General features: G+C 72.9%; 48 protein-coding genes and 3 pseudogenes (1 of these 51 cut by a window edge). 27 read left to right on the forward strand and 24 right to left on the reverse strand.

What is annotated here, in order from left to right; translation table 11 throughout:
* On the reverse strand, window positions 1–1180 hold a 1180-nt coding region (locus AB0447_RS17725), incomplete at its 3' end, for a hypothetical protein (protein WP_366477602.1).
* An 821-nt stretch (window positions 1181–2001) separates the two neighbouring features.
* Here AB0447_RS17725 and AB0447_RS17730 point away from each other — a divergent pair.
* The 4 genes from AB0447_RS17730 (at window position 2002) to AB0447_RS17745 (ending at window position 9333) form a co-directional block, all read left to right on the forward strand.
* Window positions 2002–3669: an AbfB domain-containing protein gene (locus AB0447_RS17730; protein WP_366477603.1), complete on the forward strand. Its 1668-nt coding sequence runs from the start codon at window positions 2002–2004 to the stop codon at window positions 3667–3669.
* Entirely contained in the window at window positions 3666–4829 is a 1164-nt protein-coding gene (locus AB0447_RS17735) for a hypothetical protein (RefSeq protein ID WP_366477604.1), read from the forward strand. The genes AB0447_RS17730 and AB0447_RS17735 overlap by 4 nt, the downstream gene beginning before the upstream one ends.
* A gap of 180 nt (window positions 4830–5009) precedes the next feature.
* A complete protein-coding gene (locus AB0447_RS17740; RefSeq protein WP_366477605.1) occupies window positions 5010–9023 on the forward strand; it encodes a hypothetical protein in 4014 nt (1337 codons plus the stop codon).
* A gap of 40 nt (window positions 9024–9063) precedes the next feature.
* A complete protein-coding gene (locus AB0447_RS17745; RefSeq protein ID WP_366477606.1) occupies window positions 9064–9333 on the forward strand; it encodes a hypothetical protein in 270 nt (89 codons plus the stop codon).
* A gap of 366 nt (window positions 9334–9699) precedes the next feature.
* Here AB0447_RS17745 and AB0447_RS17750 read toward each other — a convergent pair.
* The 4 genes and pseudogenes from AB0447_RS17750 to AB0447_RS17765 form a co-directional block, all read right to left on the reverse strand.
* A pseudogene (locus AB0447_RS17750) lies at window positions 9700–9858 on the reverse strand (diadenosine tetraphosphate hydrolase); the annotation flags it as partial.
* Between the two features lie 123 nt (window positions 9859–9981).
* Window positions 9982–10146: a hypothetical protein gene (locus AB0447_RS17755; protein WP_366477607.1), complete on the reverse strand. Its 165-nt coding sequence runs from the start codon at window positions 10144–10146 to the stop codon at window positions 9982–9984.
* 439 nt (window positions 10147–10585) lie between these two features.
* The gene (locus AB0447_RS17760; protein WP_366477608.1) at window positions 10586–11011 is read right to left on the reverse strand and encodes a hypothetical protein; all 426 of its coding nucleotides are present in this window, start codon (window positions 11009–11011) and stop codon (window positions 10586–10588) included.
* Between the two features lie 64 nt (window positions 11012–11075).
* Window positions 11076–11264, reverse strand: a complete 189-nt coding sequence (locus AB0447_RS17765) for a hypothetical protein (RefSeq protein ID WP_366477609.1) — start codon at window positions 11262–11264, stop codon at window positions 11076–11078.
* Between the two features lie 206 nt (window positions 11265–11470).
* On the opposite strand from AB0447_RS17765, the pseudogene AB0447_RS17770 reads away from it, so the two are divergent.
* A pseudogene (locus tag AB0447_RS17770) lies at window positions 11471–11593 on the forward strand (DUF6300 family protein); the annotation flags it as partial.
* 134 nt (window positions 11594–11727) lie between these two features.
* On the opposite strand, the gene AB0447_RS17775 reads toward AB0447_RS17770, so the two are convergent.
* Complete coding sequence (locus AB0447_RS17775) at window positions 11728–13800, reverse strand: AAA family ATPase (protein ID WP_366477737.1); 2073 nt, start codon at window positions 13798–13800, stop codon at window positions 11728–11730.
* 480 nt (window positions 13801–14280) lie between these two features.
* Here AB0447_RS17775 and AB0447_RS17780 point away from each other — a divergent pair, with 480 nt between their 5' ends.
* Together AB0447_RS17780 and AB0447_RS17785 are read left to right on the forward strand one after the other, a co-directional pair.
* Window positions 14281–14586: a hypothetical protein gene (locus AB0447_RS17780; protein ID WP_366477610.1), complete on the forward strand. Its 306-nt coding sequence runs from the start codon at window positions 14281–14283 to the stop codon at window positions 14584–14586.
* Between the two features lie 65 nt (window positions 14587–14651).
* Window positions 14652–15053: pseudogene (locus AB0447_RS17785) on the forward strand (SMI1/KNR4 family protein); the annotation flags it as partial.
* A gap of 47 nt (window positions 15054–15100) precedes the next feature.
* Here AB0447_RS17785 and AB0447_RS17790 read toward each other — a convergent pair.
* A complete protein-coding gene (locus tag AB0447_RS17790) occupies window positions 15101–15856 on the reverse strand; it encodes a hypothetical protein (protein WP_366477611.1) in 756 nt (251 codons plus the stop codon).
* A gap of 142 nt (window positions 15857–15998) precedes the next feature.
* Here AB0447_RS17790 and AB0447_RS17795 point away from each other — a divergent pair, with 142 nt between their 5' ends.
* Together AB0447_RS17795 and AB0447_RS17800 are read left to right on the forward strand one after the other, a co-directional pair.
* Window positions 15999–16190, forward strand: coding sequence for a hypothetical protein (locus tag AB0447_RS17795; protein ID WP_366477612.1), 192 nt, complete (start codon window positions 15999–16001; stop codon window positions 16188–16190).
* A 306-nt stretch (window positions 16191–16496) separates the two neighbouring features.
* Window positions 16497–17189, forward strand: a complete 693-nt coding sequence (locus tag AB0447_RS17800; RefSeq protein ID WP_366477613.1) for a VOC family protein — start codon at window positions 16497–16499, stop codon at window positions 17187–17189.
* A gap of 98 nt (window positions 17190–17287) precedes the next feature.
* Here AB0447_RS17800 and AB0447_RS17805 read toward each other — a convergent pair whose 3' ends face one another.
* Entirely contained in the window at window positions 17288–17545 is a 258-nt protein-coding gene (locus tag AB0447_RS17805; protein WP_366477614.1) for a hypothetical protein, read from the reverse strand.
* Entirely contained in the window at window positions 17542–18423 is an 882-nt protein-coding gene (locus tag AB0447_RS17810; RefSeq protein ID WP_366477615.1) for an isocitrate lyase/PEP mutase family protein, read from the reverse strand. Before AB0447_RS17810 ends, AB0447_RS17805 begins: the two co-directional genes overlap by 4 nt.
* Window positions 18424–18635: 212 nt before the next feature.
* Here AB0447_RS17810 and AB0447_RS17815 point away from each other — a divergent pair, with 212 nt between their 5' ends.
* On the forward strand, window positions 18636–19796 hold the full coding sequence (locus tag AB0447_RS17815) for a PP2C family protein-serine/threonine phosphatase (RefSeq protein WP_366477616.1): 1161 nt from the start codon (window positions 18636–18638) through the stop codon (window positions 19794–19796).
* A 32-nt stretch (window positions 19797–19828) separates the two neighbouring features.
* Here AB0447_RS17815 and AB0447_RS17820 read toward each other — a convergent pair whose 3' ends face one another.
* Window positions 19829–20029 carry a hypothetical protein gene (locus AB0447_RS17820; protein WP_366477617.1) on the reverse strand — a complete coding sequence of 67 codons (201 nt, stop codon included), beginning with the start codon at window positions 20027–20029 and terminating at the stop codon, window positions 19829–19831.
* Between the two features lie 138 nt (window positions 20030–20167).
* Here AB0447_RS17820 and AB0447_RS17825 point away from each other — a divergent pair, with 138 nt between their 5' ends.
* Both AB0447_RS17825 and AB0447_RS17830 read left to right on the forward strand, forming a co-directional pair.
* Window positions 20168–21007: an alpha/beta hydrolase gene (locus AB0447_RS17825; protein ID WP_366477618.1), complete on the forward strand. Its 840-nt coding sequence runs from the start codon at window positions 20168–20170 to the stop codon at window positions 21005–21007.
* A gap of 155 nt (window positions 21008–21162) precedes the next feature.
* Complete coding sequence (locus AB0447_RS17830; protein WP_366477619.1) at window positions 21163–25782, forward strand: hypothetical protein; 4620 nt, start codon at window positions 21163–21165, stop codon at window positions 25780–25782.
* 73 nt (window positions 25783–25855) lie between these two features.
* Here the strand turns inward: AB0447_RS17830 and AB0447_RS17835 are convergent, their stop codons facing one another.
* The 4 genes from AB0447_RS17835 to AB0447_RS17850 form a co-directional block, all read right to left on the reverse strand.
* On the reverse strand, window positions 25856–26551 hold the full coding sequence (locus AB0447_RS17835; protein WP_366477620.1) for a gamma-glutamyl-gamma-aminobutyrate hydrolase family protein: 696 nt from the start codon (window positions 26549–26551) through the stop codon (window positions 25856–25858).
* A gap of 113 nt (window positions 26552–26664) precedes the next feature.
* Window positions 26665–27696, reverse strand: coding sequence for a ketoacyl-ACP synthase III family protein (locus AB0447_RS17840; protein WP_366477621.1), 1032 nt, complete (start codon window positions 27694–27696; stop codon window positions 26665–26667).
* A 94-nt stretch (window positions 27697–27790) separates the two neighbouring features.
* Entirely contained in the window at window positions 27791–30994 is a 3204-nt protein-coding gene (locus tag AB0447_RS17845) for an amidohydrolase family protein (RefSeq protein WP_366477622.1), read from the reverse strand.
* A gap of 88 nt (window positions 30995–31082) precedes the next feature.
* Entirely contained in the window at window positions 31083–31496 is a 414-nt protein-coding gene (locus AB0447_RS17850; protein ID WP_366477738.1) for a rodlin, read from the reverse strand.
* A 142-nt stretch (window positions 31497–31638) separates the two neighbouring features.
* On the opposite strand from AB0447_RS17850, the gene AB0447_RS17855 reads away from it, so the two are divergent.
* Window positions 31639–31872: a hypothetical protein gene (locus tag AB0447_RS17855; protein ID WP_366477623.1), complete on the forward strand. Its 234-nt coding sequence runs from the start codon at window positions 31639–31641 to the stop codon at window positions 31870–31872.
* Window positions 31873–31922: 50 nt separating this feature from the next.
* Here the strand turns inward: AB0447_RS17855 and AB0447_RS17860 are convergent, their stop codons facing one another.
* Window positions 31923–32126, reverse strand: coding sequence for a hypothetical protein (locus AB0447_RS17860; RefSeq protein ID WP_366477624.1), 204 nt, complete (start codon window positions 32124–32126; stop codon window positions 31923–31925).
* Between the two features lie 203 nt (window positions 32127–32329).
* On the opposite strand from AB0447_RS17860, the gene AB0447_RS17865 reads away from it, so the two are divergent.
* The 3 genes from AB0447_RS17865 to AB0447_RS17875 are packed head-to-tail and all read left to right on the forward strand — an operon-like array spanning window position 32330 to window position 33508.
* On the forward strand, window positions 32330–32605 hold the full coding sequence (locus AB0447_RS17865) for an isoamylase early set domain-containing protein (RefSeq protein ID WP_366477625.1): 276 nt from the start codon (window positions 32330–32332) through the stop codon (window positions 32603–32605).
* A gap of 22 nt (window positions 32606–32627) precedes the next feature.
* Entirely contained in the window at window positions 32628–33020 is a 393-nt protein-coding gene (locus AB0447_RS17870; RefSeq protein WP_366477626.1) for a hypothetical protein, read from the forward strand.
* Complete coding sequence (locus AB0447_RS17875) at window positions 33017–33508, forward strand: hypothetical protein (protein ID WP_366477627.1); 492 nt, start codon at window positions 33017–33019, stop codon at window positions 33506–33508. The genes AB0447_RS17870 and AB0447_RS17875 overlap by 4 nt, the downstream gene beginning before the upstream one ends.
* A gap of 6 nt (window positions 33509–33514) precedes the next feature.
* Here the strand turns inward: AB0447_RS17875 and AB0447_RS17880 are convergent, their stop codons facing one another.
* A complete protein-coding gene (locus AB0447_RS17880) occupies window positions 33515–34282 on the reverse strand; it encodes a DUF1206 domain-containing protein (protein ID WP_366477739.1) in 768 nt (255 codons plus the stop codon).
* Between the two features lie 339 nt (window positions 34283–34621).
* Between AB0447_RS17880 and AB0447_RS17885 the strand changes: the two genes are divergently transcribed.
* Both AB0447_RS17885 and AB0447_RS17890 read left to right on the forward strand, forming a co-directional pair.
* A complete protein-coding gene (locus AB0447_RS17885) occupies window positions 34622–35368 on the forward strand; it encodes a DUF4142 domain-containing protein (RefSeq protein ID WP_366477628.1) in 747 nt (248 codons plus the stop codon).
* A gap of 14 nt (window positions 35369–35382) precedes the next feature.
* Window positions 35383–36774 carry a DUF1996 domain-containing protein gene (locus tag AB0447_RS17890; RefSeq protein WP_366477629.1) on the forward strand — a complete coding sequence of 464 codons (1392 nt, stop codon included), beginning with the start codon at window positions 35383–35385 and terminating at the stop codon, window positions 36772–36774.
* 85 nt (window positions 36775–36859) lie between these two features.
* Here AB0447_RS17890 and AB0447_RS17895 read toward each other — a convergent pair whose 3' ends face one another.
* Window positions 36860–38083 carry a helix-turn-helix domain-containing protein gene (locus AB0447_RS17895; protein ID WP_366477630.1) on the reverse strand — a complete coding sequence of 408 codons (1224 nt, stop codon included), beginning with the start codon at window positions 38081–38083 and terminating at the stop codon, window positions 36860–36862.
* 362 nt (window positions 38084–38445) lie between these two features.
* Between AB0447_RS17895 and AB0447_RS17900 the strand changes: the two genes are divergently transcribed.
* The 8 genes from AB0447_RS17900 (at window position 38446) to AB0447_RS17935 (ending at window position 45963) form a co-directional block, all read left to right on the forward strand.
* Complete coding sequence (locus tag AB0447_RS17900; protein ID WP_366477631.1) at window positions 38446–39465, forward strand: hypothetical protein; 1020 nt, start codon at window positions 38446–38448, stop codon at window positions 39463–39465.
* A 44-nt stretch (window positions 39466–39509) separates the two neighbouring features.
* Window positions 39510–40910, forward strand: coding sequence for an NADH-ubiquinone oxidoreductase-F iron-sulfur binding region domain-containing protein (locus AB0447_RS17905; protein WP_366477632.1), 1401 nt, complete (start codon window positions 39510–39512; stop codon window positions 40908–40910).
* A gap of 145 nt (window positions 40911–41055) precedes the next feature.
* Window positions 41056–42117 (forward strand): SCO0930 family lipoprotein, encoded by a 1062-nt coding sequence (locus AB0447_RS17910; RefSeq protein WP_366477633.1) that lies wholly within the window; start codon window positions 41056–41058, stop codon window positions 42115–42117.
* Window positions 42110–42610 (forward strand): hypothetical protein, encoded by a 501-nt coding sequence (locus AB0447_RS17915; RefSeq protein ID WP_366477634.1) that lies wholly within the window; start codon window positions 42110–42112, stop codon window positions 42608–42610. Before AB0447_RS17910 ends, AB0447_RS17915 begins: the two co-directional genes overlap by 8 nt.
* A 66-nt stretch (window positions 42611–42676) precedes the next feature.
* A complete protein-coding gene (locus AB0447_RS17920) occupies window positions 42677–43468 on the forward strand; it encodes a class I SAM-dependent methyltransferase (RefSeq protein WP_366477635.1) in 792 nt (263 codons plus the stop codon).
* A 167-nt stretch (window positions 43469–43635) separates the two neighbouring features.
* The gene (locus AB0447_RS17925; RefSeq protein ID WP_366477636.1) at window positions 43636–43965 is read left to right on the forward strand and encodes a 2Fe-2S iron-sulfur cluster-binding protein; all 330 of its coding nucleotides are present in this window, start codon (window positions 43636–43638) and stop codon (window positions 43963–43965) included.
* Window positions 43962–45227, forward strand: coding sequence for an FAD-dependent oxidoreductase (locus AB0447_RS17930; protein WP_366477637.1), 1266 nt, complete (start codon window positions 43962–43964; stop codon window positions 45225–45227). Before AB0447_RS17925 ends, AB0447_RS17930 begins: the two co-directional genes overlap by 4 nt.
* A 367-nt stretch (window positions 45228–45594) precedes the next feature.
* Complete coding sequence (locus AB0447_RS17935; RefSeq protein WP_366477638.1) at window positions 45595–45963, forward strand: PRC-barrel domain-containing protein; 369 nt, start codon at window positions 45595–45597, stop codon at window positions 45961–45963.
* Between the two features lie 81 nt (window positions 45964–46044).
* Here the strand turns inward: AB0447_RS17935 and AB0447_RS17940 are convergent, their stop codons facing one another.
* Entirely contained in the window at window positions 46045–46710 is a 666-nt protein-coding gene (locus AB0447_RS17940; RefSeq protein ID WP_366477639.1) for an MSMEG_1061 family FMN-dependent PPOX-type flavoprotein, read from the reverse strand.
* Between the two features lie 171 nt (window positions 46711–46881).
* Window positions 46882–47694 carry a methyltransferase gene (locus AB0447_RS17945; protein ID WP_366477640.1) on the reverse strand — a complete coding sequence of 271 codons (813 nt, stop codon included), beginning with the start codon at window positions 47692–47694 and terminating at the stop codon, window positions 46882–46884.
* Between the two features lie 798 nt (window positions 47695–48492).
* Between AB0447_RS17945 and AB0447_RS17950 the strand changes: the two genes are divergently transcribed.
* Window positions 48493–50754, forward strand: coding sequence for a SpoIIE family protein phosphatase (locus AB0447_RS17950; RefSeq protein ID WP_366477740.1), 2262 nt, complete (start codon window positions 48493–48495; stop codon window positions 50752–50754).
* 42 nt (window positions 50755–50796) lie between these two features.
* Here the strand turns inward: AB0447_RS17950 and AB0447_RS17955 are convergent, their stop codons facing one another.
* From AB0447_RS17955 to AB0447_RS17975, 5 genes are all read right to left on the reverse strand, one after another.
* Complete coding sequence (locus AB0447_RS17955; RefSeq protein ID WP_366477641.1) at window positions 50797–53526, reverse strand: exo-beta-D-glucosaminidase; 2730 nt, start codon at window positions 53524–53526, stop codon at window positions 50797–50799.
* Window positions 53527–53846: 320 nt separating this feature from the next.
* Entirely contained in the window at window positions 53847–54020 is a 174-nt protein-coding gene (locus AB0447_RS17960) for a CsbD family protein (protein WP_366477642.1), read from the reverse strand.
* Between the two features lie 132 nt (window positions 54021–54152).
* Window positions 54153–54380, reverse strand: coding sequence for a DUF5133 domain-containing protein (locus AB0447_RS17965; RefSeq protein WP_366477643.1), 228 nt, complete (start codon window positions 54378–54380; stop codon window positions 54153–54155).
* Window positions 54381–54439: 59 nt separating this feature from the next.
* Complete coding sequence (locus AB0447_RS17970; RefSeq protein WP_366477644.1) at window positions 54440–56467, reverse strand: hypothetical protein; 2028 nt, start codon at window positions 56465–56467, stop codon at window positions 54440–54442.
* A gap of 183 nt (window positions 56468–56650) precedes the next feature.
* A protein-coding gene (locus tag AB0447_RS17975; RefSeq protein ID WP_366477741.1) for an aldo/keto reductase crosses the window boundary here: on the reverse strand, window positions 56651–56989 show its 3' portion. The gene runs 645 nt beyond the window's last position; only the last 339 of its 984 coding nucleotides appear in the window; the start codon falls outside the window, past its right edge; its stop codon occupies window positions 56651–56653.

The following is a 56989-nucleotide window of genomic DNA, read 5'->3' on the forward strand; positions in this document are numbered from 1 at the left end:
CGGCTGCTGCTTCCCTGCGGGCGGTATGCCGGACGCCGAGGCGGCGCAGCTTGCGACGTACCCGTTCACCCAGTGCAGCTTCATCGGTGCCGGCCAGCAGATGAGGAGCCGCTGCGGCGACGGTGGCCGCGGCCTCGGTCCAGGTCGGCATCGTGGGACCGGCGTAAGCGAGGGCCACGGCTCTTTCGAGGGGGGTGAGATGCGCGAGCACGGCGCTGATGCGCGGGTCGTCGACCAGGGCGCCGAACAGAACCTCGTGCGGGTCCGGGCCACCCCGGAGAACGTCGTACGCGGTCATTCCGTCACCGAAGTCACGGTCCAGGCTCCACAGCCGTTCTCCCCCGACCTTGCGATGCCACATCGGGGTGAGCTGGCGATGGATGGCTCTGGCCTCGGCGCGCAGCTGGTCCAGATGTGCTGAGGTGATAGGGCCTCCCGTGAGCAGCGGGGCCGACCAGGAGCCGAGCAGTGCGGTAGCGACGGCCTCCTGCCATCGAGCACCGTGTCCCCGCCGGCCGGGCCACAGGCCGGGGGAGCCACTGAACGAGGCGATAAGGGTCTCCTCGCCGGCGGCTGCCGCCTTGAGCGCGCCCACTGCTCTGACCAGGTCGGGTTCCTCATCCAGTGGAGTCGAGAGCAACACCTTGCGGCTGCCGTCGGGCAGCATGAGCTCCTGCTCGATGTTCGGATCAGCTACGGAGGCTTCGGCCGGCAGCCACTTGGCCCGGTAAACGCGGTGGGGGTCCGCGGGGATGGTCACGTGGCTGGGAGAGCCCGCCCGGAGGTAGGTGATCGGGCTGCCATCGACCACGTAGTCGTGGGTGAACTTCTCCATCTCCAAGATGCGGGGAAGCGACTGTGCTTCGTCGACGCCCAGCGGCGCGCTGGTGCCGGCTGCGGCGCCTTCACCTCGCGCTTCCTCGTCGGAGCCGCCGGACGAGTACAGCCTCCGTCCACGGGAGGAGGAAGGAGCGTGAGTGGTCATGGAGTTCTCCAGCCGGTTGCCATGTGAGCCTCGACCTCTCGGTCTCGCCAGGCCGGCCCATCGGCAATAAATCTTGGAAGACTTTCCTCTGACTGCCGTCATACCGGAGTTCGTCTGTCCGTACGCGGCTGCATCCAGCCCGTCCAGGCCGAGCTCCTCCCCAGCGTCCGGATCGACGCCGGCATCGACCACCACGGACGCCGCCCAGCGCCGAGCCCTCGAAGACCTCGACGCCACCGTTCTCTACCAGGCCTGGTCGGCCAGTACGAGAGACGAGTGGTGCAGGGCCAGATCTTCAGACCGAGGCGTCACCGACCAACGGCGAGGTCGCTCCGCCCGTCAACGTGCTCGACGAACGTCCGCCTCTGGCGTGCAGTTGATGAGGCGATGGCTCAGCGCGTGCGGCTCGGGGAACCGGAGGACGGAGCGGTCAGGGTGGCCGGGACAGACGCAGGCAGTCCGGCCTGCTCGGAGGCGCCGCGTAGGTGCGGGTCAGACTTCGGCCGGCCTGAGCCAGCCGAGGCGTTTTGGATGCGGCGGGTGTTGTACCAGCCGTCGAGGTTCTCGAGGACGTCGAACGCGACTGGGTGGCCCGCACCGGCGGCTACTGGAGGCGTGTCGTGGATTATCGGTCAAAGGTGGCTCAAAAACCCTCTTGGTCTTCTTTGTGCTGCCGCTAGGGTCGAGATAGGTGGCCTGACCAGCTACCTAACGCGGCACGGTGGAGCACGCTCCACGCTGCTGCCGCCATGTTCCATTGCACGTGTTCCGGGGGGAATGAATCATGAGGGAATCTTCGATGCGCGCGGGCGCGTCCGCGTCGACACTCAGCGGCGCCATTCCGCTTTAGGCCGTCGTCCGGCCGCACGGCCGTTGCGCCCATCTGCGGTTCGGGTGGGACTCTGCCCACCTCCTCGCTTCCCCTGGCTGCGCGCCTGCATGGCGTGTTCCGGCGGCTCTCCGTCCTTTCCTGCGCGGGAGGGCGCCGTCTGCGTCCCTACGCTCATCGGCCTGCTTTGAGCATTGCCCGCGAAACCGGGCTGCTTGCTGCCATCACAAGAAGGATTTGTCGAACTCTAATGCGAAATAATTTGCGAACTGGTGTTCGCCGGGCCGTCGTGCGTGCGGTCATGGGTACCACCGCGATGACAGCGGTCCTCGCGGTGGGCGCGGAGAGCGTGGCGTTTGCCGTTCCGGTGCCTCCGCACAAGGAGGCGCGGGCCGCGGGCATCGGCACCACCGACAGCCAGCGGGTCGAGGCTGCCGCCGTGGTGCGGCTGGATCCGACCGCGGACGTACTGCTGCTGAGCGACTACGACTTCATCCATGCCCTGTGGCAGAAGGCGAGCGATGCGGGGGAGAGGCTGGACTCGGTGCGCACGGCGGCCGAGCGGGCGATGTCGAGCACCGTGGCGGCCGACCACGTCACGTTCATCGTCACGGGTATCCACGAGGCGTTCAGGCTGGACCAGCAGCGTGAGCGGGACAAGGCCGAGGCCGAGCGCGCGGCGCGGCTGGCCCGTCAGCAGGTCCTGGTGGTGATCGGCATCCCGAGCACTCCGGAATTGCTGTCGCTCAGCGACGACAACTTCATCCGGGCCATCGTCCGGCACGCGGCCTCCGGCGCCGAGGTGCGCGCCGCCGGCACACGTGCATTGCTGGCCGACGAGGCCGCTTGGCGGGAGTTCATCGCCACCGGCGCGCGCGAGGCTCACAAGAAGGATGTGGCCAGGGAGCTCGCCGAACTGGAGGAGAAGAACCGCAAGGAAGCGGAACTGCGTAAGAACCATGCCGCGCGCAAGAACGTCGCAGCGCTGTTCCGCATCCCCATGACGCAGGGCCTGCTCGACGTGAGTGACGACAACTTCATTCGCGAGATGCTGCGCATGGCGCCGGCGGACCTGAAGAACTCGGACCTGTATCGGACCGGCCAGAAGGCGGTGCTCAGCACGAAGGCCTCGGACTGGCTGGACTTCCTCTACACCGGTGCCGACGCGGCCTACAAGCGGGACGACGAGGCACGGCGCAAGAAGCTCGCGGAGGCCAACCGCATGCTGGCCCAGCAGATCCTCGCCGCGGCCAAGGAGAGCGGCTTCAACCCGAACCTCGTGGCATCGGCGGAGAAGGCCCTGGCGGCCGGTGACGTACAGGTCGCGGAGTTCCTCTCGGAGGAGGGCCAGAAGCGGGCCCGGCGACAGACTCTGGCGATCCGGGCCCCGGGCCAACAGGACCCGACGCAGTTGTTCCAGCTGCGCCACACCGGTGTCAGCGGGGGGACGATCTCCGCCGCCCCGGTGACCCCGGCCAGCTCGCAGGACATGCGGGACAACGCGACGTGGCTCGTCGTGCCCTCGCTGGCCGGCCAGGCCGGCTGCTTCTCGTTCGAGGCGGCGAGCAAGCCCGGCCATTACCTCAAGGGCACCGTCAACCAGGGCCCGGTGGTCCTGGGGGCGAACGACAACACCGCGGCCTTCCGCAACAGCGCCACCTGGTGCTTCACCTTCAAGGGCATCGTGTCCGGCCAGCCCGCCTCTGCCCTGTTCACCTGGTCGGTCGCCGACAAGTTCAAGGTCCGGCTGAACCAGAGCAACGAGCTGGTGACGGGCGCGCCGCCGTCCACCGGAGGCTCGCTGGGGTTCGTCAGCTACCCGGGGTGGGCCATCACCGACCCGCTCGCCCCGTGACCGGCTCCCGGCGTGAACCTCCGCTGGGCAGAGCCGTCCGCGCCGGGCTGACCGCCGCCACGGCCGTCGCGGCGGTGGCGGGGACCCTCGCGGGGAGTCCGGCTCATGCCCAGGACCTCCCGCGCGAGGGGCCGTTCGTACGGGCGTCGGCCGCGGTGCCCGCCGTGCTCTCCGCTTCGGCGGATCCGGGAGCGGCGGAGGCGGTGCTGGTCGCGGCGGCTGCCGGAGCGCGCGCTGAGGTACAGAGGATCGCTTTGTCGGGGCTCCCGGCAGAGCTGCGGACCTCGGCGTGGAACGCCCTGCGCAGTACCCGGGGCGATGCGGCCATCACCGAATGGCTGGCCCCGGGCGGGGGTTTCGAGCAGGCCAAACAGCGGCTGAGGGACGCCCGTACCCGCAATCGGCAGTTCTGCGACCGGGTCGTACGCACCCACCCCGCGGAGTTCGCACCGCAGACCCGCGCCGCGGCGGAGCGGGCCCTGAAGGGTTCGGATGCCGACCGGGCCGCGTTCGTGAAGACCGGGTACGCCCAGGCGCAGCACGGCGACCGGGTTGCCCGGGAGGCGGCGGCCGGTGAGCAGCGGGCGGTGCTGGAGCGGGACCGGGAGTTCGTACGGTCGCTGGCCGAGCACGATCCGGGCGAGCAAGTCCGGGTGGCGGCGCAGTGGGCGCTCCGGTCCGGAGCCGCAGACGAGGACGTCCGGGAGTTCTACGGGTTCGGCTGGGTGACCGGCGGGGCCCTGGACCTGGAGGGCCACCGGCTGCGGACCACGGACTCCGAGGCCCTGCGCCACCGGACGCTCACGCTCCTGCTCAAGACCGCGACCGAGGCCGAGGCGGCGCTGCGCGGCGCGTCCGATGCCGCCGCGGCCCGCGCCGAGGTGGAGCGCGCCTGGCAGGCCGTGGCTTCGCACGCCCGCGACGCCCACACGGCCTGGCAGGCGGAGCGGGAACGCGCGGCGCAGCAGGCCGAAAGCTGGAAGGGCATTCAGGCCCTCGCGCAGGGCTCGGCGGAGGAGATGTGGAAGCGCATCACCGATCCTGCCGGGGCGAACCGGCAGTCCTGGTCCAAAGAGGAACAGGACGCCGTCGGATCCGCCGCCTTCTGGCAGGACATCCTCCAGCAGGCCCGCGACGGCCAGACCCGCATCGCGCGCTGACTACCCCCACGGGTGACTGGCGCGACGCGCCCGTGCCACACCCGCCAGGGCCACGCCGGGCGCCCACCAGCACGGGTGCCCCGCTCCCCTGCACAGGGGCGGGGCACCCGCTTCTCTTCCTCACCCCTACTCCATGCCGCCCTGCCGCCATGCCCACCACCATTGGAGGAGATCCTTCTCATGAGAGCACGACTTCGGCCCGGCGCCGGAGGACGACCGGGACGTCTGCGGACAGCCGTCGCCAAGGCGGCGGCCACGGCCGTGGCCGCCGCCTTACTGGGCGGGCTGGCCACCCCTGCCCAGGCTGCCGCACCCGAACGGGACACCCTCACCGCCTCACAGGCGGCCGCACTGCTAACCCTGGCTGTCCGAGCGAAGACGGACACCCCCGCACCTGTCCTCCCGCAGACCTCGCTGGCCCGGCTCAGTGCCGATGCCGACCGTCAGCTGGTGGAGGACTACGCCGAGTTCGATGAGGAGGAGGAAGTCCGCGAGGCCGCCAAAAAGGCGCTGGCGAGCCCGGATCCGAACGCGATCCGCGACTTCCTGGAGCGGGGCGAGGCCGAGGCCCGCCAGCGTGCCAAGGACAAGCGGAACGCCATCGACGTCGAGAACCGCAAGAAGATCGAGGCGCTGCGGGGTACGGGCGGCCCTCACTTCAACGCCGAGGTCGAGCGCGTTCTGAAGGCCACCGCGCGGGACCGCGCGGACTTCCTGGCGTTCGGTGCGGACATCGCCCGCCAGCGCGACAAGACGACCCAGGACAACGACCGCAAGCGGGCCGAGGAGAACCGCAAGCGCGTCGAAATGCTGGTAGCCACCGGCGGCCCGGAGGTGAAGCGGGCCGCCCAGTTGGCCCTCGCCTCCGGTGACGACAAGGTGATCGCGGAGTTCCTGGACAAGGGCTACCTGATCGCCGCGCAGAAGGACGCCGACGAGCGGGCCGCGCGGGAGAAGGAGCAGAAGGAGGCCCTGGAGGCGGCGGAGCGGCTGCGCAAGCTCGCCGAAAACGCCGCCCGCGCCGCCGAAGCCCGTACCAAGCTGATCGCCGCGCACGGGGATGCCGTCCGGGCCCTGAAGAACTCCTCCAACGCCATGAGCCTGGCGGCCGCCGCCTCACGCGACGCCGACCGGCTCCTCGCCGGGGACCGGGCGGGCAAGCGACTGTCGGACTACACGGAGGTGAAGAAGGACGTCGCCCGGCAGGTGGGCTTCGCCGACACCGCTGCCAAACAGGCACAGGTAGCCGCTGGGCAGGCGAAGGTGCAGGCCGAGATCCTGGTGGAGACGGGGCTGACCTACGGAACGCAGTGGTCCGACGTCGCCTCCGGCATCGCCGCGGCGTCCGACGCCGCGCTGCGGGCCACCCAGACCGCCCAGCACTCGGTCGACGCCGCCGCCGCGACCGCCGCGGGCCTCAACTCCCAGAACCAGGCCCAACTGCACGAGCAGCAGGCCAAGGCATGGCGCGCCAACGCCGAGCAGCACGCCAAGACAGCAGCCGAACTGGCCCGCCAAGCCGAGAAGCAGGCCAAGACCGCGGCCGACGCCGCCGCCAAGAGCCGGCAGGCCCGGACCGAGGCGGAGCAGGCCGAGAAGGCGGCCTGGGAGCACGCCCGTAAGACCCGCGATGCCCGTCTGGAAGCCCAGCGCCAGGCCAAGATCGCCGACGAACAGCGGGCCGTCGCCCAGCGCGAGCGCGAGCTGGCCGCCGCCGCGAGGGCGCGGTCCGAGCGGGAGCGGGACGCCGCGGCGCAGGCCCGGGCGCGTGCGGACGCCGAGGCGCGTACGGCTTCGGCCAAGCGGGCCGAGGCGCAGGCGGCCGCGGCCACCGCGGCGGAGTTGCGCTCACGGGCGGCGACACAGGAGGGCAACGCCTCCAGGACATCCAAGCTGGCCCAGGACGAGGAGACCAAGGCCCGCAACGCACGGAACCAGGCGTCCGAGGCAGAACGCCTGCACAAGGCGGAGGAAGCCCGGGCCAAGGCGACCGAGGCGCTGGCCGCCGCGGCGAGCGGCACGTCCGACGCCGCTCTGGCACGACAGGCCGCGGACGCGGCACGGGCCGACGCCGATGCGGCCGGACGCGCGGCCGTCACGGCCCGCAGCGCCGCCGACGCAGCCACAGGTGCGGCGATGAGGTCGCGGGCAGCGGCCATCGAAGCGGCGGGCGCGGCCGCCCGGGCCCGGGCGGCGGCGGCCGAAGCCGACGCGCACGCCGCGCGGGCCGACGCGGCGGCGAACAAGGCGGAGGCAGCCGCCTTCGCCGCGAACGCGGCGGCGAACAAGGCCGAGGCACAGGCCGCCCTGACGCGTGCCGCGACCCAGCGGGCGAACGCCAAGGCGGCCGAGGCCACCGCGCAGGAGAACCGCGCGGGCACCGCCGCACACGCAGCCGTCCGACTGGCCGGGCTGGCCGCCATTCAGGCCAACCACGCCCTCCAGGCGGCCAACCGCACCCGGGACGAGGCCGACGGGGCCACCCGCGAGGCGGCCATGGCACAGCTCCAGGCCACGATCGCGGTCCAGGCCGCCACCGGAGCCCGGAGCACGGCGGCGGGCATCGCCGACCCGGCGAACACCGCCATTACGCTCACCGCACCCTTCGCCGGCAAGGACGTCGACGCCGACTTCGCCGCTGCGGTGGCGGGTGCCGCACTGAAGATGGGCCTGGAGCAGGTCGCCTCCGCGGAGGCCAAGGCCGCAGAGGCGGTCAAGGCCGCAGAGGCCGCTGAGGCGGCGGCGAATCGGGCGAACGCACAGGTGGCGCCGGCGTTCAAGGCGGCCGCCGCAGCTGCGCGTTCGACGGCGGACGCTGCACGTTCCTCAGCGGCCGCGACGACATCGGCCGCACAGGCTGCAGAGGACGGCGCGAAGGCCAGAGCGGCCGCGGCACGGGCCAACCAGGCCGACGCCCAGGCCCAGGCCGACGCGCAGCAGGCCCGCCAGGCCGCGAACAACGCCTACGCCGACGCGGTGGCCGCCATCACGGCCGCCACCCAGGCCGAAGCCGAGGCGGAACGGGCCCGGGGCGCCGCGGCGGAGGCGGAGAACCATGCCGCAGCCGCCGACAGCGCCGCCACCCTGGCCGAGAAGGAGGCGAGCACCGCCCAGGCCGCTGCCACCCAGGCGGAGAAGGACGCCGCCGACGCCGCCAAGCTCGCCACCTCCGCCGAGCAGCACGCCAAGTCCGCGGAGACCGCAGCCGCCAACGCCCAGCAGCACGCCCGCGAGGCCGACGACGCGGCCAAGAAGGCCGAGGAATACCAGCGCGAGCAGCAGCGCAAGGAGCGCGAGGAGGCTGCCAAGACCAAGAAGGACAAAGGCCCGCCCGTCTCCTTGGAGGAAGCGGAGCGAAAGGCACTCGCAGCGGCCGGCATTACCCCCGAGGAGTACGCGGCGGCCCGCGCGCTCGCGGAGGACGACCTCATCGACTACCTGCTGGAGAACGGCGCCGAGATCCTCGTCGAACTCTTCCTGGAAGACATCAAGGCCTGCATCGACGACCCCGACATCCCGACCTGCCTCTGGGCCATCGTCCAGAACCTCGGCCCGGCCAAGGCCGTCAAGATCGCCAGCAAGATCCCGAAGATCGTGAAGGCCATCGCCGGGATCAACGACTTCCTCGACAAGTCGGCCAAGGCGAAGAAGGTCGTCGCGAAGGCCGGGAAGGTCATCGAGCGGGTCAGGGCTGTCGTCTGTCCCACCGCTCCCAAGCCCAAGCCGAAGTCCGCGCCGAAGGCGCCGTTCCTTGCGGCCTCGTCCTCGGGAGGGGGCGGCTTCGACGGCTGGAACGGCTGGGAGGGCTGGGACGACTGCGAGTTCATTCCTCTCGGCCAGAACCTCCCCGAGGGCGGTATCGAGGTAGCCCTGGACACGCTTGCCCTGAGGAACCTGCGGGATTACCACTTCGAGGGCGGCAGGATGGTCACCCCCAAGAAGGGGCTGTTCAACTCCGAGCTCACGCTCGGGGACATGAAGGACATCTTCTACGGGGCGGTCACGGACCAGGGTGCCTGGAAGCAGGCGAGCGGCGGTACCACCTACCGTGAGAGGAACGTCTGCCTCGATCCCAAGAAGAAGTTTGGGAAGTCCTCCAGGGATACCGGAGAGGTGGAAACCCACTGCCTCACCATCGTGGTGAGCGTGCACGGGGACCTGGTGACCATGTACCCGATTCTTCCGACCACGTGAGCTGAGAGAGGAGGCCGACATGGGCCTGGGGATCCGGAGATTGAACCGTGCACAGGACGTCGTCGAGGAATTCGGTGACGACGCGGAGGACTCGTTCCTCGCGATGTGCGTGCGAGCACCGGAGAACAGCCTGCGGCGCGGCATCTCGCCGTACGATCTGACCATGTTCAACACCCCCCAACTGGAGCGTCTCGTCGTCGAACTCGAGCAGCTTCCGGAAGAGGAGCAGACGCCTGTGGTGAGGCACATCGTCGAGCAGAGCCACCAGGCGATCCGCCGCTCGGGCTACCTGCTCTTCATCGGAGACTGAGAAGCCCTCGGTATTCGGATCCGGATACGGGGCCGGCGCGTGAGGACAGGGGCCGCCTGGCAACTCGGGGATGTATCGACCCGATGCGCCAGGCGGCCCCTGCGGCCGTCCTGGCACCGGAAGCTGGGATGACTGCGAGTTCCCAGGGGCCTCCTGGCATCTGCAGAAGGTCATCCGCCCTGAGGGGCCGGATCCCCAGGCGGTGGCTCTTGGCTCCGCTGCACAGGAAGCCCGGTGGGTCTGGCCCCACGCCGAAGGCCGAGTACGACGTTCTGGTCGGCCTCGACATGGTGAGCGGCAAGGAGCAGTGGCGAGGTGAGCCCGGTTTCAACACGGAACTGCACCCCGCAGGGCGCTCGGTCATCGTCGCTGCACCGCAGGATCATCTGTCAGCAGCACCGAGTATCCAGGCAGGAACTGAATGTCCCCGATCACCGCGAATCCCGCTCCCAGCCGCCGGAGCACCGCAGGGTTCCCACCCCGAAGTGCGCTGCCGATCCGGTCCGTCCGCCAGTCATCACCCATGAGCGCGACTCTACGGCTGGTGATCACCAAGGGTTCAGCATGCTCTTGCTCGCCCTCCTTCCCGCGCTGTTCAAGATCGAAGCAAGTGATGGGAAGAGCGGCGAACTGCTGAGATTCACTTGCTTAGGGCTGGGCGGCGCCCTGCCGGCGGTTGGCTCGGGTCCGCAGGAACCGCACGGGGCCGCTGTCCCGGCCGGTTACCTCTGTGAGCATGGCCTCCAGCTCGGGAGCGAGGTCGAGGACTTCCCTGTCGTCCTCGATCTGCGACCAGCTGTGTAGAGCCCGCATGCCCGAGGACTCGGTGGCCGGGTGTCGGCCCGTGCGCGGTCGAGTGGAGTTGGGGGGCAGGTACCACCGGGGCGGCGGCAGCCGGTCGGCCGGAGACCAGGGCGAGCCAGCCGCGGAGTTCGCGGAGGTTGATCGTGTGCAAATGACCGGCCCCGAAGCGCTCTGCCAGCTCGTGGTCCAGCCGTTCGGCTTCCGCTTCCGCCTCGGCAAGGCGCGGCAGCGAGCGGCGAGGGCGCCGCCCACGTTTGAGGCGATGAACGCCAACCTGCGAGGCGGCGTCGGTCAGCGGTTCCGCGGTGAGCGGTCGCCGACCGAGGACCCCGGGCCCAGGGCCCGCGGCCGTGGCCAACGTCGACGGACCCGGCGTCGGCCACGGGACCACGACGGCCCAACCCCGACGGCCCCGGCGCCGGTTACGGCGGCGCCGGGGCCCTCAGACCTACATCTTCTGACAGGTGACCTTGGCGCCGTGGTACGGGAAGGTGACGGTGTCGCCCTTCCATCCCACGCTCCAGGGCGACAGCTCGTCGCTACCGTCTTCGCCGAACTCCATGCCCATCAGCTCTTTCGCCTCTCCGGGCACACCGCTGACGTGGTACGGGCCGTCGTCGCCCTTGACCTCCAGCTTGCCGCCGGAGAGCTGCCACGTCCCGGAGCTGCCCTCGCGGCCGCCATCGCTCACCTGGTAGGTCCCGTCTCCGACGGTCACCGTCGCGGAGATTCCGCGGCCACCGTCGGAGATCGTGCAGTCCCAAGTACCCTTCGCGGCCTCCTCCAGGGACTTCGCCCCGGCGCAGGCAACCACGGTGAGTGCCAGCGGCACCCCCACCGTTCCGACGGCCACCCACTTCGCCCAGCGCTTCATAGTCCGGCTCCCCCAAGGTCGTTCTGTCTGTTCTTCAGGCGAGCCGGACCTTACCTGAAATCGATCAAGAAACGCGAAGTCGGCCGTTGAGGAAGCAGGCGCGGACCAGGCAGCCGAGGGCCGCCGTGCACAGCACCGTCCGGAGGACGTTGGTCGTCACCCAGGTGGACTTGAAACGCTCGACGACGGAGAAGTCCGTGATCTTGGCGGCATCGCCAAGATCAGCCAGCTCGTGGTCGAGCGGAATGTTCACGGCCAAGACGGCCCTGGAGCTGGACCCGGTCGTCAAAGGCTTGGACCGCGGCTTCGGCGGCGAGGAGCAGCGGCCGGACGGCCCCTTCGGGCCGGGATCAGCGGAACCAGGCGCCGCCCGGCCCGGGGCCGGTTGACCCGCCGGGGCATACGATCCTCGGATCCTGAACAAGGGGGCCAGATGGAGGAGTTGAGCTCGCCGACAATCTTCCGCAGTGCTCGCGCTGTCGTGGCGATCTGATCACCAGCGTCCTGATGCCGCAGGATGACGCCGAGGGGCGGCCGATTCACCTGGAGCTGTGCGCGGTCTGCGACGCGGACCGGCCCGCCGCCGTCGGCTTGGACCCGGCCGCGCGATGCCGGGTGCGGCCACGAGCGGTGAGGTGGCGAGCAGCCCCGTGCGCGCGGGCAGGTGTCTGTGCCACGCCGGGTGCGCCCGCGGCGACGACGCGGGCGCCGAGTCGTCAGGCGGGCCGGACGGTGATTGTGCAGAGGCGCTTGGTGGCCCGGGTCAGGGCTACGTACAAGTCCCTTTCCCCGCCGGGGCGGGCCGTGATGATTTCCTCGGGGTTCATGACGACGACCCCGTCGAATTCCAGGCCGCGTGCTTCGGACGCCGGCACGATGCGTGCGTGGTGAGCGATGCCCCGGGTCGTCAGCTCGCTCACCCTGGTGTCCGCGCAGATCACTCCCAGAAGCTCGCCCGGGTGCGCGGTGCTCTGGGCGCGGAGTTCCTGAACGACGGCGGTGACCAACCCGTCCGGAGGTGCGGTCACGGTGCGAGGGCTCTCACCGCTTCGCAGTGACCGTGTGGGCTTCTGGTCCGGAGCGATCCGCGCGAGCAGGTCCCGGACGCTCTCCAGGATCTCCTGCGTGGTGCGGTAGCTGACGGTCAGGTTGTGCAGTTTGAACCGCGGTCCGAGGTGGGGGCTCAGTGCTTCCTTCCAGTCGCGTGCTGTCGCGACCGGGCCTGCCTGGGCGAAGTCACCCACCAGCGTCATCGCCCTTGCCGGGCAGCGGCGAACGATCATCCGCCACTGCATGGCGGTCAGTTCCTGCGCCTCGTCGACGACGACGTGCCCGTACGTCCGCTCGGGGGAGCCGTCGACCAGGCTCGCCGCCTCGTCCAGCAACGGCACATCGGCATCGGTCCACGGGTCGTCCGGACCGCGCAGCAGAAGGGACCGCTCCTGCGCGGTCAGGCGGGGCAGGTGCTCGGCGAGAGCGCCGGCGTTCGTCAGGAGCGCCTTCACGAGGTCACCGGGCACCAGCCGCGGCCACAACACCTCGACCGCTCGGTCGACGGCGTCGTCGTCGAGGAGATCGGCTCGGATGGCGTCCAGGTCCAGCTCGTGGACCGGACCCGAGTCGGCCGCACCTTCGGCACGGCGCTGGGCGGCTCCCGTGAACCGGTCGAGGTCCATGCCGGTCATCCTGGCGGCATCGGCGTCGATCTGCTCCAGGAGGTCGCCCATGTCTCGTTGCATCGCGTCGGTGACGGCGTCGACCAAGAGCTCCCTGAACACCTGGCGCGCGGGGTTGTGCCCCGGTGCGGCTGCCACGGCGGCGTCGCGTGCCGTGGCGACTTCCTCGCCGGACAGGTGAACCAGTTCCTGTCCGACCCGCACGGTGAAGTCACCGGCGGGGGCTTGGTGGACGCGCAGCAGGCCGGCCAAGGCGTCGGCGAGGTCGGAGCTGCCCTTGAGACGCGCCGTATCGAACGGGTCCACCGTGTCCGTGGACACTCCGGCCAGTTCCCGGCAGGTCGCCAGAACGACGTCGTTCTCTCCGAGCGAGGGAAGGACCTGGGAGATGTAGTCGAGGAACCGGGCGTTCGGGCCCACCACCAGGACACCCTCCTCCGCGGCGCGCGGGAACGCGTACAGGACGTAGGCCGCCCGGTGCAGGGCGACCACCGTCTTGCCGGTGCCGGGCCCGCCCTGCACCACGGTCACCCCGCGGTGGGCGGAGCGGACGATCTCGTCCTGCTCGGCCTGCAGCGTCGCGACTGCCGCGTGCATCCTGCCCGTACGCCGTGCCGACAGAGCCTCGGTCAACGGGCCGTCCCCCACGACGTCCTCGTCGGTCGGGGCGGTCCCGTCCAGCAGTTCGTCGCTCACCGAGATGACCGTGCGCTCCTCGAGGCGCAGGTGCCGGCGCCGCCGCAGGTCCATCGGGTGGACCGGTGTCGCCTCGTAGAAGGGCCGCGCCGCGTTCGCGCGCCAGTCCACGAGCAGAGGCAGGTCATCCTCCTCCGTATGCAGTCCGATCCGCCCGATGCGCAGGGCCGTGCCATCCGTCCAGTCGATGCGCCCGAAGACCAGCCCTTTTTCGGCGCCCTCCAGCCGGCCGATTTCCTTGGCCAGACGCTCGGCGGCGATTTCTCTCTCGTATGCCTCACCGGCGCTTTCCGTCGGGGCCTTCAGCACACTCGCTCGGTGTACTCGCGCCTCGGAAAGCCGCTCGGTGAGCAACTCGTATAAGGAGGACACATAATCCCCCTCCGATTCAACCGCACGCACAGCGGGATCATTCATTTTCGACAACAGGGGGCTCCTTCGATTCGAGCCACACCATACGGTCGAAGTTCCCTAAAGATAAGTCTTGACTTACTTGGTAAGCCGTGGCCCTGCGACTGACTCCATGACGGCTGACCGTATGCGTATCGTGCATTCCGCCGTTCCGTATATCGCTAATTGTGCTCCCGATTTCCGCCTGCCTTACGGGCGAGCCCGCCCTTGGATGCCGGCGATGTTTTGCCGCGCTCGGGAAAAGGTCGGATCGGTGAACTCTCACCCCGTTCGCCGCCGCGACGCCCGGCGGCAGGCCCGTCCGTGCCACCCGCGTACCGGCGAGCTGTTGTCCACCGTGAAATTCATGGTGCAGACCCTCGCCGCCGCCGGCGAACTCCAGCGCGACCTCCAGCGCGAACTGACGTACGACGGGCTGCGGGCCGCCGAGACGAAGGGCAACAAGGGCGGGCGCCGCCCCGCCGTCCCAGCCACGAAGGCCGACGAGTGCGCACCGCGTACCTGGAAGGCCGCTCCATCGCCGCCCTCGCCCGCGACCATGACGTCAGCTGCGGCGCCTCCGTACCGCCGTCGCGGACCTGGCGCGCTCGGCGGGCACTCGACCAGGGCATCACCGTACGACGCGGCCAGGGCTACACCCTGCGCGTCACCGCCGTCCTCGCGGTCCACTGGCGACTCCTCGACCTCTGCCAGGTCCTCGACGGCACCGCGGCGCTCCCGGCCCAGGCAAGGCCCGCCGCGAGTACGAGACCGCGTCAACGCACTCCCGGCTGCCAGCCTGCGTCGAGCTGACCGACCACCACATCCGCCGAGATCAAGAACTGGCGGCTTTTTGGGCTTACCTCGGCGCTAGCCCTCACTGGACCGGCAACCACGAGCTCGACGGCGGCGCGTACCGGGTCTTCGGGCAGGACGGCAGCGGCGGCCTCGCCGCCGTCTGGTGCGCCCGGCCGGGTCGGCCCCTCGCCGAGCAGCCCGTGGTGTTCATGGGCTCGGAGAGTGAGAGCGGCCTGCTGGAGCCGGGAACCTGTCCGGCTTCCTGTGGGTCCTGGCCGACGGCTTCGGACTGAGGCCGACGGCTGCGGACCGAGGGAAGCCGCCCTGCACGACCACCGCGAGGCACGCCCGGACACGGCCCTGGCCGGCCTCGCCGAACGGCACGCGAGCAGCCCGCGCCGACCGGCCCGGGAGATCGTCGCCGAGGTTCGGGCCGAGCGTTCCCGACGTTCCTCGACGACCTCGACGAACTCTGCCGCTGAGTGGATGCCCCGGCCGCCGCGGACGTCCCCGCCGGCCGGGAACGGCGTCAGCGGCGGGTCGTGGTGTGCTGGAGGGAGAGGGAGCCGACGCGGCCGTGGGCGTCGGTGTCGACCAGCGACACCATCAGCGGGGTGCTCCCGGTGGGCCCGGCGGTCAGGGCGCGCAGGCGGAACTTCTCCGTGCGTACGGCGTCCCGCGCGAGCGGCGTGCCGCCCCGCAGCAGCCAGTACGGCATGACGTCATTGGCGATGCGCAGCTCGACCGTCCGCCAGGCGCCACTGGCCGGGTCCCGGCGCTCCAGGACGAAGCCGTCACCGTCGCCGGGCGCGCGTACATCACCCGCCGCGTAGAGCAGGGACTCCAGCTGGAAGGCGAGCAGCAGGTGCCCGTACGCGCGCGTGTTGCCGTTCCGCAGGGTGACGCTGAACTCCTGGGCGGGGCCCCCGCGGACCAGCGCGAGCCGGCCGCCCGGCGCCGACACCGACATCGCGAGCCGAGTCGCCGACGCGGGCGGGGGCGTGGGCGCCACCCGGCTCGGGGACGGTGCCACCGGGCGGGGCTGCGCCGCGGTGGGCGAGGGCGAGGGAGAGCCGGCCGCCAGGGTGGCCGACGGGGTGCCGGCCGGGGACGGCAGGGCCGGGGATCCGGCCGCCGAGGTGGCCGCCGAGCCGGCCGCCGCTCCGGCCGAGGCCGTACCGGCGGGGGTGGCGGAGCCGCTCGTGGCCCCCTGCGGGGCGCAGCCGGCGAGCGCGGCGGCGGCCAGGAGGAGGGCGAGGGCGGGGGCGGTGGGTCTGACGGGCATGGTGCAGGACCGTACCGGCGCCGGGCCGCAGGAAGGGCCCGGAACGATAACGCTTCGGCCCCGACCTCCGCGCCGTGCCGCCTGCCGCCGAGCGTGCATACGGCCGGTCGGCCGGGGCAGGGGCGCCGTAGGAGGTGGGCCGATGGGTGCCAGGGAAGAGGACCGGCCGAAGGGACTCGGGTCTCGGCTGCAGCAGGACGGCGCGATGGTGGACGAGCACGGCCGCCCGCCCGGGGTCGCGTCCCGGACGGGCACCGGCTCCTCGCAGCCGCCGGCCGACCCGGAGCGGATGCGTACGTTGCAGGAGGACCGGGCAGAGGACGACCGGACCTGAGGCGGCGGGACCTGGCAGCCGGACCTGAGGCGCCGAACCTGAGGCGGCGGGAGTTGCGGCGACCCGACCTGAGGCGGCCGGACCTGAGGCGGCCGGACCTGAGGCGGCCGGAGCTGCGGCGGCGGGAGCTGAGGCGTCCGGACCTGCGGCGGCGAACCTGAGGCGGCGGGAGCTGCGGCGACCGGACCTGGCGGCCGGACCGAGGCAACCGGACCTGAGGCGGCCGGACTGAGGCGGCCGGACCTGGCGGTCCCGGATCTCCGATCGGGCAGGTAATCGTCAGTCGCGGCTGCGAGGATGCCCGGCATGGAAGCAGCACTGACTCGCGAGGAAGCCTCGGACGCGGTCGGCGACCAGGGATGGCGTCTCCTGCTGGGCACCCTGCGAACATCGGTCCCGGTCGGGTCGCTGGCTTCGGCGACGGAGGTGGCGACCATCGCGGTCACGGCATGCGGTGAGGATGCGGACCGACACCTTTCCCTCGACGTCAGACCCCGAAGGGTCGTCCTCACCCTGCAGTCCTCCGACCAGGCAGCGGTGACCACCGCTGACGTCGACCTCGCGCATCGGATCTCCGCTGCCGTCCGTGGGATCGGGCTGAGAACGGAACCCGAGATCGGCACGGGGGCGCCGCGGTCGGTCCAGCTCTTGGAGATCGCCATCGACGCTCTCGACATCGCCGCGATCCGCCCGTTCTGGAGGGCGGTTCTGGGCTACGGCGACGAGGCGGGAGCCGACGGGCCCCACGATGCGATCGTCGACCCCCTCGGGCAGGGCCCGGCGGTCTGGTTCCAGCAGATGGAGCTCGCGCGCCCGCAGCGCAATCGCATCCACTTCGACATCTGCGTTCCGCACGACGAGGCGCTCCGACGGATCGAGGCCGCGCTGGCGGCCGGCGGACACCTCCTGTCGGCGGCCCGTGCTCCGGCCTTCTGGGTGCTCGCCGACCGCGAAGGCAACGAGGCCTGCGTGACCACCTGGCAGGGCCGGGACGGCTGACGGCTGACGTGCGTCGTGCGTCGTGCGTCGACCAGGACCGGAACAGCAGAGCGGCCGGGCCCCACCACGGGGCCCGGCCGTTCCGTACGTGCCGCCGCTCAGCCGCCGCCGTCCCCCTCGCCGGAATGCACGGCCTCCACCAGCGTGGCCAGCATGTCCACGGCACTCCCGTCGTGGTCGCTGCCCGCGGTGCCGCTGCCGCTCTGGACGTTGGCGGCCCGGTCGACCTCCACCACGGAGTCGGCGTGCGAGTTGTCGATGACGGTGATCAGGCTGTCGCCCGCGGCGGCGGGTGCCGCCCCACCGCCCAGCAGGGCCGCCGCGAGGACGGCGGCCCGGAGGCGCGGAACGGTCACACGCCCACGCCCACACCCACACCCACGCGCTCGCGCATGGGGTGGTGCCGCGCGATGTTCTTCGTCAGCAGCCTGGTGGACTCGCCGACGCCGATCTCATCGGCGCCGTCCGTGGCCGGCAGCCGTCCGTCGGCGATCCGCAGCTCGGTGAGGGCCGTGTCCATCGCCCGGTGCGCCGCGAACAGGCAGGGCGTGCTGTAGATCGCCACATCGACACCGAGCTCGGTCAGCTCGCCGAGCGAGAGGCGCGGCGACTTGCCGCCGGCGATTTGATTGAACAGCAGCGGCTTGTCGCCGACCACCTTGCGGATCCGCCGGATCCACTCCACGCTCCGGACCCCGTCGACCAGTACGACATCGGCATCCGTGGCGGCCAGGGCCTCCGCCCGGTGCAGGATGTCGGCCTCCTCGGTCGCGTCCGTCCGCGCGACGACGACCAGGTCCGTCCGGGTGGCCAGCACCATCTCCAGCTTCTCCAGGTACTCGGCGAGCGGCAGCACCTGCTTGCCGTCCGCATGCCCGCACCTGCGCGGCCGCTTCTGGTCCTCCAGGATGACCCCGGAGGCCCCGATCCGTTCCAGCCCTTCCACGACGTGGCAGGCCACTTCCGGGTCGACGTATCCGTCGTCGATGTCCACGAGCAGGTGGTGCCGGGGGAAGGCGCCGCGCAGCCGCTGGACGAAGGCGACCATGTCCGGCCAGGCGATGAACCCGATGTCGGGCAGTCCGTAGTACGAGGCCGCGAATCCGAAACCGGAGACGAACATCCCGTCGTAGTGCCCGGCCGCGACGGACGCCGAGTACATGTCGTATACGCCGATCAGGGGTGTCGTGCCGGGCTGGGCGATCTGCTCGCGCAGCGTGTTCCCGAACGTCATCGTCCGAATCCTCCATGGTGGTTGCGATGGCACAGGGGCAGGGTCGGGCCGACGTGACGCGGCGGCCCTTTACCCAAAACTGATCATTTCCGGGGGATCCCTAGAACTTCTCCCTACGCACCCTTTACTCACCCCAACGGCCTAGCCGGATTCACCACAGAAACGTCACTGGCAGCCCTGCCGCCGACACCGGGGCGGTGTATGCAAGAGGGATGCACCTTCGGCGACTGCGGGCGGCCAACCACCGGTCGGCAGGGCTGGGCCACGCGCTGGTGGCGGTCCCGCTCGCCCTGATCGCTCTCGTGACGGTGGTCGACATCCTCGCTCCGCCCGAGGTCCACCTCGGCCCGTTCCTGGTCGCCGCCCCAGCCCTGACCGCCTCGTTCGCCGGCCCCCGCACCACCGCGGTCATCGGCGCGGTCGCCGTCCTCGCCCAGGCCACGGTCGCGGCGGTCCGCACCAGCCTCACCGACCTGAACCACACGTTTCAGATCATCTCGCTGGTGCTCATCTCCGTGTTCGTGACGCTCTTCGCCCATCTCCGCGAAGTGCACGAGAAGGAGCTGATCCAGTTGCGGTCGGTGGCCGAGGCCGCGCAACAGGTGGTCCTGCGGCCGCTGCGCGAGCGGATCGGCCCGCTGCGCGTGGCCTGTGTGTACCTGGCCGCCGAGGCCGAGGCGCAGATCGGCGGCGACCTGTACGCCGCCGCCCGTACCGCCCGGGGGACCCGGCTGATCATCGGCGACGTACGCGGCAAGGGCCTGGAAGCGGTCGGGGACGCGGCCCTCGTCCTCGGCGCCTTCCGGGCCGCAGCCCATCAGGAGGCCGGCCTGCCGGGGCTGGTCGCCTATCTGGAAGGAGCCGTCGCCCCGGACCCGGACGGCGCCGGTGTCCCCGGCATCGACATCGGCGGCGACCGGGGCGAAGGATTCGTCACCGCGGCCGTGCTCGACATTCCCGACCAGGACCCGGTCATCCACCTCGTCAACTGCGGGCACCCGCCGCCGCTGCTGCTCCGCGGCGGACAGGTCAGCGCCCTCGAGGTCAGCCATCCGGCCCCGCCCCTCGGCCTCGCCGCACTCGTGGAATCCCGCGTCGCCCCGGAAGCCTTCGCCTTCGCGCCGGGCGACATCGTGCTCCTCTACACCGACGGAGTCCTGGAGGCGCGGGACGAGAAAGGCGTGTTCTATCCCCTGCCGGAACGCCTCGCGACCTGGCCGGCCCTGGGCCCGCAGGAACTCCTGGACCGGCTGCGTGCCGACCTGACCGCCCACGCGGCCGGCGGAATCCTGGGGGACGATGCCGCGATGGTCGCGATCCAGCGGCTGCCGTCAGCCGTCGAGTCGTCGAGTCGTCGAGTCGGTGAGCGGTGAGCGGTGAGCGGTGAGCGGTGAGCGGTGAGTCGTCAGGTCCGGCGGAACAGGTCCGTGGGTTCGGTCCTGGTCCAGCCCTGCGGGGCGGGTGGCCGGGGTACCTCCCGGCCTTCGCGCCGCCACTGGCGCTCCAGGGCGTCGTAGACCGGTGTGTCGGACACCGCCGGGGGAGCACCGGGCGGCTTCGACGACCAGATGGTGGGTGTCCGCGGGGCAGGGATGGTCTCCTCCATGCCGGGACAACGATTCTGCTCGACGAGTTGTGTCGGGTTGTGTCCGTTTCGTGATGGCTGCGTGCTCTGCCGTAGTTTTCGCGGCCCACCGGCGAAACCCGATTGCCCTGCCGGAACGACGCTGACATGGTCTCGATCATGCCTTCCTTCTCCGCACACGACGGAACCGAACTCGCCTACCACGTGTTCGGAGACGGCCCCCCGCTCGTCTGCCTGCCCGGGGGACCCATGCAGGACTCCGCCTACCTCGGCGAGCTCGGCGGCCTCTCCGCACACCGACAGTTGATCAGGCTGGACCTCCGCGGCACCGGCCGGTCGGCGAAACCGGCGGATGCCGCCTCCTACCGCTGCGATCGACTGGTCGACGACGTGGAGGCCCTGCGCAAGCACCTGGGCCTGGACGAGACGGACCTGCTCGCGCACTCCGCCGGCGCGAACCTGGCAGCGCTGTACGCAGGCCGCCACCCGGAACGCATCGGCAGGCTCGCACTGATCACGCCGAGCGTACTGGCCGTGGGGCTGACGATCACCGGCGACGACCGGCGCGAGACCGCACGGTTCCACCGGGACGAGCCGTGGTTCCCCACGGCGTTCGCGGCGCTGGAAGCCGTCGTGGCCGGCCGGGCCGCGGACGACAGCCGGCAGGCCATGGCACCGTTCTTCTACGGCCGCTGGGACGCCGCGGCCCAAGCCCATCAGGCCGCCGAGCACCGGCAGCGGAACCAGGAGGCCGCGGCTGCCTTCGGCGCGGAGGGCGCCTACGACCCGGACGCCACCCGCACGGCCCTCGCTGCCCTGCCGGCACCGGTGCTGCTGCTCGCCGGAGAGGCCGATCTGGGTGCCCCGCCCAAGGCGGTGGCCGAGTTCACCGGGCTGTTCCCGAACGCCCGGCTCGAAATCCAGCCCGGAGCCGGACACTTCCCCTGGCTCGACGACGCAGACCGGTTCGTGTCCGCCACCGCCGCCTTCCTGAGCTGAACCCGCCTCCCCGAGCTGAGGGGGGCTCAGGCCGGGGTGCCGGCACGGGCGGACCGGCCCGTGCCGGGCGCGGTCAGTGGCACGGCCCTTGTCGGGCGCTGTCAGTGGCACGGCCCGCGCCGGACGCTGTCAGTGGCACCTGCCAAGATCGGTGCATGACCAGCCAGATCCTCCTTCCGTCCAACCCGCGCACCTCCGCGGTGTACACCGACTGGGTCCGCGCCCACGACCCCGGCGCCGAGCCGGCCGCGCTCGCCCTGATCGACGTGGCCGACAAGGCCCGGATGCGTGCGTACGAGAAGCCGGGCCGGTTCGTGGACGGGATGGAGTTCCAGGCACGGCAGCTGCCGCCCGCGCACCTGCCCTGGTTCTGGGACACGGTCGGCCACTGGCTCCTCACCGGGCAGCAGCGCGCCGCCGCCCGCTGCTACACCCTCGCCCGCAAGGCGGAGCGCGCCCACCAGCTGCCGGTCGACCCCGACTGGCACCGGGCGAACGTCCTGCTGTACGCAAGCCACGGCGCCCTCCCCGCCACCGAACTGAGCGGACACCAGGCCTGGCTGGCCGCCGCCCTCGAACCCGGCCCGGCGCACCAGGAGTTCGTACGGGTCCTCACCGCCTGGGCGGCTTCCCCGGGCGAGCTGCCCGCCGACCTGGCCCGCCGGGTCCGGGCATCGGCCCGGGCCGCCGGACTGGACCCGGCCGAGGAAGCCCGGGTCCTGGGGCAGCTGGTGGCCACGGCGCGCGGCAAGGCGGTGCCCGACCGCCTGCTGGCCGCGGTCGCGGACCTGCTGGGCGAGCACCAGCCCGGTGACGAGGTGCGAGCCGCCCTGCTCGACCTGTTCCCGGAATCGAAGAACAACGCGGCCGCCTGGCTGCGGATCCTGCTGAACTCGGGCGCGGCCGAAGCCGCCGCGGCCGGCCGCATCGACCCCGAGGGCGGGCTCGGCGACTGGCTGCGCCGGTATGCGCGCGCCTACTCCCACCGCCCCGCCTGGGGCGGAGTGGTCCGCCAGCCCATGCCCCCCGAACTCTTCGGCCTGGTGGCCCGGTTCGCCCCGAGGCTGCGGGCCGCCGGCACCCCGGTGCGGCTGCACGAGGACCGCTACCGCTACCAGCACCTGGACGCCGACCTGCTGGACGCCTGCCTGGCCGAGGACATCCCCGTCGAGGACCCGGGCCCCGCCGTGCGACTGGAATTCTGGGACGAGCACTCCCAGCGCGACCTCAAGGCCCTCGCCGCCGACCCGGTGTTCGGACGCCGGCTCGAAGGCACCGTGCACGCCGGACTCCGCGGCGGCGGCACCGCGATCACCCGGCTCCCGCAGAACGCCGGCATCGCCGCCGAAGTGCACAGCCGGATAGAGAACCTCCTCGGCGCGCTCCGCGGCGGCGGCCTCGCCGCGGCCGACGAAGCCGTGGACGAACTGCGCGAGCTGCTGGACCGGCCGACGACCACCGCCCTCGACGGGATCGAGGAGGCCCTGGCCGGACTGGACCTGACCGGCCCGCTGGCCCGCGCCCTGCGCGCCGGACTGCCCGAGGAACTCGGCTGGCCCGCCCTGGAGGAGGCGCTGTCCGGCTTCGGCCCGGACGAGACCGTACAGGTCACCTCCACCTGGCCCGTCCTCACCGTGTACGGCACCGGCCGGGCCGTCGCCGTCGACCACGCCGGCCGCCGCGGTCAGTGCTCCTTCGAGATCCCCGACGACGCCACCGCGCACACCGTGCACTGGGTGGGCGGACGGTTCCTGGTGAGCTGGACCGACCACGCCCGCAACACCTGGGGGGAGCACGCCTTCTGGGCCGACCGGCCCGAGGACGTCTTCGAACCCGAGCACCAGCTGGGCCTGCGCCCCTACGGCAGCAGCATCCAGGGCGGACTCGGCTTCCAGTTCGAGAGCCCGGACGGCGGCGGCCGGTACGACGGAGAGCGGATCCTGCGCCCCGGCGGCCGCGAAGGCATCGGCCACCGCGACATGCAGATGAGCGACGGCGAAGGCTTCTGGAGCGCCAGGGTGTTCCACTCCGTGGAGACCTGGGCCCGCCTCGACCCGCTCACCGGAGAACCGACCGCCGACCGCACCCTGCCCGCGTTCCACCGCGGCGTCGACGTACCGCCGGGCATGGAGCACTACAAGGACGGCCAGATCCTGGCGGCCATGCCGCCCGGCGCACCCGCCTCCCCGCTCGGCCAGGACGGCCCGCTGGTCGGCTGCCGGGTCTTCAACCGCACCCCGTGGTCCGGCTACTCCCCACGGGAATTCCTCCTCGAGTCCGTCGACGGCCGCCGCGCCCACTACCGCAGCCGCCGCTGGGGCCGCCGCCCCTGGGGCATCATCGGCCTGCCGCAGGGCGGCGAGGACGGGGTGCTGGCCGGCGAGGAGATCATCCGCTGCCACGCGGCCGAGGACAACTCCCTGCTCTGGCAGGTCCCCGGCTTCCCCGGCTCCGACACGAAGACCCGCCGCACCCGCACCCTCGGCGAGCAGGCCGGCCCGGTCCCGCCGCCCGCGTTCTGGCACTTCCTGACCCCGCGCGACGAAACCTCCTCCAAGGCGCTGCGGACCGTGGACGACGACGCCGTACGGGCCCTCCTCGACGCCGCCCTGCAATCCGACCCGGACCGCTCGCCGTCCCTGGCCGGAGTGACCGAACCCCGCGTCCAGGCCGGTGTGGCACGCGCCGCGCAGCTGGCCGCCGACATCCTGCGCCGCCGCCGGGAACTGTCCCGCCGGGTGGCCATCATGCGATCGGGCCCGGCGGTGCACCTGGGCACCCCGGTCCCGGACACCGTCCTCACCCCCGCCCTGTGCGGCCTGCTGCCGGAACTCCGCGCCTACGAGGCCCATGTGCCCCAGCCCCACCCCGCGCTGCTCACCGCCGTCGCCGCGGACGGCCGCCACCTGCGCGGTGAGATCGACGACGAGACCAGGCGCCTCGCACTGCCCGCCAGACCCGCCGAATGGGCCGTCCTGGTCGGCCGGATCGACGCCGTGGCCTGGCGGGCCGCCACCGCACCCACCTCCGACGAGGACCGCGCCGCCCTCGTAGCGCTGCTGGAGACCTGGAGCACCCAGCCGTTCGCCGAACCGGGCGGGGCCTGGCGCACCGGCCGCGCCCCCGAACAGCAGCTCTCCGCCTGCCGGACCGCCGGCCCGGTGGCCTCCGCCGCCGAACGCGGCGGCCTGGCCCGCTTCCTCCAGCCCGCCGCCGCACCGGAACCCGCCGGGGCCGAGGAATGCGAGACCTTCACCATCGCCGGGGACGACCGCGCCCGCCTGCCCCGCCTGCTGGAACTCCTCGCCGAACACGGCCCGCTGCCCCTCCATCCCGAAGCGGTGGACCTCTTCTGCTGGCGCACCGGGGTACGGCGCCCGATCGCCGCCCTGGTCCTCGGCGGGCTGCCCGCCCGCGAGGACCACCGCGACCACCTGAAGCTGCTGCGCTCGGCACCGTACAAGGCGAACAAGGACGTGGCCCGCGAGTACGCCGACTACCGCCACCGCCTCGGCGACGCCGGCCGGCGCGCGGTGCTCGCCGCCGGCCTGCCGCAGGACCCGGCCGAGCTGTGGGCGCCGGGCGGGACCGTCGCGGCAGCGGAACGCATGGCCGCCGTCTGGGCCGGGCTGCTCGGCACCGTCCCGTACGTGGACGAGGGCCTCGCCGTGGCACTGGAGTCCGAACTGGGCCTCGCCGACGCATGGGCGCGCTCCCTCCCGGCCGGCCGGGCCCCGGAGAGCGAGGCCTTCCTCGGCGAGGGCGGCTACGTCCTCGCCGGCAGCGCGACCGGCGGACTCGACCTCCACCACGCGGGCCCCGACGGCACGGCCGGCCCCCGGGTGCCCGCCACCCGCCCCGCGCACCGGGCGGCCGCGTCGGTGATCGCCTGGGCCCTGACCGAGCGGCCGGTCGCCGATCCGGCCGCCGCGGGCGCCCTCGCCCTGTACTCCCGGCTGCGGACCGTCCTCGACGACCCCGGCACGCTGATCCCCCTGGGCCGGTTCCGGCCGCTCGCCGAGGCGGTGCCCGGCGACCCGGCCTTCGCCCCCTACCAGGGCCCCGTCCTACCGGGCCCGCAGCCGGCGGGGGAGCAGGCGGTCGAGGCCTCGACGGCATACGACGACGGCCTGTTCGTGGTCGCCGTACCCGCCGGCGACGTCTTCCTGCGCCCCGGCGCACTGGCCGAACCGGAGCGGGTGCAGCGCGCGGGCCGGCTCTGCGCCGAACTACGCCTGACCCGGCTGCTGGAGCTCGTACACCGCCACCAGCGGCTCTTCGACGGCCTGGCCCGGACGGCCGAGCGGGCCGCCGCCACCCCGGTACCGCCCGGCGGCTACGAACTGAACCCGGCGCTCAGCACCCCGGACCTGGTCGCGGAGGCGGCCCGGACACTGGGGGTCGGCCAGGACGCCGCCGCCCTCCACCTCCAGCTGCTGGCCCTCGCCCGGCCCACCGACCAGAACGTGCGGCGCTGGAACGCCTGGACCCAGGACCGGCACAAGGCCGCCCGCGCGGAGCTGGTGGCCGCCGGCGCGGTGCTCGCCGCCCGCCGCGCCCGCGCCGGACGCACCGCCTTCGTCCCGGGACCGTGGACGGACCTGAAGCCCCCGCACCTCCCCCTGGAAACCGCCAAGACGGCCACCCACCTGGCCACCGTCTCCGGCCCGGACCCGGACGGCCCGTTCCTCCGGCTGCTCGCTCCGGTGCCGGTGCACGAACTGTTCGCTCAGGCCTGGGCCGCCGCCCGGGGCCAGGAGGCAGCCGCCACGTGAACGGCTGACCTCGACGGCCGGGCTCAACGGCCGGCCCCCGGCAGACAGCCCACCGGCCCGCCGGCATCCGGCCTCAACGCGCCCCGGCTCGCGCCGCGTCGATGAAGGCCCGGAACAGCGGCACGGTGTCCTCGCCCAGCTCCGCGTGGGCCTGGAGGCCGACGACGAACGGGGCCGTCGGATCCTCGGCGGCTTCGATCACGCCGTCCTCCGACCAGGCGGTGGCCACCAGCCCTGCACCCAGCTTGTCGATGCCCTGGTGGTGGTGGCAGTGCACGGTCGCGGAGGTGCCCATCGCGGAGCCGATCCGCGTGTCCGCGTCGATCCGGATCCGGCGGGGGTCGTACTGCCCGGGGACGGCCGGCGAGTGCTGCGGCAGGTGCTGGTTCAATGTGCCGCCCCGGGAGATCGATATCAGCTGCAGGCCGCGGCAGATCCCCAGCACCGGGATGCCGCGCCGCTCGGCCACTGCCAGCGCCGCGAGTTCGGCCTCGTCGCGGACCGGGTCCGGCGGCAGGGTGTGCGGGTCGGCCTCGGCGCCGTACCGCCATGGCTCGATGTCCTGGCCGCCGGTCATCAGCAGCGCGTCGGCCCGGGACACGACGGCCTCGACGGACTCGGGCTCGGGCAGGGTCAGCATCGGCGCGCCGCCCGCGTCGACCACCTTGGCGATGTACGCCAGCGGCAGGGCGGCGATCGGCACGTCCTTCCAGATGGTCCAGTTGAGCAGGGCCCTGTCGGCCGTGACGGCCACCACCGGTCGGTTCAACGGAATGTCCTTTACCTCGGTACACGAACAAGGGGTAGGTCGAGTGCGGCCGGGGGCGGGGCCGGGGCACGGCCTCTGCCGGCCCCGGCCCCCGGCCGCACGCGGGGTGTCTCTCAGCCCGCCTGGACCACGGCACAGGACCAGGTGAATCCGCCGCCGCCACCGATCACCACGGCGAACTCCCCGGCCTCGAGGTCGTACGAGGAGGAGAGGTCGGCCAGATTGGCCAGCACGTCTCCCGCTCCCAGGTGGCCGCTGCCCTCGCGCTCCTGGACGATCTCCGCCTTCGTCAGCTCGGTGATCAGGGCGCTCGTCCCGGCGAGGATGTGGGTGCTCAGCCGTGGCAGGGCCACCCAGCGGATCCGCGGATCGCCGGGTTCGAGGCCCGCCTCCGCCAGCGACTGCAGCAGGATCGAACGGACGCTTTCCGTGGCGGTCTTCATGAAGGCGGCCATCCCGCCGTTCATTTCGAGATAGGCCTTCTTGGGGCGCCTGATGTCGATGGTGCCGCCGTCCCACCGAGCCGCCGGAGTGAAGGGGTTCCTGCCCCGGTACATCGCCTCGAACTCCGCCGCCGTCGCGGAGCACAGCGAGCGCAGCAGGAACGTCCCGCCGGACCCGCCCTCGGCGCGGCGCCGCAGCAGCGCCGCCGTGCCCGCGTCGCCGTAGATGGCGCCGTAGTCCGCCGTCCACCGGTCGAACCCGGGCGCCGCGAACCGGTCGCCGGTGGTGACCAGCGCCGATTCGGCCCGCGGATCGGCGAGGAGCCTGTCCACGGCGACGCCCAGGGCGGCCGCACCGCCGTTCGACATGTGCTGCACACCGAGCGGCAGCGCTTCGCGGGCGCCGATCCGGTCGGCGACGTAGTGAGGGGGCGACCAGAAGTCGTGGCCCTGGTGGTAGATCCAGGCGTGCGCCACGAGGTCGAGCCGCGCGGGATCGTACTCCGCCGCCGCGAGGACGCGCTCGGCTGCCCGTACGGCCAGGTCCGGCCCCGGTATGTCGGCCGCCGGCACCGCGGTCAGCCCGATCTCCCGGGCTTCCTCCTCGGTCATCCGGCCCGATGCCACGACCTCGGCGGTCGTCTCCCGCTCCTCCGGCAACCATGTCGCGGCCTGCAGAACGAGAGGCTGGGTGATTTCCATCGTTCCCCCGTGAATATGTCCTGTGTGCTGTCCCTCACCTGCGGAGAGACCCGTCACGAGAACCTAGGCACGGGGTGTGGAGGCCTTCTGGAGATCAACTCGACCCGGGGACCTCAGCGGTGCAACAGCCGTCCCGGAGCAGCTGCCGGATGACGGCACTCCACTCGTCGGACGGAGCGGCCGGTACGGCGGTCCCCGCGAAGGCGGCCTCCAGGGCCCGGCGTTCGTGGACCGTGCCGCCGCGGACGCTCGCGCGGACCCGGATCAGCGCCGCGAAGTCCGCGAAGGGGTCGCCGTCGACGACGGTGAGGTCGGCCAGCTTGCCGGGCTCGACCGTGCCGAGGCGGTCCTCGACGCCGAAGACGCGGGCCGGGGTGCGGGTCACCGTGGTCAGCGCCTCGGCGGCGGACAGCCCGTACCGGTGCAGCGCGCGCAGGGCCAGGTGGAGGTGGAGCCCGACCGGGGTGATCGGCGCGTCGCTGCCCAGTGCCACCCGTCCACCGCCCCGCAGGACGCGCCGGTAGACGCCCACCTCCCGTTCCAGCACCGCGAGTTCCTCGCTGCTCGGCGGCCTCGCGGCGGCCGTCTTCAGCGCCGCCACGTCCCACGGCGGCATCATGTCCGTCACCCGGCGGTCCGCGGCAGCCGCCGGATCGGCCCCGATCAGGGGGAGGGCGGTGAAGGGGGTGGCGATGAGGTCGAAGCCGCCGCGCGCGTACACCTCCACCGTGTCCTGGTACGTGTGCCCCTGCGGGGTCGCGCCGTGCCCGAACTCGGCCCGCTCGGTCGCCACCAGATGTGTCGTCAGGTCCTGCCCCGACTGGATCCCGGGGGCGCACAGATGGGACCCGGCCGCGACCCCGAGTCGGTCGTGCGCGAAGCGGGCGGCCTCGGCCATCTGCTCGTACGGAGCGCGGACGTACGTCTTGACGAAGTCCCAGTCCAGCGCCGCGGCCCGGGCCAGGGAGCGGCTGAACCCCTCGCGGGTGCGATGGGCGCGCCCCATGCTGTAGGCGACCCGGGAGCCGTCGAGGAGCTCACCGCCCGCCAGCAGCCGGGGCCCGGCGAGCCGCCCGGCCCGCAGGTCCTCCCTCAGCCGGGCCTGTTCGTACGCCGACCCGCCGAGGGAGACGGCGGTGGTGATGCCGTAGGCGAGCTGGAGGAGTCCCTGGCGGGCTCCGTAGGTGTACGGGTACGGGTGCACGTGGGCGTCCCACAGGCCCGGCAGAACGGTGGCGTCGGAGGCGTCCACGGTGCGTGCGGCGCGCCGGCCGGCGCGGTGCGGCTCGACGGCGGTGATCCGGCCCCCGCGGATCAGGATGTCGACGCCGGTGCGCGGTGCGGAGCCGGTGCCGTCCCACAGCAGCCCGGCGTGCACGACGGTGTCGACGGGCGTTGGGCGCCGGTAGGTCAGGGCGACCGGCACGGTCCGGGGAGCCGCCGCAGGCGCCCCGGCGGCGTCGAGGGCCAGCAGCCGCAGCCGGGCGTTGGACTGGTACAGCAGGGTGCGCGCGTCGGCGGACCACGAGGGGTGGTCGGCCGGCTCGTCGGTCAGCCGGCGGGCCGGCCCGGCGGGCGTGCCGTCCGCGGAGACCGGCAGCAGCCACAGCGCGGACTCGCTGACACAGGCCAGGAAGCGGCCGTCGGGCGACCAGACGGGCCCGGACGCGTACCGGTCGGAGAGCGAGGCGTGCGGGGCGAGGCCGTACAGGCGTGCCGCTCCGGTCCCGGTGTCCACGATCCGGATGAGGTTGTGGCCTTCGCGGAACCGCCGGTTGAGCCGGTTGCGGTCGCAGAGTGCCACGTACCGGCCGTCCGGCGACCAGCTCGGCGGACCGGGCAGGCCACCCCCGCCGAGCGCCTCCGCCAGGACCTTCTCCGTCCCCGTCGCCAGATCGCGTACGAGGAGCCGGCCGGCCAGGTCCAGGGCGGCCAGCCGCTTGCCGTCCGGGGCGAGGACCCCGTACACGCGCCCGCCGGGAGCGAGGACGCGCTCCTGCCCGCCGGACAGCTCCCGGCGGCGTACGGTGTTCAGCCCGTCGCGGTCGTCGGTGTAGACCAGCGCCCGGCCGTCCGGGGTCCACACCGGCCCCTGCACGTAGGCGGTGGCCGGCGCCTGGACGACCTTGCGCGGCGGCCCGCCGCCCGTGACGGGGGCGATCCACAGGGCGTTCAGCGCGGCGAAGGCCACGCTGCGCCCGTCCGGTGACAGGGCGGGCAGGTGGAGACCGCGGACCGGGCGGCTCCGATCGGCCTCCAGCACGTACTCCTTGACCCGGTACCGGGGCCGGCGCACCTCGAGGGTGGCGTCGAAGGCGATCTCGCGGGCGGCGGTGCCGCGGTGGGGTTGGATCACGCGGAACCGGCCGTCGAGGGTGAGCAGCAGCTGCTCGTCGCCGATCCAGCGCGGGGGAGCGGGCGCGATCTCGCCGTCGAGGGCGACGGGGCGCCCGTCCACGAACAGGGTGATGTACTCGGCCTTGCGGGGCCCGGGAAGCGCCCCCAGCCAGGCGGTGCGCCCGGCGGGGGAGACGGCCGGGGCCAGCAACCTGCCGTCGGCGGCGGTGTGTTCGACGCGTACGGGTCCGGAGCCGTCGGCGGCCACGGAGGCGACGGTCCGGGCGGTGAGGACGTCACCGGTGAGGACGCCCCGGATGAACAGCACCCGTGAGCCGTCCGGGGACCAGGCCGGGTCGAAGTCCTCCCAGGCGCCTTCCTGGCCGGGGCCTTCCTGGCCGGGCAGGCCGGTCAGCCGGCGCACTCGGCCGCCGTGGACCGGGACGGTGCAGATCCGGTACGGGCTGCCCGCCACCGGGTCTCCGCCGTGTTCGGAGCAGTAGGCGAGGGTCCGGCCGTCGGGAGACCAGGCGGGCGACCGGCTGTCCACGGGGCCGTCCGTGAGCCGGCGCAGGCCCGAGCCGTCCGGGCGCATCACCCAGATGTGGAAGGTGCCGCCGCGGTAGGCGCTCATCGCCACCAGCCGGCCGTCGGGCGAGAACACCGGACGGCACGGCTCCAGGTCGGGCGGGGTCAGCGGGGTGGCGGGAGACCCGTCCGGCGGCACCGACCACAGGATGTTCTGCACCTCGGCGATGAACCGGTCCCCGCTCGCGGTGGCGGTCGCCGCACCGTTGGTCGAGCCGGTGAACCGCAACCGGACCGGGTCCTCGGGTGCGGGGGCCCCACTGCCGACGGCCGGGGCGGCCGAGGCGGGGGAGTGGCCGGCCCGGACCAGCAGTGCCGCCACGGCGCTGCCCGAAGCCGCCTGCAGCAGCGTCCTGCGCGGAAGGGGATCCACGACCACTCACTCGGGGAAGAGGCGGCCGGGACCCCTGGGCACTCGCGCAGCAACAAGGGTCCCGGACCGGACCGGGGACGGCGACAGGTCAGCTGCCGGCGGAGAGGTTGCCCGAGAGCACCGGGATGTTCTCCAGGATGTGCGACAGCGGCTCGTCGCCCTTGGCCTGGGTGGAGTTCTCGGTGCACTGCTGGTTCTGCGGGTTGGACAGGACGTTGATGTCCTGGACGCCGACGTTGAGGAGGACGGCGAACAGCGACTGGACGTTGAGCTTGGCGGGCAGGCCGATGCAGGGCTTGTTGAGGGTGCCCTGGACCAGGCTGAGCTGCGGGCTCTTGTCGCCGGTGGTCTTCTGGTTGCCGTAGATCTGCGAGGCACCGTTGCCGTTGACCGTGTTGATCCCGTTGTCGTTGCCGATGGCCATGGCGGGGGCGGCGACGGCAGCTCCGGCGCCGAGGACGGCGGCGGTGGTGGCGGCGGTGGCCATGATCTTCTTGAACATCATCAATCCTCTTCAGTTGCACGAGAGCTGCCCCTGCATGGGCGCTCTGATCAACTCGACTTCTCCCTCCTGGTTCCGCCCATTCACCCGAGTGGAGCAGCCTGCGGCTGCCGCGGAGGCGCGGGAGTGGTCGGATCGGTGCATGAACGATCCGTACGCGATGGACGCTCTGGCCGCGTCGACCCCCGCCCGCCCGGCCGAGCGCCGGGCGGCCCGCCGCAGCGTCGCCGCCCGTGCCGACGGTGCGGCGGAGCTGGCGCTCCTCCTCGACATGCTCGGCCTGCACCCCGACGACGACGCCGGGCCGGGCCCGGAGGACGCACCGCCGGTCCCCGGCTCCGGCAGCGGGCAAGGGCAGAGCCCGGCCGGAGGGTGACTGGGCCCCGGCCGGGCTCTGGGCTGTGCGGGCGAACGGGCGCCCCGGTGTCAGAGTTCCTCGTCGCGCAGGTCCTCTTCGTCGCGCATCCGGTCTCCCTGGCGCCGCTTGATCTCCTCGGGGCTCTTCCCGCGGGCCGGCGGGGTGGGCTTGGGGTGCGCCGGGTCCTGGTTCGGCGGCTGACCGGAGCGACGGCGCTCCTGCTCTTCGCGGCCCTTGCCCGGCTCTTGGCGCTTGTCCTGCATACCGCCCATGACGGCGACTCCCTTGTGCGTGGGGTACGTCTTCCTGCCGACCCACGCTCCCACCAACCATGACAAACCGCACCATCTTGATTACCGGACGTGGCGCACGGGTGACGTTGCCTACCGGGACGCTGCGCCGGAATGCGGGCCGACCGCCCCGCGTCGAGGATGGGCGCCATCACATCCGCCTACCACCCGTCAGGAGCCCACCCATGCTGGAACGCAAACCGCGCAAGGGTCGCACGGAGATCACCTTCGTCCTGCCCGCCGACACCCCGCCCGGGGCGGTCAGTGTGGTGGGTGACTTCAACGACTGGCAGCCCGGCACGCACACCCTGGCGCCCCGCGGCGACGGCACCCGTGCGGTCACGATCGCCCTGCCCGGCAAGAGCACCCACTCCTTCCGCTACCTGGCGGCCGGCGACTACTGGTTCGACGACGACAGCGCCGACGGGCACGACGGGGCGAACAGCCGCCTCCACACCTGAACCGCCCTGCCAGGGGAGCGACATGGCGCAGCTGCGGGTGGACGGTGACGCCCTCGTGGTCCGGCTGGCGTGGTGGGAGAGAGCGGCAGCCCGGCGGCGGGAGGTCCGCGTTCCCCTGGCCACGGTGACCCAGGTCGCCGTCACCACGGCCTGGTGGCGCCCCCTGCGCGGCGCACGGGTGTCGGGCACGATGGTGCCCGGCAGCCTGTGCCTGGGGATCTGGCGGCACGCCGGCGGCCGGGACTTCGTCGCCATCCGCCACCGGCACGCGAGGGTGGTCTTCGTCGAGCTGCGCCCGCCCTCGCCGTACACCCGTATCTCCGTCAGCGGCCGGCACGCCGACCGGATGGCCGAGGCCGTGCGGGCGGCCATGGGCCCTGCCGCGGCGCAGGCGGTCGGAGCGGCCGGCCCATGACCGTGGATCCGAAGACGGCCGCGGCCCAGCTCAAGGAGCGGCTCTACGCGACGATCACGATGATCTCCGTCGTCATCGGGCTCGCGGGCAGCAGTCATGTGGACGTCGGCGGTGCGGTGGCGACCGTCGTGACAGCCTCGGTGGGCCTGTGGCTGGCCGCACTGGTCGCCGATCAGCAGGCCCACCGCGTGACACACGGTGCCCTGGCATCCGGCCGGGAACTGCGCACCATGCTCTACGTCAGCAGCCCCCTGCTGCTGTCCGCGGTGGGCCCGCTCATCCTGATCGGCATCTCGGCTCTGGGCGCGATGGGTTTGGACACGGCGCTGGTCACGGCCGCCGGGGTGAACGTCGCCACCCTGTTCCTGTGGGGCTGTTACGGGGGTCTCCGGATGGGCGGGGGAGCCGTGTTCGCACTGCTGGCCGGGGGCATCGACGCGGCCATCGGCACGGCGGTGGCAGTGGTCAAGGCGGCTGCCGGGCACTGACCGGTGTCACACGCGGCGCCACACGGCCTGCGCCCAGGAGAACAGGCCGAAGAGCGTCAACCCCACGGCGACGGCGACCAGCAGCCACGGGCCGGCCGGCGTGGCCGCGAAGGAGCGCAGCGTATCGTCGATCCCCTTGGCCCGGGCCGGGTCGTAGGTCACCGCGGCCCACCCGAGGAACACGCCCGCCGCAGTGAACACCGCGCCCCGCGCGACCCCGCCGCCGACCCCGAGCACGTCCACCGCCCGGCGGAGCCACGGATCCGCCGAGGACATGTCCATGTGCTTGCGGTACGTGCGCCGGGCCGCGCCCACCGCGATCACCACACCGGCGACGGCGATCACCAGACCGGCCAGCCCCACCAGCCATCGGCCGGCGGGCAGCTCCATGGCCCGGGCGGAGAGGTCGCGCGACTGCTCGTCACTGGAACGGCCACCGCCGGACCCGGCCGCGAAGGAGAGGACGGAGACGGCCACCACCGCGTAGAAGACGGCCCGGCCGGCTGCGGCCAGGCGTTTCGTCGTCTTGCGCCCGTCCGGGCCGGCGGCACCGAAGACGGCTTCCGAGAGCCGCCACAGGGCCATGGCGACCAGGCCGATGCCGATGGCCCACACGAGGGCGGCACCCAGCGGGTGCTGGGACAGATCGGCGAGCGCCCCCTGGCGGTCGGCCTGCTCCCCGGTGTCGCCGAACGCGATGCGCAGCGCGAGCAGGCCGACGAGCAGGTAGAGCACACCGCGGGTGGCCAGCCCGCAACGGGCTGTCGCGGCCATGGCCCCGTGGCCCGTTTCCCTGGTCTTTGCGCTGACCGGCGACGGAGTCTTCATCGGCCTGCCCGCCTCCTGCCCGTGGTGCCTGTGAACGGTGCTCCCATGGTGTGCGGCTGCCCAGGGGTTCCCGCGGCATGCGGGCGTCGCGGCGCCGGAATGTATCAGCCGTACCGGGGCTTGCCCGGATTTTTATCCGATGGTGATCGCCCTCCGGCGTACGCCCCGCAACGGCACTAGCGTCCCTTGGCATCCCGGGAAACGGGGGTGCACCCCACCCCGCACCGCAGCGGGGCACTCCCCGCAGGGTGCACCCCTCCCGGCCCACGGAGCAAGGAGGGCACTGTGCTGTCATTGCGTCGGCGGTCCGGCGTCGGTCTTTCGGCCGGCGCGAGATACGCGACCGCGAGCGCCGCCGTCATCGGTGCGCTGGCCTTCACCCTGCTGGCACTGCTGATTCCGGTGGAGGCCTTCGGCGGCAAGACGTCCGCGGCCGCCGCCCCCGCGGCCGACGACGACGGTGCGGGCACCATGAGCACCCCGTTCGGGCCGCTGACCGCCCAGGACCGGGATTTCGTCCGCAAGGTGCGGCTGGCCGGGCTGTGGGAGCTGCCGGCCGGACGCCAGGCCCAGCAGCGCGGAAGCCGTGCCACGGTGCGCACCGCCGGGGACCACCTCGTCGAAGGGCACACCGAACTCGACCGGCGGGTCATCGAGGTCGGCCAGGCCCTGGGCCTGGACCTGCCCAACCAGCCGAGCGAACAGCAGCAGGGCTGGCTGGCCCAGCTGACCCAGGCTCAGGGCGACGACTACGAAAGGCTGTTCATCCAGCTGCTGCGCCGGGCGCACGGCAAGGTGTTCGCCCTGGTGGCCCAGGTCCGGGCGCAGACCCGCAACACCATGGTGCGCACCCTGGCCACCGACGCCAACGCCACCGTCCTGGACCACATCTCCGTCCTCGAGGACAGCGGGCTGGTCGATTTCGAGGCGCTGAACGACACCTCCCCGTCGCCGGCGCCGCCGCGGTCCGCCGGGCGCCCGCTCCCCTCCGATGCCCGAAATCCCAAGTCCGAAGTCCGATCGATGAAGTGAAGTGAAGTGATCGCATGAGTCGACAGGGCCACAAACGCCGCCGGTTGTCCCGCAGTTCCCTCGCCCTCCTGTCCGCCCTGATCGTGGGCGCCGGCGGAGTCGCGATCATCGCGGAGTCGGCCTCCGCCGGCATCTCCGGGCGGGCGGACGGCGACCGTACGGACCTCGTGACGGCCACCATCGACTGCCCCGACGTGGGCGACCGGCTGCGCGACGTCCCCGCCCAGGCCAAACCGCAGGTCGACGAGAAGCTCGCGCAACTCGACGTCCAAGTGGCCGACGTCTACCGGAAACTGGCGGACGGCACGGCCGAGGAAGGCGCGCTCCTCGGCGAGCTCGAACAGCAGCGGGGCGCGGCCATCGCCGAGCTGTCCGGAGCCATCGGACGGGCGGGCGCCGGGGCCGAGCCGCCCGCGGGCCTGGAAGCACTGCGCGCCTGCGAGATGAAGGAGACCCCGGCCGATGCGCCGGTGGACCAGCCGGATGCGGCCGCCCTGAAGGGCGGCGGGTCGCTGCGCCAGGGCAGCGGCCCGTCGCGCGGCGACTTCACCCCCATCACCTCCGTACGGCCGAACGTACGCAAGCCCGCCCCCGCGGCCGGCGCCTCCACCGGCTCCTTCACCACCCGGTGCGGCCGCAACGAGAACGGCCACTTCAACCCCGACAACGTGATCGTGGCTCCCGGGATCAGCAACGGCGCCCACCACATGCACGACTACGTGGGCAACCTCTCCACGGACGCCTTCTCCACCAACGACAGCCTGGCCGCCGCCGGTACCACCTGCACCAACGGCGACCGGTCCACCTACTACTGGCCGGTGCTGCGCCTGCGCGACGGCCGCGCGGAACGGGACGCCCAGGCGCCCGGCGGCGGCCAGGACGGCAACATCGGCACCATCCTCCGGCCGAAACAGGTGACCATCGAGTTCAAGGGCAGCCCGGCCGGCAAGGTGCAGGCCATGCCGCGCTTCCTGCGGATCATCACGGGCGATGCCAAGGCGTTCACCAACGGCACGGCCAACGCCAACGCCTCTTGGAGCTGCACCGGGTTCGAGAACCGGCAGCTCAAGGACAAGTACCCGCTCTGCCCGCGCGGCAGTGACGTGGTGCGCACCTTCACCTTCCAGAGCTGCTGGGACGGACGGAACACCGACAGCGCCAACCACCGCACCCATGTGGCCTTCGCGGACCGCAACGGCCGCTGCCAGAACGGGTTCACCGCCCTGCCGCAGCTCGTGCAGCGCATCGTGTACAGCGTTCCCGCGGGCGCGCGGTTCGCCGTCGACAGCTTCCCCGAACAGCTGCACAAACCCGTGACCGACCACGGTGACTTCATCAACGTGATGTCGGACGGCCTGATGGCCAAGGCGGTGCGCTGCATCAACAGCGGGCGCTCCTGCAGCTAGGCCCGGGATTCGTTTCGGGACCGCGTCGCAGGTCCCGGTCTTCCCCCTCGTCGGCGCGGGGGGAGACCGGGGCCTGCGACGCTGGTCAGAGTCCGTTGACGCGGGCGATCCGTCCGATGCCCAGCGGCCGGAAGTCCGCGGAGAGCGGGGGCCGTCCCCGCCGTCCGGCGCGGGAGGGCTGGCGCCGCACCTGGGCCATCAGCCGGCGGCTGCGCAGGGCCATCTCCAGTTCGAAACGGGTGCCGGGATCCCGCAGGTCGGGCCCGAAGAGCTTCTCCAACTGCCGCATGCGGTACCGCACGGTCTGCGGATGCACACTCAGCGCCTTCGCGGCCTCAGGAGCGCCGCCGCCCTCCAGCCAGGCGAGGAGCGTGACTTCCAGGCGCTCGCTCTGGCGTGGTGTCAGGTCGGCCAGCGGCCGCAGCCGGCGGGCCGCCAGCGCGTGCGCCAGCGGCTCGTCCTGGAGGAGCAGCAGGGTCGAGAGGTGGTCGTCGACGAAGACCGCCCGGGTGTCCGGGCCGGTACGGGGCGGGGTCAGCGCGAGCAGGCGCAGGGCCCAGCGAAGCGAAGAGGCGGTGTCGCGGAGGGGGACGGTGTGGCCCACGGCGGCCAGGCGGCCGCGCAGGGCGAGTTCGAGCGGAGTGCGGGTGTCGCCGTCGGGACTGGGCACCAGCAGGCACGGCTGGCCTCCGGCCATGCCGGCGAGCCCGTCGTCGAGCATGCCGGCCAGCTGCCGGCTCTCCCCGGGGCTGGTCAGGGCGATCGCGCGAACCGCCTCCGGCAGCGGCCAGGCGGCCTGCCGGGCCAGTTCGGCCACGGCCCCGTCGGCCGGACTCCGGTCGGCGGTGAGCGCGTTGAAGAGGTCCTGGCGGGCCCGGTCGGGAGGCGCCTCGTGGTGCCCGCGGGCCTCGCTCTCGGACCCGCACTCGCCCTCGCGGTGGTCGTCGTGGCCGGCGGGGCTGCTGTGCACCACGTGGTCGGCGTCGAGCCGGCCGTGGTCGATGCGGTCGGGCCGGCCGTGGTCGATGGCGTCAGGGCGGCGGTGGCCGATGCCGGGGGCGATGCCGGGGCCGATGCCGGCAGGGCGGCGGTGCTCCGGGCTCCGGTAGCCCAGAGCACTGAGCAGGGCCTCCTCCACGGCCTGTCTGAGCAGTTCGTCGTCGACGTCCTCGACGAGTACGGAGGATCCGGGGGTGCCATGCAGAAGCTCCTCCACTATCTCAGCGGCCAGCGAAGGGAGTTCCCTCCGCAGGACGCGGGTCCACTCGCCGCGGGGGCGGGACCAGATGCGGTTCAGAAGTTCGCACATCGTTACCTCGTTCGTGCCGGGGTAAGGCGTAGGCGGCGCATGAGGCGTTCGGCGCCTCAACCGCACCACTGGAGGGGAATCTTCCGCGGTTACACGATGGGGTGGCGATGCGGGCACCAGAACTTGTCACATTTCGATAAATCCTCTGGAGACGTTGGGAAGCTCCACGATGCTTCTGCCAATCCGGCCCTGCCCACGCCGCGGAGGAGACCCCTCGCCGCCAGCCGGGCCCCTGCCACCGGAGTGCCGACCGACCGGCCCTGCCGCGTGTGTGTCAGAGCGCCGCCGAGCAGTTCCGACCACAACCCCCGGGTGCCGAGCACGAGGTGGAGCCTCGGTACCCAGGTGCACGGGAGAACTCGATGCCCCTGTCCCAGATGCACGCACCCCGCTCTCATCGGGCCCGCCGCAGGAGACGCCACGCCGGAGCCGCACCGCTCGCGGCCGGACGGCGGGCCGCACGCCGGCCGCCTCTGTTGCCCGCCGCCGGAAACGTACGTCCCACACCCCTCTATGCGGCGGCCGGCGCCGGGCTCGCCCTCACCCTGGCCGTGGCGGGCCGGGCCGGAGCTCTCACCCGGATGTGGGACTTCCTCGACTTCGGGGCGGGCGTGCTCTCGCTCGTCTCCCTCACCGCCACCGTCCTGTGGGGTCTGATGGCCACCGACCGCCTGGTCCTCGGGTCGGGCCACCGGCTCCTGGCCCAAGGGGTGCACCGCGGCCTCGCCGTGGCGGGACTGGGCTTCCTCGCCCTGCACGTCTGGGTCAAGGTGGCCGAGAACCGTACGCCCGCCGCGGCCGTGGTCGTACCCTTCGCCGACCGGGACCGGCCGCTGCTCATCGGGCTGGGCACCCTGGCCGGCTACCTGTTCGTGAGCGTGGCCGTCTCCGGGGCGGCACGCAGCGCCTTCGCCACCACCCGGAGCCGCTCCCTGTGGTGGCGGGCCCTGCACATGGGGGCCTATCCGGCGTGGTGCGCGTCCCTGGTCCACGGCCTCAAGTCCGGTCGCGCGGCGGACGGTTGGGTGACCGCCGCCTATGCGCTGTGCCTGCTGGCCGTGGCCGTCCTCCTCTCCTTGCGCCTGCGGTCCAGGCTGCGCGGCAGCGCCGTCCGCCCGCCGGCAGCCCCGCCCGCGGCGCCCGTCCGTCCCGCGCCGGCGGGCTCCCCGGAGGCCGGTCCCCCGACGATCGGTCCCCCGCCGGCCGGTCTCCCGACGGTCGGTCCCCCGACGGTCGGTCCCCCGACGGTTGTCGAGCACCCGGCGGCGCCGCCTCCCGTGCCCGGCCGGGCGCCCGGCCAATCGCCGTACATCGCCGCGTACATACCGAGTCCCGCCTCCGTACCCGCGGACCGCACCACCGCCCCCCGGCGGTGGCCGTGACCTCCGGGCCGCGGCCGGCCCTCGGCTCCGTGGGTCCGCCACGCTTGCTCGCGGGACTCGACACGGCGGCACGGCTGGACCGCGTCGCCCATCTGACACGGCACGGCTCGCTGCCCCGGTACCGTCCGGACGAACTCCTCGGCCTCGCCGAGAACATCGACCTCAGGGGGCGCGGGGGAGCCGGGTTCCCGTTCGCCCGCAAGCTGCGGGCGGTCGCCCGTGCGGCAACCGCCCGGGACGGCCGGACTGCGGTGGTGGTCAACGGCAGCGAGGGCGAGCCGGGCTGCCTGAAGGACACGGCGCTGCTGCTGCACGTCCCGCACCTGGTCCTCGACGGAGCCCTGCTGGCGGCGGCCGCCCTGTGCGCCGAAGAGGTGGTGGTCGGCGTCACCCGCGCGGACGTGGAGCAGTCGGTGCGCGCCGCAGTCGCCGAACGCGGCCCGGGCGGCAGCCGGGTGCGGGTGGACCGGCTGCCCGAACGCTTCGTCACCGGAGAGGGCACCGCCCTGGTGGGCGCCCTCAACGGCGGCCCGGCCCTCCCGTCCGGACAGAAGGTGCGCACCAGCGACCGTGGGCTGGCCGGCCAGCCCACCCTGCTGTCCAACACCGAGACCTTCGCCCAACTCGCCGTCGCCGCCCGGCTCGGCGCCCTGGACTACCGCTCGGCAGGCCTGCCCGCCGAGCCCGGCACAGTGCTGCTCACGGTCGCCGGAACCACCGTCGTCGAGACGCCGACCGGGTCCTCCCTCCCGTACGTCCTGGACGTGTGCGGCACCGATCCCGGTCAGGGCGTCCTGGTCGGCGGCTACCACGGCCGGTGGCTCGGCCCGGAGGCGGCGCGCTCCGCGCTGGTCTCGCGGCAGTCCCTGGCCTCCTTCGACGCCGTGCTGGGCGCCGGGGCGGTCCTGCCGCTGCCGGAGGACACCTGCCCGGCCGGCGAGGTGGCCCGGGTGGCCCGCTGGATGGCGGAGGAGTCGGCCGGCCAGTGCGGGCCCTGCGTACGGGGGCTGCCGGCGCTGGCCGCCGTACTGGAGGAGGCCGTCGCCGGCGGGGGCCGGACCGCCCTCGACGCCGTGGAGGCCCGTACCCGAGCGGTCAAGGGACGCGGTGCCTGCGCCCACCCCGACGGCACCGCGCACTTCATCGCGTCCGCGCTCGCCGTGTTCCCGGAGGAGTTCGCCGTGCACGCCCTGGGCCGCGGCTGCGGCCGGCGGGTTCTCGGTGCACTGCCGCTGCCGGAGGACGAGAGCCCGGAGCGGCTCGTCGTGGACTGGACGCTGTGCAAGGGGCACGGGCTGTGCGTGGAGATCCTGCCCGATGTCGTACGCCTGGGCGTGGACGGCTACCCGGCGGACGCGTCCATGCCGGTGCCGGGACGGCTTCGGCCGAAGGCGCTGCGCGCGGTGCGGCGCTGCCCCGCGCTCGCCCTGCGCATCCAGGAATGAGGGGCGGCGCACGGCCCGCCGCCGCTCCGAGTTCATTCTTGGCGCGATCCGACAAATTCCCGTGGAGGCGAACGTATTCGGTCCGCAATCCCGTATCAATTTCCTCGGACAAGCGAACGGCCGGAACAAGCCCGAAGGAGTGAACGTGAAGAAGAAGATGTGCGCAATATCAGCCGGATCGGCGGTCGCGGTGCTGCTGCTGGCCGCGGGATGCGGAATCGGCGACGACAATTCGTCCCCCGCTGGAAATGTCGTGAAGCCGGCGGGCAGCGGACAGAGCCTTGCGCCCGGCTACGGAGCGGACAAAGCCTACGGCGGCAGCGGCAGCGGCAGCGGTTCGGCGGGTGGGCAGGAGGACCATGCGGCGGACGGTGACGCCGCGGCGAAGGACGGACCGGCCGGCCGGCTGGCGGTCCGGGACGTTCCCGACCTCGGCACCGTGGTCACCGACAGCAAGGGCTTCACGCTCTACCGCTTCGACAACGACACGGCCGAACCCCCCGCATCGTCCTGCGACGGGGACTGCGCCCGGGCTTGGCCGCCCGTCCCGGCCACGGACGCCTCGGCCTCCGAGGGCATCGACACCGGCCTCCTCGGCGAGGTGGTCCGCTCCGACGGCACGCGTCAGCTGACCCTCGCGGGGTGGCCCGTGTACCGCTACGCCAAGGACGCGAAGGCAGGCGACACCCTCGGCGAGGGAGTCGGCAACACCTGGCACGCATTCGGCCCCGATGGAAAGAAGGCCGCCGACCGCCAGGAGGAAGAGAAGGAGGAAGAGAAGGAGGAGGAGAAGGAGGAAGAGACGGAGGAGGAAACGGAGGAGGAGAAGGGGGAGGAGAAGGGCGGCGCGGAACTCCGGGCCAGCCGCGACGCGGAGCTCGGAAACATCATCACGGACGGAGCGGGAATGACGCTCTACCGATTCGACAAGGACAGTGCCTGGCCGATGAAATTCGGCTGCCTCGGCGCCTGCCTGAACACGTGGAAACCTGCCGGACCGGTCGACCGTGCAAAGGTGTCGGGAATCGCCGGGAAACTCGTCGGCACGGTGCGGCGGCCCGACGGCTCGGAGCAGCTGACCATCGACTGCTGGCCGGTCTACCGGTTCACCGGAGACAAGCAGCCCGGCGACACGAACGGACACGGAAAGCAGAACCTCTGGTTCGCCGTCACCGACACCGGGAAGAAGGCCGCGGCCGGTGGGTGACAAGCTGCCCGCCCGGACCCGGCGGGCAGCGGCGGTGGCGGCCGGCGCCCTCTCCGCAACCCTGCTGTACGGAGCCTGCTCGGGGACCGGCCCCGCAAGCCCCGCAGGCCCCGTCGGCCCGGCCCCCGCTGCCCGCCCCGGCCCGCTGCAGGAGATCGCCGAAGCCATCGGCTGTACGCCCGCGGTCAGCGTGGACGCGGAAGAGCTGCGCCAGGGGGAGTGCGCGACCGGGCAGGGCGCCTCGTACCGCATGCTCACCTTCGCGCGGCCCGAGGGCCGGCAGGCATGGCTGACGGAAGCCCGGGAGTACGGCGGCACCTACCTGGTCGGGGAGCGCTGGGTGGTCACCGCCCACCCGGAGTCCGCACTGCCGAGCCTCCGCGACCGCCTCGGCGGAACACTCGAGTCCGGCACCGCCCACGGCTCGGCCTCACCCCCGCCCGCACCCGTCCCGTCGTCGTCCTCGCAGGGCCACGGCGGGGGCCACTCCTGAGCAGCGGCCCCGCAGAGGCCGTGTCGTAACCGCCCGGCACGGCTCCGGTGCGCCGATAGTGGGGCTGTGAGCGAGCGGTCGGAGGGACCCGGGCAGGCCGGCGGCGGAGAAGGCGCGGCCTGGTCCGGCCGCGCCGGGGCGCAGGCGTTCGCGGCAGTGGAGGCGGCCACCGACTGGCTGCTCGGGTATCCGTTCGTCTTCCGGGCCCTGGCCCGCCGGATCGGCGGCGGCGAGGTCCTGGTGGACTACGGATGCGGGCCGGGAAAGGTGGCCGACCACGCGGCCCGGTTCCTGGGCGTGCGCGTCCTGGGAGTCGACACCTCCCCCGAGATGCTGGCGCTGGCCCGCAGCTCGGGGACGGCGGTGGCGGAGTACCACCTGGTCGCGGACGGCCGGGCCGCATGCCTGCCCGACGGCTGCGCGGACGCGGTGATGTGCAACCACGTGCTCGCATCGCTGCCGACCGAGGAGGCGGTCCTCGGCGTGTTCCGTGAGATCCGCCGGCTGCTGCGCCCCGGCGCCCCGCTCGTGCTGCTGGCCACCGATCCCGCCTGTAGCGGCACGGAGTACGCCTCGCTGCGGATCGGAGACCCCGGCGGGGCGTACGCGGCGGGCGAGCCACTGACCGTACGCCTTCGGCGCACGGACGGAAGCTGGCAGGAGATGCCCAACCACGCGTGGCCCGTCGGCCTCTTCCCGGCCCTGCTGGAGCGCGCCGGGTTCCGGGACGTCGTACAGCACCGCCCGACCGTGGACGAGGCACTCGCCCTCGCCGACGCGGAGCTCGTACGCAGCCGCACCTGGTCGGCGGAGCGGGCCGAACCACCCCTGGTGATCACCACGGGACTGGCGGTCTGACCTCGGCGGTGGTCCGCCGGGACGGCAGCTCGGGCGATACCTGTCCGGTAACCGGTCGATAGGGCCCGCTCCTAACGTCGTTCCCGGAACGAGGGAGCAGAACCACCACCGGACCGCCCCTGAAGTTCAAGTGAGCCGACGTCACCACCGTCCCCGAGGAGTACCCCATGCCCCAGATCACCTACATCGCCGCGGACCGGACCTCCGAGCAGACGCTCGACCTCCCCCTGGGGACCACCGTCATGCGCGGCGCCGTGAACAACGACGTCGACGGCATAGTCGGCCAGTGCGGCGGCTACGCCCAGTGCGCCAGCTGCCACGTCTACGTCGAGCCCGACAGCCTCGACAAGCTGGAGGAGGTGGAGATGGAGGAGGACGAGATGCTGGACTTCACCGCCTGCTCCCGCGAACCGAACAGCCGCCTGAGCTGCCAGCTGACGGTCACCGAGGCCCTCGACGGCCTGACCGTCCGCCTCCCCGAGCGGCAGTACCGATGAGCCGGCCCGAAGAGCCAGGCCACGTCGTCGTCATCGGCGCAGGGCAGGCCGGCCACCAGACCACCGCTTCCCTGCGCGAGAGCGGCTACCAGGGCCGCATCACCCTCATCGGTGACGAAGGCGTCCTGCCGTACGAGCGCCCGCCGCTGTCCAAGGCGTACTTGAAGGGAGACGTGGACGAGACCCAGCTGTGGCTGCGGCCGGAGACCTTCTACGAGCGCCAGTCGGTCGAGCGGGTCACCGGAACCGTCGTCGCCGTCGACCGGGCCGCGCGGACCGTCCGCCTCGGCGACGGTGCCGTCCACGCGTACGACCACCTCGTCCTGGCGACCGGGGCCCGGCCCAGGGTCCTGCCGGTGCCCGGATCCGACCTGCGCGGCGTACGGACCCTGCGCACCCTCGCCGACGCGGACACGCTCAGGAAGGACCTCGCCGGGGCCGCGGACGTGGTCGTCGTCGGCGCCGGGTTCATCGGCCTCGAATTCGCGGCGGCGGCCCGGGAACTGGGACACCGGGTGACCGTCGTGGAAGCGCTCGGACGCCCGCTGGCCCGGGTCGCGTCGGCGCCGGCCGCCGCGCACTTCACCCGCCTCCACGAGGAAGCCGGCAACCGACTGCTCGTCGGGCAGGGCGTCCTCGCCTTCCACGACAACGGCGACGGACGGGTGGGCGCGGTCGAGCTGACCGACGGCCGCCGGCTGCCCGCGGACCTCGTCCTGGTCGGTGCCGGAGTCACCCCCTGCACCGAACTGGCCGAGGCGGCCGGACTCCGGGTCGCGGCGGGCATCGTCACCGACTCCCGCCTGCTCACCAGCGATCCGCACATCTCGGCCATCGGCGACTGCGCGGTGTTCCCCCACCCCCGGTCGGCCACGGACCTGCGCATCGAGTCGGTGCAGAACGCCGTCGACCACGCCCGCCTCGTCGCCGACCGGCTCACCGGCGCGGAAAGGAGCTACGACGACCTCCCCTGGTTCTGGAGCACCCAGTTCTCGACGACCCTGCAGATCGCCGGCCTCGGCCACCAGCACGACACCGAACTGGTCCTGGCCACCGGCCCCGGAGCCTTCTCGGTGCTGCTGTTCCGCGAGGACGAGCTGGTCGCGGTCGAGTCCGTCAACCGGCCCGCCGACCACATGGCGGCCCGCCGCCTCCTCACCGCCGGCATCCCGCTCAGCCGCTGGGAGGCGTCCACCGAGGGCTTCACCCTCCGGGGACACCTCAAGGCGCGGTCGGGCGGCCCCGTGCCCGTGGCTGCGTGAGGGCACAACACGCCCTGCACGCAAGGAGCGTCCGCTGCCCACCCCGCGCGGACTCCGAACTCCGGCGCCGAGGGGGCCGGCCCGACCGGCCGGGCCCCGACCGGCACGCGGATGGGCGACGGTGCCCGATCGGCACCGCCCCGTCCGCCGCCGCCGGAACCACACCCGCAGCTCGGGCGCGTCGTCGGTGACGGCCGACGCCGACGGCAGGCTCGTCAAGCACACGGTCTGACCGGGCGGTGAGGATCGCCCCGAATCGGGGTGCGTGAGGCCGAGGAACCGGGGCACGAGCGGCTGTAGGGGTTGACAATCACGCTTCCCCTCCAGCGGCCAATGTGCCCCTCTCTCAGCAAAGGAGTTGTTCGGTGTGACTGAGCACGTGTGGAGTTACAAGTCGACCTCGGGCTACCTGGCGGGACTCGACCTCACCGGCTACAAGGTCGAGGCCACGGACGGCAGCATCGGCAAGGTCGACAAGCATTCCGACGAGGTCGGTGACGCCTACCTGGTCGTGGACACCGGGATCTGGATCTTCGGCAAGGAGGTCCTCCTCCCGGCGAGCACGGTCGTCAGCGTGGACCCCGACGAGCAGCGGATCTACGTCGACCGCACCAAGGGCCAGATCAAGGACGCCCCGGAGTTCCACCGCGACAAGCACCTGGGCGACCCCGCCTACCGCGAGGAACTGGGCACCTACTACTCCAGCGGCGGCCCCTTCGGCGGCCGCCCCGCCTGACCTCCCGAAAGTGAGGGGCCCGGACTCCGAGAGTCCGGGCCCCTCACCTGCCGGCAGCCGGCCGGATCCGGCCGGGAGCCGTCACTCGTAGCGGTGGAGCAGCGACTCGCGCTCGTGCTGCCGGATCTGCTCGAGCGTCACGCCGGGCAAGTTCAGGTGGGAGAGGGTGACTTCGGCGGAGCTCGGGACGGCATCCTCGGCGAGCCACTGCTCGGGCTTCCAGGCGCTGCTGCGCAGGAAGGCCTTCGGGCAGTGCTGATAGGCCTCCTCGACCTGCACCACGATCGCGCTGCGCGGCGGCTTGCCGACGGCGGTCAGCTGCTCCAGCAGCTGCGGGTCGGCGGAGATGCAGGCCCGCCCGTTCACCCGCAGAGTCGTTCCCCGGCCGGGGATGACGAAGATCAGGCCGGCTCGTCCCGTCTCCACGATGTTGTGGCTGCTGTCCAGCCGCTTGTTGCCGGTGGCATCGGGGATGGCCAGGGTGAACTCGTCCAGGACGGACACGAATCCGGCCGGCCCCCCTCGGGGCGTCACGTCGCAGCGGCCGTCGGCGCCGGTGCTGGCGATGAACACCAGCGACGACTGCCCGATGACGGCGCGGGCCACGTCGTGGATCCGGTCCACCGCCTTGCGCCGGACCAGATCACTGGGCTCGTCGTAGAGATCGCGCAACTGGGCCGTGTTCTGCACGGCGGTGGCGTTCAGGGCTTCGAACAGGCGGCCGTTCGGCGGCGTGGTGGCGGTCACGTGCACGCAATCTATACGACCATCGCATCGCTCCCCGGCTCAACCGGACAAGCAAGCCCCGGGGTGTGTCGCAACGGCTTCACCGGCCTGCCGAATCCGGTGCTGTGGCCGGGTGCTGTGGCCGGGTGCTGTGGTCGGACCACGCAGTGACCGGTCGCGCCGGTCAGCGGGTCAGCGATCCCCTGCGGCGGCGCGGGGTTTGCGCGCCCGGACCGCGAGGACGCCCAGGGGGAAGGCGACGCGTTCCGGGTCGCGGAGGGCGGCGAGGGCGGCATCGATCTCGGCTTCGGTCATGGAGCCGGACTCCCGGAGGCGGGGCGCGAGGGCGGCCGTCGTGCGGTACCAGAACTCGGAGACCGCGGCGGTGCTCCGGAACGCGGGAAGCACCATCTCGGCGGTGATGTCCTCGTAGCCGTTCCGGTGGAGGACGTCCGGTGCGCGCAGGCCCCAGTCCGGTTCCATCCCGTAGGAGTCGGCGAGCAGCGCGCAAGTCCCCTCCACGGACCGGCGGATGGGATCGCCCACCGGGAGGCCGGTGTGCGGGAAGTGCACCACGTCCTCCAGCAGCAGGGTGCCGCCGGGAGCCAGCCAGTCGCGCATCCGCTCCACCACGCGCTCTCGCTGCGGCAGGTGCAGCAGCACGCAGCGGGCGTGGATCAGGTCGAAGGATTCCGAGGGGAACGGGTCTCGGGTCACGTCGTGGCGGAGCGCACGCACGTGGCCGGGCAGGCCCGGCGGCAGGTGGCCGGTGTCCAGATCGGTGGCGGTGATCCGCCCTTGCGGACAGCGCGCGGCCAGCCAGGCGGCGACCGTACCGGTGCCGGCACCGACCTCCAGGACCCGCGCGTCGGCGGCCGGGCCGACGGCGTCGAGGCGGCGGAACGTATCGGGGTCGAGGGCATCGGTCAGGGCCCGCAGCCTGGCCGGCTCCGACGGGTTGGTCCGGCCGAGCTCATCGGCGTAGCGGTTTTCCACGGCCGCCATCTCGTCACTCCTGTTGCCCGGGGGTGTGTGCGGATGAGGATGACGGTACGTCAACCACGAGACCGGTACGAGAGGACCCGGGGCCGGCGCTGCGGGAGCGGATGCCGGCAGGCCGCCGGGTGGGATGACGAAGCTTCGGCCAACACATTCAGGCCAAACTCTTGGTGCCTGGCCGAAACCAGTGCATGCTGTGACGGCGGTGACCTTCTCCCCTCCCCCGTGGAGAGGTCCAACGGCCCTCGCCTGCGCACCCCCGCCGGGCGAGGGCCGACCGCGTCGCCCCTCCGCCCTCCCGACCCCGCGAGGGATTCCTGGGGCCGGCGGGCTCCGCGAGCATCGCCGCGGCCCCCGTGCCGGCCGGCGAGCGCGTCCAGCCCGGCCTCCCCGATCTCGCGCTTGCTCCGCCAGTGCCTGAACGAGAGCGTCGCCCATCCCGCCGCCGTCGTGCGGTCGACCAGCGTGTCCACGCAGGCCCTCGGCAGGCCCTCCGGCGCCGCCACGGCTGGGCCCCGTCGGCGGGCACCGCGCGAGCCGGCCGCGTCGTACGCCGGCAGCCCGGCGGCGTCCGCCGGGCCGGCCTCCGGAGCCGGTGTCTCGATGTTCGGGCATGCCGGAATGTTGCTTCGCACACCGGCTCCGCCCGTGCCCCGCCGGTACGTGCGGAGGTGCCGATCGCCCCGGGTGGGAGACGATGAGCGGGTGCAGGATGTACCTGCCGCCGGAGACGAGCTGTCGGGCCGGCGGGGGCTGGAGGCGGCCCTGGACGGGGTGGTCCGTGCCACGGACGCGTCCATCGGCATGCTCTACCTGCCCGGATCCGACCGGCGGGTCCTGCACCTCGCCCTGGCCTGCGGGGTCTCCCGGGAATTCGCCGCACCCTGGTCCCGGGTGGGGCTGGACGACCCCATCCCGGTGGCGGACGCGGTCCGCGAGCGCCGGCTGGTGTGGCTGGGCGGCCAGGAGGAGACGGCCCGCCGCTACCCCAGGCTCGGCCTGGTCCTGCCGTACGACTTCGCCCTTGCGGCCGCCCCCCTTCCGGACCAACCCCCGGACGGGGGAGCGACCCATCCGGGCGGTGCCGGCGCCCCGGGCGGTGCCGGTGTCGCGGGCGGGGCCGGGGCCCCGGGCGGTGCCGGTGCCAAGGGTGGTGCCGCGGCCCCGGGCGGTGCCGGTGCCAAGGGCGGTGCCGGGGCCCCAGGTGGTGCCGGGGCCCCGGGTGGCCTGGTGCTGCTGTGGCCGGGCAGGCACCCACCGCACCTGTCCCCGCGCGAACGCCGGGCCGTGGAGGCCGGCTGCCGCGGCCTGGGCGACGTACTGCGGCGGGCTGCCGAAGAGGGACGGCCGATCCGGCCGGCCGTCCACCCCGTGATGCTGCGTCCCCCGCCGCCGCCCACCCCCGGCCCCGTCGAGGCGGCGGCAGCGCTGGCCTTCGTCCGGCGACTGCCCGGGGGCAGCTGCGCCCTCGACCTGAACGGAAAGATCACCTTCGTCACGGCCGAAGCGGCCGGCCTGCTCGGCCTGCCGGTCTCCGCCCTGCTCGGCGCGCTGCCGTGGGAGGCGCTGCCGTGGATGGACGTTCCCGCGGTAGAGGACCACTACCGGGCTGCGGTCATCAGCCGGCTGCCCCGGTCCTTCACCGTCCTGCGACCCCCGGACCACCTGCTGCGCTTCGAGCTCTTCCCCGACGACACCGGCCTGAGCGTCCGCATCACGGCGGGTGCGGACGAGGCCGCCCCCGCCGAGGGCCCCACGTGCCGCCCTGCGGCCCCGCCGGCCACCGCCGAACCGGCCACCGCCGAACCCACGGCCGCACCGCCCACGGCCGAACCGGACACCGCCCCCATGCCCAGCCGCGCCACGGCCCTCTACCACCTGATGCACCTGGCAGCCAGCCTCACCGAGGCCGCGCACGCGCAGGACGTGGTCGATCAGGCCGCCGACCAGCTCGTACCCGCCCTCGGCGCGCAGGCCCTCGCCCTGCTCGTGGTCGAGGACCAGCGCCTGCGCATCGTCGGCCACCGCGGCTACACGGCCGAACTGATGGCTCGGTTCGACGGCGAACCCGTGACCTCGGACACGGCCACCACCCGCGTACTGCACACCGGCAATCCGCTGTTCTTCGCGGACGCCGACGCGCTCACGGCCGTGTACCCGTCCGCCGACGTCGAGGACGGCATGGCCGCCTGGGCCTTCCTCCCCCTGGTCGCCTCCGGCCGCCCCATCGGCTCCCTCGTCCTCGCGTACGCCCGTCCCCACCACTTCGCCCCGGGGGAACGCGCCGTCCTCACCTCGATCGCCGGCCTGATCGCCCAGGCGCTGGACCGGGCCCGCCTCTACGACTCCACCCACCAGCTCGCCCGCAGCCTGCAGACCAGCCTCCTGCCGCGCACCCTGCCCCGCATCCCCGCCATGGACGTGGCCGCCCGCTACCTTCCCGCAGGACACGGTCTCGACATCGGCGGCGACTTCTACGACCTCATCCGCATCGACGACACCACGGTCGCCGCCGCCATCGGCGACGTCCAGGGCCACAACGTCAACGCCGCCGCCCTCATGGGCCAGGTCCGCACCGCCGTCCACGCCACCGCCGGGGCCCCGCCCGGCGAAGTGCTCAGCCGCACCAACCGGCTCCTGACCGACCTCGACCCGGGGCTGTTCACCAGCTGCCTCTACGTCCACCTCGACCTGGCCCGCCACAGCGCCCGCCTGGCCACCGCCGGCCACCCGCCGCCCCTCGTGCACCCGCCCGACGGCCCCACCAAGCTCCTGCACCTGAACCCCGGGCTGCTCCTCGGCATCGACCCCGAAGCCGACTACCCGACCACCGAGATCCCCTTCACCCCCGGAACCCTCCTCGCCCTCTACACCGACGGCCTCGTCGAAACCCCCGGCACGGACATCGAGGACTCCATCCGCGCGGCCGCGGAGCACCTCGACCGGGTCCACGCCCAGCCCCTCGCCGCCGTCGCCGACGACCTCATCCGGCACGCCCGCCGGTCCGCCCCCCGCAACGACGACATCGCCCTCCTCCTGCTCCGTCGCGGACCACAGCCCCCGTGACCGCCGCGAACGAGCCGGGGCGACGCCGGCTCGCCCGTGAGGTCAGCCGGCCGGGACCGTGACCGTGGGCGTGTTCCAGCCGGAGATCCGCAGCCTCGGCGCGGACCCGTGCAGATCGCCGGTCCGGTAGGTCGCCGTCACCGTGGCCGACTCGCCCGGCCAGAGGCTGATCTGGTTGTCGCTCCACCGGACGGGCAGCAGCGGCGCGCCGTCCGCGGACACCAGGTGCAGATCGGTGAGGAGGGCGGGGGTGTTCCCGGTGCCCGTGTTGCGTACGGTCACCGTCGTGGTCGACGTCCCCGACGTCCCCGACGCGCCCGCAGCCGTGGAGGCGGTCGCGGTGACGGCCGCCTGCCGCATCGAGTTCAGCCCGGTGAGATCGGCGTACGAGGTGGTGGGCGTGTAGTACCAGTCGGTGTTCGCGTAGTCGAGCACGTCCGCCTCGGTGGACAGCCAGTACACGTTGCGGCTCACCTCCCGACCGTCGGCGTCGGTGAGGAGCAGCCGGGCCAGATGGGTGGTGGACAGGCCGGGGACCGACGCGGGGACGGTCAGCGCGGTGCTGATCGCGCCGCCGCCCGCCGCGCTCAGCCCGGCCACCGTCCGGTCGTACTTCTGCGTGCCGTCCGTGTTGAAGAGCGTCACCCGCGCCGTCAGGCCCGAGACCGCGGAGGTCCGGTTGTTGACCACCGCCACCGACCGGTCGTCGTACGCGTACTGGATGTGCAGGGGCTCGTTCGCCTTCTTCGCGCCGAAGTAGGCCCCGCCCTGGTCGAGATACCGGTCGACCAGCTGCCAGTGCAGCGAGGTCCAGCCGCTGTTGAACATCCAGTAGATGACGCCGGTCGACGGATCGGACGTGTCCTTGGCGTTGCGGGAGTACGCCTCGAATTGTGCGCGCACGTTCTCGTACTGCGCGAGCTGTGCCTTGCGTACGTAGTCCTCGAGCCCGGTCGGGGAGCCGTAACGGCCGGCCAGCGCCGCGTTGTACAGCTTGAGCGTCGCGAAGGTGGACGACGGGGAGCGGTGGTACTGGCGGGCCGACGGCTCCTTCCACAGGGTCTCCAGCTCGGCCGGGGACATCATGCGGCGCAGCGTGTCGAGGGTCGGGACGTCCGGGCCGGCACTGGTCTCGGAGTTGAAGCCGACGGCACCGCCCTCGCGCTTGTTGTACCAGTAGCGGGGCGGGACCCAGTCGTACGGGCCGGTCATCTTCATTCCGGAGGCTCCGGTGATCGGCGAGGACCTGTCGGACGCCGAGGGGATCACCGGGGTCGTCCAGTCGGCGGCCTTCAGCGCGTCGAGGTAGCCCTGTTCGATCTTCCTGTTCGGTGCGAAGTCGCTGCCGATCAGGAAGGAGATCACGCTGGGGTGGTGGCGGAGCCGGGCCGCTTCGGCGGCCATCGACGCCTCGGCGACGGGATAGTCGGCAGCCTCCCACCCCACCCCGGCCTCGCTGCCGTTGACCTCCCCTTCCCACTTGTCGCAGCACTCCCAGCCGGGCAGCAGCAGGATCCCGTACCGGTCGGCGAGGTCGAAGAACTCGTCGGGCTCGATGTGCCCTTCCAGGCGCAGGGTGTTCAGGCCCAGGTCGAGGGCGTACGTGAGCCGGTCCTCGACGTAGGTGCGGTCCCAGCGCAGGAACTCGTCGGGGGACCAGCCGGCGCCCTTGATCAGCAGCGGGCGGCCGTTGATCCGGTACTGCCGGGCGCCGTCGGCGTTCAGGGGCGCCTGTACGTCCCGGATGCCGAAGGACTGGTGAGCGGTGTCCGAGGGGGTGCCGTTCACCGACGCGGTGAGGGCGAGCTCGTACAGCGGCTGCTCGCCCATGGCGGCGGGCCACCACACGCGCGGCGAACCCAGCCGGAGCGCCGGATGGTCGGCGGGGGAGAAGAGCACCGTCTTCGTCTCGTGGGGCGCCAGCGTGACACTCCGGCTGACCGCGGCCGGACCCGCGGTGCCGGACACCGTCGTGGTGACGGTCTCCGCCGAGTCGTTGCGCACCCGGGCCTTGACGGTCAGGTCGGCGGAGGACATCGACGGCATGCTCAGGGCGGTCACCATATGCGCGTCGCGCAGGGCGACCGGTCCGCCGCGCCGGACCGTGACGTCACGGACGATGCCCATGTTCTCGTCGGGCGGCGGCTGAAGCCAGTCGAGCCAGCCCATCGTGAGCTGCGTGCGCGGGTTGTTGGGCCGGATTTGGAAGGCGACCGTATTGGTACCGGCCGTGATCAGGTCGGTGACGTCGAGCTCGTGCCGGGTGTAGGCGCCGGCGACCGTGCTCGCGGTGGCGACCCGGCGGCCGTTGACGAAGACGTCGGCGGCGGAGATCACCCCGCTGAAGTCCAGGTACGTACGGGCGGTCGTGTCGGTGACGGTGAAATCGGACCGGTACCACCAGGGCACGGTGAAGCGCGCGGCCGGGATCTGCTTCTGGTGGGTGGAGTAGAACGGGTCGGGGTAGTCGCCGGCGGCGAGCAGCGCCGCGAGGACGGTGGAGCGGGGGCCGGCCGGGTACCAGCCGGCCGCCGGGTAGCCGGGGCTGGACACGGCCGCCGCCGTGTCCTCGACCTCCGCCGTCGACTGGATCGCGTACCCGGACAGGACGGTCGCGCTGCCCGGGGCCGCGGCGATCGTGGTCGCCCGCGGTCCGGGAGCCGCCTGCGGCGCGGGAGCCGGACGGGTGGTCCCCGCGGTGAGCGTGAGGATCAGGCCGGCGACGGCCAGCGCGGCGGTCCTCCCGCGTACGGAGGTGAGGCGACGGAACACGGGGCCTCCCGCGGGGACCGGGTCGGGATTCCGCGCGGTGCACAGGCGGGCGCGGCCGATCCGAGTCTGGCACGGCAGAGGCCACGCGCTGCGGCGACAGCCGGAGCCGGTCCACCGCTTGGGCTACACCGCACCGGCTGCACGGGTGCAGGGCGGCCGGTCGCTCGCGGCGGCCGGAGACGGGCCTCGTTCCGTGAGAGCACAGGCCGCGGGCGGGACCGCCCTGCTGGGAGGGGTCCCGCCCGCGGCGTGACGTCGGCGTACGGAGTCGGTCAGTCAACCAGGCAGCCGGTCAACCAGTCGGTCGGCCGGTCGGCCGGTCAATGCTTGAAGGTGTCCTTGATCTTCTCCTTGGCCTGGCGGGCATCGCCCTTCGCCTGCTCGGCACGGCCTTCCGCTTCCATGCTCTCGTTGCCCACCGTGCGTCCCGCGACTTCCTTGACCTTGCCCTTGGCCTGCTCGGTCTTGGCCTTGCTCTTCTCTTCGCCCGACACGGCCGATCACTCCCTGTGCAGTCGGAAACCTCGTACGACAGGCGTGTGACCGTTCTCCGCACCTCCAAACCCACCCGGCACCCCGAAAACCTCACTCCCTCGAGGGGCGGGCGGCCGGGAGGACGCCCCGGGTCATGAGGTGAGGATCGGCTCGTCCTCGGGGGTGTGCGCGGCCAGCCGCAGACGGGCGGCGGCGAGGGCGGCGTCCACGTCGCGCGTCCCGGTGGAGACGCACAGGGTGTAGGCGAGGTCGGCCATCCGCTGCCGCACCTCGGGACTGTCCGCCCCGGCATGAAGCACCCTCAGCTCCTCGTACCGCTCCACGAGGTTGTTCAGGACAGCAGGATGGGCCATCAGCACGACGGTGGCTCCTTCTTCCGGACCGGGGGGCGACGGTCGTCGCCTCGATGGACGCGCGGTTACCCGCGATCTCCGTTTCCATGCGCGGGTTTCGGGGCGGAGGCGGCCGGCCCCTTGCCGGCGGGTGGCGTCGTCCCCGGGCCGTCCTCGTCGGCGCGATGCGCGACCGCGCCCGGCGGGGTGGGCTGCGGGGAGCCCTGCAGGGCCAGCGTGGTGAGGACGACCAGCGAATCGGTCCAGCCCAGGGGCGCGACCGAGGACGGCAGGCCGGCCCCGTTCACGGTTTCGGGCAGCTCGCCGAGCCCGTTCCGCTTGGACAGCACCCAGTCCAGCACCCTGCCCGCCTTCGCCTGCTCGCCCGTACCCGACCAGGCGAGGGCGAAGAAGGACGTACTGGCCGTCCAGGCGTACGAACCCCAACTGAAGTCCGGGTCGTTGCCGGGCGAGACGCCGCCGTTGGGCAGCAGCAGCGCCCGGTGGGTGGAGTCCAGCGCCTCGCCGAGACCGGGCGGGGCGGCGTTGAACGGGGGCGCCATGAACGCCACCGCGCTGTCCCGGCCGTGCCGTCCGTCGGCGGTCCGCGGGTACCCCGCCGGGGCGAAGGAGGCGGCGATGCCGGCGGCCAGCCGCCGGGCCGCGTCCCGCCAGCGCTCCGCGTCCCCGCCCATGCCCAGCCGGCCGGCCAGGTCGGCCGAGGCGTTGAGCCCGGCCAGCAGCGGGGCGGCGGTACCGATGTTGGCGGTCTCGGTGTCCAGCTCCCAGTAGTCCGGGGAGGCCGGCGGCAGTCCGTCGGAGCCCAGGGACCGTGCGGCGTGGTCGGCCGCCTTCCGCACCATCGGGTAGAGCGCGCGCAGCCGTTCGTCCCGCGAGCCGGGCGGCGCCGCCCGGTACCACTGCCATGTGGCCCAGGGCACCCAGCCGTTGCCGTCCAGCTGCCATTTCCGCGCGTCCGGCGGTCCGCTGCCGTCCAGCTCGGTACGGGCCTCCCAGGTCCCGTCGGGCCGCTGGGTGAGCGCGTCGTAGTCCAGGATCCGGTACGCCTCCTCGTCGTGCCCGGTCACGGCGAACGCGGCCGAGGCGAACGCGCCGTCCCGCGGCCAGGAGTACTCCCAGGGCGGCGCCCACCCCGCGGCGAATGCGCCGTTGGGCTTCAGCAGCGCCCGCATCGACAGCAGGGCGCGCTGCACCGCGGCCCGCTGCACGGGGGTGGCCCCCGGCACCTTGCCCGCGGCCAGCCACGCGCGGCTCTCGTCGATCTGCGCCAGAGCGCCCGGGTCGTCCGCCGCGACCACGGTCGACGCCGAGGCGCCGTCGGGGAGGTACCGCCACCGCCCGGACGGCAGGCGCAGCACGTTGCTGCCGTCGACGTAGGAGGCGCCGACGGCGAACGAGGGCAGTACGGCCTCGGTGGCCACCCGGTTGGTCAGCAGGCCCGACGTACGGGCTGCGAGGGCCGTGGCGGGCACGTAGCAGGGCTCCGTCTCCCCGCAGCGCTCGCTGCCGGTGGGGTTGACGTGGAAGGCCGGCCGGGAAGCCTCGGCGTGCCAGCCGCCCCAGTACGCCCGGTCGTAGTTCCAGCTGGTCAGCGAGCCGGACACGGGCTGCCGCGTCCCGTACCAGGCGATCGGCTTGCTCTCCGCCGTGGTCGCCTGGACGAACAGGTGGTAGGTGGTGCCCGCGGTGACGGTGGCGCTGACCGGGAACTCGACCCAGCCGGCGCCGGCGCCGCCAAGGGTGGCGAGGTCCAGCGTCTTCGAGGCGATCGCCGACCCCCCGTCACCGTGGACCCGGCGGATCTGGGCGGTCACGGTCCCGGTTGCGGCCCCACTGGCGAGGTAGACGCTGACCCGCGAGATCCGGCTGCCGTCCACGGTGAAGGCCTGGGCCGCCGCGTTGTTCGAGGACTTCAGGCTGAACAGGGCGGTCTCATGGCGGGTCTGACCGTCATAGGACGCGAGGGACGCGGAGGACGTGAAGGACGCGTGGGACGCGTGGGACGCGATGGACGGAGTGTCCGGGAGCCCGGGGGGAACGCCCGTGAGGGCCGAGGAGAGCAGGGCGGGGAGCAGAGCCCTCGCAAACGCCATCGGATCCATGCCCTTCCCTCACTCGACGGGCGCGCGGGGCGGAGGGTGCCGGGGCGCCGAAAGCTGGACCCACCATGCCCGCATCCGGCCCCGGCGACGGCGGAGTCGGCCCGTCTCCACCCGGATCGGGCCGTACCGTCATTCGATCGTGTGACAAGAACCGGCGCGGATGTGACCTGCGCGTCAGCCGTTCAGCGACTTCATCAGCTCGGGGGCGTAGCGGTCGCCGGAGACCACGCCGTGCGGGGCCACGGCGTCGATGGCGGCCAGGTCCTCGTCGGTGATCGTGACGGCGGTGGCCGCGATGTTCTCCTCCAGGTAGCGGCGGCGCTTGGTCCCCGGGATGGGCACGGCGCCCTTGCGCAGCGTCCAGGCCAGCGCGAGCTGCGAGGGCGTGACGCCCTTCGCGGCGGCGAGGCGGCGCACCTGGTCGACCACCGCCAGGTTGCGCCGGAAGTTCTCGCCCTGGAATCGGGGATCGGTACGGCGGAAGTCGTCGGCGGCGAAGTCGTCCGGGCTGGT

The sequence above is a fragment of the Streptomyces sp. NPDC051211 genome (assembly GCF_040689505.1).
Lineage (GTDB): Bacteria > Actinomycetota > Actinomycetes > Streptomycetales > Streptomycetaceae > Streptomyces.

What these genes read in the sequence shown, in the direction of transcription:
- AB0447_RS17740 (WP_366477605.1), top strand. Translation starts at nt 5,010, where the DNA reads ATGAGAGCACGACTTCGGCCCGGCGCCGGAGGACGACCGGGACGTCTG.
- AB0447_RS17755 (WP_366477607.1), bottom strand. Translation starts at nt 10,146, where the DNA reads ATGCGGGCTCTACACAGCTGGTCGCAGATCGAGGACGACAGGGAAGTC.
- AB0447_RS17760 (WP_366477608.1), bottom strand. Translation starts at nt 11,011, where the DNA reads ATGAAGCGCTGGGCGAAGTGGGTGGCCGTCGGAACGGTGGGGGTGCCG.
- AB0447_RS17775 (WP_366477737.1), bottom strand. Translation starts at nt 13,800, where the DNA reads ATGAATGATCCCGCTGTGCGTGCGGTTGAATCGGAGGGGGATTATGTG.
- AB0447_RS17790 (WP_366477611.1), bottom strand. Translation starts at nt 15,856, where the DNA reads ATGCCCGTCAGACCCACCGCCCCCGCCCTCGCCCTCCTCCTGGCCGCC.
- AB0447_RS17795 (WP_366477612.1), top strand. Translation starts at nt 15,999, where the DNA reads ATGGGTGCCAGGGAAGAGGACCGGCCGAAGGGACTCGGGTCTCGGCTG.
- AB0447_RS17800 (WP_366477613.1), top strand. Translation starts at nt 16,497, where the DNA reads ATGGAAGCAGCACTGACTCGCGAGGAAGCCTCGGACGCGGTCGGCGAC.
- AB0447_RS17810 (WP_366477615.1), bottom strand. Translation starts at nt 18,423, where the DNA reads ATGACGTTCGGGAACACGCTGCGCGAGCAGATCGCCCAGCCCGGCACG.
- AB0447_RS17815 (WP_366477616.1), top strand. Translation starts at nt 18,636, where the DNA reads ATGCACCTTCGGCGACTGCGGGCGGCCAACCACCGGTCGGCAGGGCTG.
- AB0447_RS17820 (WP_366477617.1), bottom strand. Translation starts at nt 20,029, where the DNA reads ATGGAGGAGACCATCCCTGCCCCGCGGACACCCACCATCTGGTCGTCG.
- AB0447_RS17825 (WP_366477618.1), top strand. Translation starts at nt 20,168, where the DNA reads ATGCCTTCCTTCTCCGCACACGACGGAACCGAACTCGCCTACCACGTG.
- AB0447_RS17830 (WP_366477619.1), top strand. Translation starts at nt 21,163, where the DNA reads ATGACCAGCCAGATCCTCCTTCCGTCCAACCCGCGCACCTCCGCGGTG.
- AB0447_RS17840 (WP_366477621.1), bottom strand. Translation starts at nt 27,696, where the DNA reads ATGGAAATCACCCAGCCTCTCGTTCTGCAGGCCGCGACATGGTTGCCG.
- AB0447_RS17850 (WP_366477738.1), bottom strand. Translation starts at nt 31,496, where the DNA reads ATGTTCAAGAAGATCATGGCCACCGCCGCCACCACCGCCGCCGTCCTC.
- AB0447_RS17855 (WP_366477623.1), top strand. Translation starts at nt 31,639, where the DNA reads ATGAACGATCCGTACGCGATGGACGCTCTGGCCGCGTCGACCCCCGCC.
- AB0447_RS17860 (WP_366477624.1), bottom strand. Translation starts at nt 32,126, where the DNA reads ATGGGCGGTATGCAGGACAAGCGCCAAGAGCCGGGCAAGGGCCGCGAA.
- AB0447_RS17865 (WP_366477625.1), top strand. Translation starts at nt 32,330, where the DNA reads ATGCTGGAACGCAAACCGCGCAAGGGTCGCACGGAGATCACCTTCGTC.
- AB0447_RS17870 (WP_366477626.1), top strand. Translation starts at nt 32,628, where the DNA reads ATGGCGCAGCTGCGGGTGGACGGTGACGCCCTCGTGGTCCGGCTGGCG.
- AB0447_RS17875 (WP_366477627.1), top strand. Translation starts at nt 33,017, where the DNA reads ATGACCGTGGATCCGAAGACGGCCGCGGCCCAGCTCAAGGAGCGGCTC.
- AB0447_RS17880 (WP_366477739.1), bottom strand. Translation starts at nt 34,282, where the DNA reads ATGGCCGCGACAGCCCGTTGCGGGCTGGCCACCCGCGGTGTGCTCTAC.
- AB0447_RS17890 (WP_366477629.1), top strand. Translation starts at nt 35,383, where the DNA reads ATGAGTCGACAGGGCCACAAACGCCGCCGGTTGTCCCGCAGTTCCCTC.
- AB0447_RS17895 (WP_366477630.1), bottom strand. Translation starts at nt 38,083, where the DNA reads ATGTGCGAACTTCTGAACCGCATCTGGTCCCGCCCCCGCGGCGAGTGG.
- AB0447_RS17900 (WP_366477631.1), top strand. Translation starts at nt 38,446, where the DNA reads ATGCCCCTGTCCCAGATGCACGCACCCCGCTCTCATCGGGCCCGCCGC.
- AB0447_RS17925 (WP_366477636.1), top strand. Translation starts at nt 43,636, where the DNA reads ATGCCCCAGATCACCTACATCGCCGCGGACCGGACCTCCGAGCAGACG.
- AB0447_RS17930 (WP_366477637.1), top strand. Translation starts at nt 43,962, where the DNA reads ATGAGCCGGCCCGAAGAGCCAGGCCACGTCGTCGTCATCGGCGCAGGG.
- AB0447_RS17945 (WP_366477640.1), bottom strand. Translation starts at nt 47,694, where the DNA reads ATGGCGGCCGTGGAAAACCGCTACGCCGATGAGCTCGGCCGGACCAAC.
- AB0447_RS17950 (WP_366477740.1), top strand. Translation starts at nt 48,493, where the DNA reads ATGCTCTACCTGCCCGGATCCGACCGGCGGGTCCTGCACCTCGCCCTG.
- AB0447_RS17970 (WP_366477644.1), bottom strand. Translation starts at nt 56,467, where the DNA reads ATGGCGTTTGCGAGGGCTCTGCTCCCCGCCCTGCTCTCCTCGGCCCTC.